Origin of the sequence: Pedobacter sp. N23S346 (assembly GCF_048515415.1) — a bacterium.
In the GTDB taxonomy this organism is placed as follows: domain Bacteria; phylum Bacteroidota; class Bacteroidia; order Sphingobacteriales; family Sphingobacteriaceae; genus Pedobacter.
In genome coordinates this window covers 634386-692056 of record NZ_JBLYEE010000002.1, presented here as the reverse complement: position 1 = coordinate 692056, position 57671 = coordinate 634386, and the positions used below count along the sequence as shown (strand labels likewise).

Sequence of the window (57671 nt, the reverse complement as noted above, 5' to 3'; positions counted from 1 at the left end):
AATGAAAAAAGTCCGCAATCCTAAATCAGAATTCGTAATCGAATATCGTTAAATGTTTTAAAGGGAAGGCCAAGGTTTTCCCTTTATTTTTTGTGCTTTATTTGATTTTTGATAGCGGTTTTTGTGATAAACCAAGCTTTACTGGCAATTCTTCACTAAATCTTTTTCATATAATATCCCGCTGATTTCGGGGATTTCGCAGATCTGAGTTTTCAATACTTTTCATTTCAAATCTGCGTATCTTATCTTTTTAAATCTGCGGCAAACAATCCGCTCAAATACTGCAATTAAAAAAAAGATCTGGAAGCTTGCTTCAACTAATCTTCAGAACATGAAATAATATTTGGATGCCGATATTCTATTTCATCCGCCAGTTGGCTAAGTAATTCTTCATCAAAACCGGAATCGTTCTTACAGATATTTAATAAATTATTTCGGTCTGGCTCAAATGAAGCAACCATTTTACCTTCATAAAACACATTGTATTTACAAGTCTCACCATCTCTGAATGGAAATTGACCGACTAAAAACTCATAAGCGGTTTCATCAGCATCATATTTGATATTATACTTTTCCATATTGAATTACAGTTAGATGAAGACATAAAAAAATTGAGCCCATCAATAACCTCATTAAGGCAATCAACAGGCTCAATCTGTAAGTTTATTATGATTTAGCTGCTTTTAAAGAAGAAATCTCTGTCAATGCATGCTGAATACCATCTCTTTGTTTATTTAAAAGATCCAAATGATCAGCATGTGTTGCAGTATCTTGAAGTAGGGCATCATATTTTTCAATAGCTGCTTTTTCGCCAGTCTCGATTGCACCTAAAATAGCTGCATCTTCTTTACTACTCAAAGCTTCTTTAATGTCGATCCATGTTCTATGGATTGCGCCTAAAATGCCACCTTCACTATTATCCGATTCGCCACCGTGTGAAGCTAAATGTGCTTTTAACTCTAATTCGTAAGCCTTGCGCTCTGCAGCATATTTTAAGAAAATTGCTTTTAATTCTAAGCTTTCTGTAGTTTCGGCAGCAGATTCGTAACCTTCTTTTCCATCATTAACAATTGATACTAAACCCTTAAGGTCACTGATAATCTTGTTATTATTTTCCATGTTTTTATAGTTAGATTTTTGTAAACAACCGACTGTCAAGACAAATTGTTTTGAATATTTATGCCCCTCTAAAAGCGATCAAGTCTATCAATCTAAATTTGAAATGAAGTTATTAATGATTAAACGAGTTGGTTTTAACATCAGTTTGGTCTTTGATGTATTTAGCAATCGCCGACCTGCCAGTTGTACCTGCGGCCTTTGCATATTCCTTGTACTTTTCCGAACTGATGCCTGCTTCCTGTGCGGCATAGGAAATTTCATTTGGATCGTTCAAATCTACTTTAGCATTGTCACGACCATCTTGTTTTTTCTTAATATCCATAACTGAGGAACAAAATGCCTGATCATAAGGTTTAGAAAATATTCTTGAGGATGATATGATAGTTCCTCATTGCTATAGCTTTATAAAATTATCTGAACAATTGACAATTTTTTGGTGTTGAAATAGGAGATATGCAGCTCATTTGCTACATACCTTCCGAATGAATACGCTTGGCCAGGTATTGATTTGGGGAATTAATTAGCCGGAAAAAAATTAAGAAACATGTCTGAACAAAATTCAAAACCATTAGTAAATCCACTAAATAAATATCCAAAACCACCATTTGTTAAGCAGCCGCAGGAAGTGCCGGGTCTAGCATCTAAAATGGATCCCATTCCGGATCACGGGGAGAAAAGTTATAAAGGATCAGGTAGACTTTTAGGCCGCAAAGCGCTGATTACAGGGGGAGATTCAGGTATCGGTCGTGCAGCAGCCATCGCTTATGCAAGAGAAGGAGCAGATGTGGTGATTAATTATTTACCACAAGAACAATCTGATGCTGATGAGGTACTTGCACTTATTAAAGAGGCTGGAAGAAAGGGGTTTGGAATCCCCGGCGATATTACCACTGAAGATTTTTGTAAAAAATTAGTGGCCGAAGCTGCTGAGAAATTAGGTGGAATAGATATTCTGGTGAATAATGCAGGTCATCAACAGGCAGTAGAATCCCTCTTGGATATTAGTGCAGAACATTTTGATACTACCATGAAAACCAACGTTTACGCACCATTCTGGATCACTAAAGCAGCATTACCATTACTTCCTGAAGGGTCTGTGATTATTGCCACAAGTTCAGTACAAGCTTATGATCCATCAGAAAACCTGTTTGATTACGCACAAACTAAAGCTGCTAATGTGGCCTTCGTAAAATCACTCGCCAAACAGCTTGGTCCGAAAGGGATTCGGGTAAACGGGGTAGCACCGGGTCCGGTTTGGACACCTTTACAAACGAGTGGTGGCCAGCCACAGGATGCTATTGTAAAATTTGGCGAAGCAACACCACTTGGCCGCCCAGGACAACCAGCAGAATTGGCTTCGATTTACGTACAGCTTGCAGATAGCGACGCGAGTTTTGCGACTGGTCAAATCTATGGCGCAGCTGGAGGAAACGGACACCCATAAAACGAAATAATCTGAAAAGGGGACTGTATCATATATCAGAAATGTCGTTTTGAACCTTTCGAAGGATTTGTAAAGAATATCCTTAATAGTGGTTCGGCAAGCTCAACATGACAAATTTTGGAATAAGATCCAACCTCTTTCTCGTATAGCTTTTTAAAGATGCTGATCAGCCACCATCAGAAAGATAAAACCTTCATCCAAAAAAAATGTCTTAATGAAAGATATTAAACTATCACTAAAATGTTAAAATAGATATGAGGATTGGAATTATCGCTCACCTGAAGCACCCGATTATAGCCCCTTTCGCGGGCGGTTTAGAGGTGTTTACGTATGAAATTACCAGAAGATTAGTTGCTCGTGGTCATGATGTGATATTGTTTGCAAGTTCAAATTCAGATGAAAATCTTCCGGTTGATCCAATATTATCTGATGAAGGTTATGATCATAAGACTGGAATGCGCATCAAACTGCGTGATTTGCCCTCAGAATATATTGCCGAACATCATGCTTATTTTGGATTGATGACACGAATTGATGATTATAATTTAGATATTATTTTCAATAACAGCCTACATTATATTCCGATTACCATGGCGAATACACTGCGCACACCGATGCTCACGGTATTACATACGCCTCCATTTTATGAACTTCAACTCGCCATTAAAGCAGAGCGAAGAAATCCTGTTATCCAATATGTTACCGTATCTAAACAAAGCGCAACTAACTGGAATAAAATCGTTTCCAGTTGCGAGGTGATAGAAAATGGAATTGATCTCAATCAGTGGAAGTCTAGCGGAAGAGCTAATGAACAGCAGTATGCAGTTTGGTTCGGAAGGATTCACCCGGATAAAGGTCTCCACCTGGCCATTCAGGCAGCAAAAATCGCAGGTATTCCACTTAAAGTAGCAGGCGGAATTGCAGATCAGCGATATTACAATGAAAAGGTAGCTGGCTTGCTCGATGAAAACGTGGAGTTACTGGGTATTCAGGATCAGAAATCATTAAACGCCTTGATTTGTGGCGCAAGTGTTTGTATCGTTAGTCCCTGCTGGCAAGAACCTTTCGGTTTGGTAGTTGCAGAAGCTTTGAGTTGTGGCACACCGGTGGCGGGTTTCAAAATGGGGGCGTTACCTGAAATTGTAGCGGAAGGAACTGGCATATTGGTCGATTATCCTAATGTGGATGATCTGGCAGGCGCTATTAAAGGAGCACTGGCTTTGGATAGAAAATATGTTAGTGATTATGCCAGGGGAAGATTTGATATAGAAAAAATGATGGATAAATATGAAGAAATGCTTGCCGAAGTTGCGCAAAGCAAAACTCAAAAAGATTTTTTAAAAATATGATGCCAGGCATTACAGAAGATTTACCAATTAAGAAAACCAGCGAGGCTTCGATCAATCTTGTTTTAAAAAAGATTGCAGAACGGGCTGCTGTAACCGAGCATCATCCCAACGGACCAGCGGAAGAATTTAAATGGCTTCATGAATGTGGGGCTTTATCAATTGTTTTACCCGGGCATCCACTAGATTTTAATCTGCCTAAAACACCACAACTGTTGCGGTTATTGAAGGCTGTTGGCAAGGCCAATCTATCTGTAGGAAGAATTTTTGAAGGACATGTTAACACGCTCTACCTCATTCATCTATATGCTGAAGCAGAACAACGGGAAAGGTGGTATAGGGAAGTAGAAGAAAAAGGACATTTATTTGGTGTTTGGAACACGCAGGCGGCTGATGGAATTTCACTTCGTGCTGATGCTTCCGGCTTCCGGATTAACGGAAGCAAAACCTTTTGTTCCGGAGCAGAAATTGTAAACCGTGCGCTAATTTCTGGCGATATAGACCGGGATGGTGAAAAAGGCTGGCAATTATTAATTGTCAATATGGAGGATCTGCCACAAGAAAGAATCGACCGGAAGAGCTGGAAGCCACTCGGTATGAAAGCGTCCGGCAGTTATAAAGTAGATTTTAGTGATTACCTTATTAGTGAAAAGGATTTGGTGGCCCGGCCCGGAACATATTTAACACAACCTTACTTTAATGCGGGTGCCATTCGTTTTGCAGCAGTGCATCTTGGTGGCGCCGAAGCCATTGCACAACACACCCTTTCTTACCTCAGGGAATTAAAACGGACAGAAGATCCTTTTCAACAAATGCGGATTTATAATATTATGAGTGAGTTAACTACGGGCCAGCTATGGCTTAACCGCGCAGGTAAGTATTATGATAAATGGGTAGCAGCAGGTTCGCATGATCAGGCACTAATTGCCTTTGCAAATATGACGAGGACAGTAATCGAAGAGATTTGCTTAAAGATTATGGACGAAAGTAACCGTTGCGTGGGGGCCCGTGGATTGATGGAGCCTTTTGAGTTGGAACGTCTCCACCGCGATCTCACTTTTTATTTACGTCAGCCAGCACCAGATGCCACACGGTTAAAGGCCGCTGAGTTTTTTATCCAACACGATTTTACTTTTGATGATGATATTTGATAAAGCTGCCTTTAGATCATTAGCAGTAAGTGTTGACGAAAAATTCATCAATCAAATTAAGCGATGTCTGGTATTGGCTCCGCACCCCGATGATGAATCACTGGGTTGTGGTGGATTAATCAGAATATTGGTGCAAAAGGATTGCGAAGTGCGGGTAATCCTCATTACCGATGGCAGTATGTCACATCCACATTCAGTTACTTATCCGACAGCCCGTCTTGCAGATTTACGGAAAACTGAAATGATCACCGCACTGGAACGTTTAGGCTTAGGCGCCGAGAAGCTTTCTTGTTATGAAAGTGCGGATTCGGCTATGCCTGCCTTAGGGGAGGATGGATTTGATCCACTTTCGAAAAGGTTGAAAGACGACCTCGCTTCGTTTCTTCCACAATTAATATTGGTGCCGTATGAACTCGATCCACATCGTGATCACCGGGCAACTTTTCAATTGCTTTTTGCAGCTTTAAAAAAGGTTCCGGCTTATAAACCAGTAATTTGGGAGTATCCAATTTGGCTATACGAAAACGCCATGGAAAGTGATTTGCCTCAGTTGGAGCCCGGTGAACTTAAATGTTTAGACATTATAGAACATTTAATGCATAAACGCGCTGCCATCGATGCGCATCAGTCACAAACAACTAGGCTAATCCATGATGATCCCAAGGGATTTATCTTAACGGAAAATATGATCAGCAATTTTTTAACCGGTAACGAATATTTTATGGAACGTAAAAAGTCAAATCCAACAGATACCCTTTCTAAAGAATATTTTGAAACACTTTATGGCGGAAATCCGGATCCATGGTCGTTCGAAACAAGCGAATACGAAAAATCTAAGTATGAAGCTACTATTGCGGCTATTCCTGAAGGAAAATATGCGGAAGCGCTGGAAATAGGTTGCTCTATCGGTGTGCTTACCCAGATGTTGAGTCGTAAATGCGATCACCTAACTGCTATGGATATTAGCGAAACAGCACTTCAGAAAGCCAGGGCGCGAATGGAAGGAGATCCAAAAGTGAGTTTTATCCATGGAGGAATTCCAACAGATTATCCAATGCAAAATTTTAATCTGATTGTGATGAGTGAAGTGGGCTATTACCTCTCAAAAGAAGATCTCCTAAAGGCCAGAGTACTTATTTTAGATACACTTAAAACAGATGGCATTTTAGTGCTGGTGCATTGGACGCATTTTGTAGCCGATTATCCCTTAACGGGAGATGAAGTGCATGATAGTTTTGAAAACGTGGGGCTTTCGCATATTAAAGGCGAACGAACAGATGATTATCGCCTGGATGTTTATCAAAAGCAGGGCTGAGGGTCTATGAAATTCAGCATTGCTTTCTATGTGCATCATCACGGTTCTGGTCATTTTACCAGGGTCGCACAAATCTTAAATAAATTAAAAGGTTTCGATATCACCCTGCTAGGCAGTAATCTTCAGCCTTTTGCTCATTTACTACCAGATGATGTTCATGTAATCCATCTTCCTATGGATACCCGGAGTAGTGAAGATTTGCATTTTCAAAATGGCAACCATGTTGATGTTTTACATTATGCACCATTAAATATAAAGGGTATAAGTGATCGTGTAAGCATAATGACGGCATTTTTTCAGCAAAAGCAGCCGCTATTATTAATTGTAGATGTATCGGTAGAAGTGACATTACTGGCCAGACTTGCGGGTGTACCGACAATAGTAATGAGGCAGCATGGCCTCCGCGAAGACTTACCCCATTTAATGGCTTACCAAAGTGCAGAATTATTATTAGCGCCGTTTTCTAGGTCTATTTCGCCAAAATCTGCTCAATGGATTATCGATAAAACGACTTATGTAGGTGGCTTTTCCAGGTTTTCAAAAGAAAATAACCACGCTGAAAAGCATCGTCACGTAGCCATTATGGTTGGGAGTGGGGGAACTTCTATTGATGCTGTTTTTGTTGAACATCTGTCTAACGCCTGTCCGGATTTTTGTTTTTATGTAATCGGCAAGATAAATGGGGAATGCAAAGAACTTCCAAATATTGAATTTTGTGGTCATTTAGATGAGCCAAAAACAATCCTTGATTTATGTAGTGTGGTAATTGGCAATACCGGGCACAACACCGTAATGGAAATGGCCAGTCTTCAAAAACGTTTTATAGGCATCCCCGAATCTCGTCCTTTTGAAGAACAACTGGATAAGGCTAATGCGATATCATCCGTTTCCGGTGTACAGATTGTTTTGCCTCAGTCTCTATATGATACCGATTGGCATTTTATTTTGAATGAATTAGAAACTGACGCGCCAAACTGGGATGGAATCATTTCAGAAAAGGCTCTTGATAATGCTTCGGCTGCAATTAGAGCAGTAGGCGAGAAGTTGTTTCAATAACTAATTTTTTAAAGTAACCATAATTTCTTCTTCACTCGGCTTTTTGTTCAGGATAATCTTCCGCTCATTCCAACTGATTAAATTCATCTGTTCAAACGACTTTAACCAACCTTCCATAGGCCATTTCTTCCACTTTTGGAAGAATCGGTTTGCATTACCCACTATATCCTCAAGGTGATTGAGCGGTGGCGAAAAACTTTCATGGTATTGATGGTAAGCTTTTGCTGCTACACAGTGGAGGGGAACTTGCTGCTTTTCAGCAGAAAAAGCAAAGTCTGTATCTTCTGCACCATAACCTTCATATCCTTTATCAAAACCACCAATTTTTTGATAAGTTGTTTTCGAACAAGCAAAATTAAGCGACCAAAAAAGCGAATAAGGAATGTTTTCCAAACCTGCACGAATAGGATCTGGTGTACTCAGGTCTTCCATTTTGGTGAGAAAACCATCTTGATTTGTAGCACCGTTTTTAAGATACCTAACTTGTCCGCTCAGCAACGCCACTGATTTGAAATGCTTCAGGTAATTAGCAATAAGGGTGGCTGACGGAATACAGTCTACATCCAGAAAAATCAAAAAATCACCCTTTGCTTTCTCCGCAGCCATATTTCTTGCATCAGCCAGCGGCAGATGTGCAGGATGAATAAGATTGTAGCAGCGAATTGGGAAGGGAAGCAATGGCATTTCTCGAATGGGTTCATTCATGAAAACAATCACCAGTTCATCTGGTAAAATGGTGCTTGCGGCGAGGCCTTTGATCAAATTACTCAAAGCCATTTCTCTTCCTGAAACGATGGTTAAAACGGAAATCATATCAATAACAGTTTAAACAGCAATACTTTGCATTTCGGTTGATTTGGCCACCGTTAAGGAAGGAGGCACAGGTTGAGCAAAGGATTTAGAAAAATATTGCCTTACCGATGCAATTACATTTGATATCGGTTCCATTATAATTTCTGCATGATCAATTGACAAAAGATGATCTTCAATTTGCTCCCAGAAACTTTCAAAATACGGACTATCTTGCAAAGTGGTTTTTAAGGTTTGAAAGTCAATAACAAGTGCTGCTGCCATTGATTTAAGTTCTGCGTTTAATGCCGGGCATGCTGTGCTGGTTGCCCAAAGTTTTCGAAGTGAATGCTTTACATTAAGTTTGAAAATCAGCGTTTCTAAAGACTCGACCAGCTGTTGTTCGCCTTTGGTACTCATATCCTGCCATTGCTTTAACTGTATTGAAAAACCAAATTCTACTCTTCCTGTTAACCTGGAAGATGTATAAATTTTAACATTCGGCGAATGCCTGATTTTGGCATCTATACGTTTCAATCGTTTCCTAAACTCCTCATCTTCTAAATATGGAATTGCTGGTAGTCGACCTGAACGGTCATAAATTTCGCAGGTTACGGCTAAACTTGGTCCGTAGCACTGGAAATGACGTGGCCAGGGATTGGCAATGCATGGATCTAATACTGATTCCAGCCGACTCGTAAACAAACGGTAAGTAACATCCCGCAGGTGATGTAATTTAGATTGCAGTGGCGTATCTCTTGGTAAAATTCTTCCACCAACTACATCTACACCATTTTCCATTTCTGCTAAAATATGATAGATCCAGGTTGGATCAGCCTGACTGTCTCCATCTGTCGATACGATAATACCACGATCTCCGGCTACCTGCATCAGTCGCTGGTACGCATTATCCATCAATAATCTTCTTGCGGTGCCAATATGTGCAGATTTACCTTCCAGGGTAACCTGAACAACATGCAAAGCAAATTCCGGATGAGTGATTTGGTAAGCTTCACAAATTTGAAAAGTTTGATCTGTGCAATTATTCGCCAGTACTAAGACTTCAAAAATGTTATAATCAATTTTGTTTCCAGAAGAATCACATTGCAATCTTATTGCATCAAGCGTGTCCTGAATGCATTCTGCCTCATTTTTTACAGGAATAACAACTGACAATCGTAAGAAAGGGTTTGGTGGGGTAGCAAAAAGAAATTTATTTTTATCAAATAAGGGTAGAATCATAGTGCTTAATTACGTGTTTTATACACAACACTATTATTTCTGACAAAGTTTCATAATTCTGATCAATTAACAGAGATGATTTAAATTATTGTTTCATAATTGATTATATATCCTAACTGAAGTATTTTTTTTGAATTTAATCAGCGGAGAAAAAATGGTTAACGAAATTATTATGACATCAATGGCTTTCAATTCGTGCTATAATTTGATTGATTATGGGCGAGTGGAGCGCGATCCGATGGCTTTTTGGATCGAAATCACTTTCGTATAACGATACTTTTTCAATTAATTCATCCAGTGGAAGCAATTGCCAATCTTCACCCGGCGGCCTTAATGCCGCGATGATGTGTCCTTCATGAATGATTTGGTAAAGACCATCAATTTCACTGATGGTCAATTCTATATTCTCGCCATCAAGCGTAACGTTGAGGATAAATGGTTGCATGTTTTGATAACAGGCTTTAATTCGTAAAGGTTTTGTTGCGGCTGAAATATTTTCAGGATATAACATTTTTTGCAGCTTGGATACGATATGAAATTTATAATCAGCTACTTAAGCGTAAAAAATTTTTAAAAAAAAATATTTGCAGGTATCTCTATCATTTAAACTTTGCTAAAATATCTTTTACTTTAGCATCTATGGAAATGATTAACCTGATAACAAACAAAATATCAATTGAGTACAAAAACCGCCTAAAACCATCAGATTCGCTGGTTTTATAGAAATAAATTAATTTAACTGTGTGTCAGTTAATTAGCTGGTAGCACTTGCAGAAGTGAATAATGCGTATAAATTTGCAAAATGACTGTGACTGTGCTGGCTATCTTAGAGACTGATTTTGTTCCTGCTAAACATTTAGCAAAAATCATGAATGATCGTTTGAATCGCGCTGCGAAAGAGTTGGCTGATGTGCATTTGAAAGCGCTAACCGGAAGAGGGTTTTCTAAAGATGACCTGGTAGTTTACCTGAGCTATAATCCAAAATATAAAATACGCTATCGCATTGTAAACGATGTTCCTGCAGATATAGAATATTTCGTAGCAGAATGCTGTGGCTGTTTGGGTTACATCCTTTGGAGAACCAATGTGATAGCCATAGATCAGCAAACGGAAGCTGACTACACTAATCCAGCCTTGTCAGGGAATAAATATGATGAAAATTAATTTTATTTCTGGCCGATAAAGCCGTTTGCCTTTTATCACTATTGAAATCGACACTGCGATTATAATACCAGTTAAGATGTGGTCATTCGTTTTGACATTCTTTAACTATATTTGCCAGCATAATACATTTAAAGGCATCATTATTATATGAGTTTAGTGAACCCCGAATACAATTACGAGCTTGTTTCAGGACTGGAAATACATGTTCAGTTAAACACCAATACCAAAATCTTTTCTGCTGATAGCGCATCTTTCGGGGCTTTACCAAATCAAAATATTTCTACTGTATCGCTAGCCTTGCCTGGTGCATTGCCAAAACTTAATAAAGAGGTTGTTGCAAAGGCTATCCGCATTGGTTTAGCGCTTAATTGTACAATTAATCAGATTAATCATTTTGATAGAAAGAATTATTTTTACGCGGATTTACCAAAAGGATATCAAATCACACAAGATAATCAACCCATCTGCATCAACGGCTTTTTAGACGTGGAGCTTAATGATGGGTCTACAAAAAGAATAGGAATCAATCGCATTCACCTGGAAGAAGATGCGGGTAAGAGTATTCACGATCAGGATGACCATTATTCTTTGGTTGATTTGAATCGTGCCGGAGTACCATTAATTGAGATTGTTACCGAGCCTGATATCCGCAGTGCGGAAGAAGCTTCAGCCTTATTAAGTGAGATCAGGAAACTGGTTCGCCATTTAAATGTGAGCGACGGAAATATGGAAGAAGGTAGCTTACGTTGCGATGCCAATATTTCTATCCGCGAAAATGGAACCATTGAATTTGGAACACGTTGCGAAGTGAAAAATCTTAATTCCATGCGAAATGTACGCAGAGCAATGGAATTTGAATTTAGCCGTCAGATTGAAGTAGTTAGCAACGGCGGGAAAATTATCCAAAGCACGCTAAATTTTGATGCTGATAAAGGTACTACTTCACCAATGCGCACGAAAGAAGAGGCGAACGACTACCGTTATTTTTCTGATCCGGATTTGCAACCTATTTATATTTCTGATGATTGGCTAGCAGAGATTACATCGGCCATGCCAGCCTTACCGAATGAGATTTCCAAGCAAATGGTTTCCGAGTTTGAAATCAGCAAAGCAGATGCAGCCTTATTTGCAGAAGATTTAAACTTACTTCAATATTTTAATGAGGCGCTGCCAGTTGTCAATACCAAAAAGATATTGATTAATTGGTTAATTGGCCCAATCAGAGCAGTTTTAAGCGAAAGAGGAATTGCGATTGCTGATTATAAAGTTAAACCTGAGCAGTTGGCAATTGCAATTAATCTGGTAGATGATAAGAAATTAACACAACAGATTGCGATCCAACAATTATTGCCTGCGGTAGAAGGGAATGAAAACCCGAATGTTGAAGAGCTGGCCAAATCATTAAATCTGCTCAATACTGAAAATAGCGATGAGTTGGGAGGCTTTATAGATGAGGTATTGAATAAATACCCACAGCAGGTGGAAGCCTTTAAAAAAGGTAAAAAGGGCGTTTTAGGTTTATTTGTTGGTGAGGTTATGAAATTAGCCAAGGGTAAAGCGGATGCTAAAAAATTGAATGAATTGATATTAGAAAAACTTAAATAATGAGATTAAAAAATCTAAGCCTGATCGTGCTAATCGCGATCGCTTTCACCGCATGTAAACCGAAAGACAGTTTTAACATTGATGGAACCTTCAAAAATCCTGGAGCAGAAAAAAAGGTATTTCTTTTTGGTATGCAAAACAGCCAGATGGTTGCCATAGATTCAACTAATTTATCTGAAAAAGGAGAGTTTAAATTTATTAGAAAAACACCTTCAGTAGATTTCTTCAGGGTATCTGTAGGGAACCATGAATTTATGCTCATTGCTAAAAACGGAGATGATATCAAGCTGGAGGCAGATTTAGCAGATAAAACGATGGCCTATAAAATTTCTGGCGCCAATGAGGTTGAAAAACTGTCGGAACTAAATACGCTAAGAAATAATTTCGCCAAGCAGGTAGAGAAACTCCAGGCAGATTTTGAAGCTAAGGTGGCTACGCAGCCGCAAAACAGAGCCACTATTTTAGAGGAGATGAAGCCTCAGTATGAATCTTATATTAACCAGTTAAATGCTTCGATCCTGAAATTTGCAAAAGAAAACAAAGGTACTTTAGCAAGTTTTTATGCGATGAATACTTTAAGTCCACAGGAATTTGAAGCTGAACTGGTTGCCTTTGCCGACGAAATAAAAGATGAGATCAAAGGAAATACAACTGTTGATACTTTTATTAAACAGATGGCCTCCTTGAAAACCGTTCAGGTAGGGCAGATGGCACCAGAATTTACCATCAATACTGCAGATGGAAAGCCTGTGAGCTTATCCAACTACAAAGGTAAATATGTATTGGTTGATTTTTGGGCTTCATGGTGTCAGCCTTGTCGTCAGGAAAATCCAAACGTGGTAAAAGTTTATAATAAATACAAAGCTAAAAATTTCGATATCCTCGGAATTTCTTTAGATACGGATAAGGCAGCATGGTTAGGTGCCGTGAAAGCAGATGGGTTAATGTGGACTCACGTTTCGGAATTAAAAGATTTTAATGGGGAAACGGTGAAAAAATATCAGGTTCAGGCGATTCCAACTTCTTACTTAATTGATCCTACCGGAAAAATAGCTGCAAAAAACCTTCGTGGTGAAGAACTAAATGCGTTTTTAGCAAAAACGTTACGATAAAACAAATTCAATGTTAAACTAATTTTAGTCGTTAACAATTTCTTAACTTAGTGTTAACGGATAGTTGCATCAGAGACACTACTTTCGTAACAAATATTTAACTATGAATAACGCAGGTCAGAAAATATTAATTGTTGATGATGAGCCAGATATTCTGGAACTGATCGAATACAACCTGAAGAAAGAGGGCTATCAGGTTTTCACCGCTTCAAATGGTCAGGAAGGAATCACGGTAGCAAAGAAGGTTCATCCTGATTTGATTATTTTAGATATCATGATGCCGAAGATGGATGGAATTGAGGCTTGTAGGTTGATGAGGGCTATTCCGGAGTTTAAAAATACTTTTATGGTGTTTTTAACTGCGAGGAGCGAAGAGTATTCAGAAATTGCTGGTTTTAATGTTGGTGCGGATGATTATATAGCTAAACCAATTAAACCTCGTGCCTTAGTGAGTCGCATCAATGCTATCTTGCGAAGAAACTCGGGTACAGAAGAAGTTTCAGAGAATAAGCTCGAAATTGGAGATTTAGTGATCGATAGAGAGGCATATTTAGTTTTTCAGAGTGGTAACAAAGTGGTATTAGCAAAGAAGGAATTTGAATTGCTGTATCTTTTAGCTTCGAAACCTGGCAAGGTGTATACCCGTGAGTCGATTCTTAAAAATATCTGGGAAGATTCTGTTGTGGTAACCAATAGAACAATTGATGTTCATATTCGTAAGTTAAGAGAAAAATTGGGTGAAACTTATGTATCAACAGTTAAAGGTGTTGGTTACAAGTTCGAACTTTCATAAAACGTCCTATACATATTTAAGCCGCAGATTCGCTGATTAATCAGAGAGCCTGCGGCTTTTTGATTTTACGTTATTGGGGTTGTAATAAACCCATTTAGTTAGTATTATGCAAGGAGGAGATTGCTTCGTCGTTCCTCCTCGCAATGACAAGTCTGCTCGGGGATCGTCTTCCTGAACTTGATTCAGGATCTTATCAGAGTAAGGTGATAAACTAAATTCAGCATGACGATTTGTTTAGTGCACCTCTAGCGAAATCGTCATTGCGAGGCACGAAGCAATCTTACTGCGATCGCTATATCACTTTAGTCGTAGCGAGACGCTACGACCAGATTTAGTTATAGGGGATAAGAAGTTACCGTTTAAACTGACGAAGTTTTTCCTTCGCACAGGCCAACAAAACTTCGTAAGTTATAACATGTGCATTAAGATTGCTTCGTCCTCCAAGCACGTGATGTATAGTTAACGCCCTTATTTAGGTTTATCCTTATTATCTACGGTTAATTTCTAAACCAATAAAAATAAATCCGTATTTTTGCGGCACATTAATATTACCGCAGTTGAAGTACCCAAATTTTAAAGACCTTATTATTTTCGAAGACAACGATTTTATCGTGATCAATAAACCACCTTTTTTAGCCTCACTTGATGAAAGAGGAGGATCGGGTGAAACTAATGTATTGCGTTTAGCCAAACAGTATAGCGATGATGCGCAAGTATGCCATCGTTTGGATAAGGAAACTTCCGGAGCTTTAATCATCGCGAAAAATCCTGAGGCTTACCGCCACGCATCGATGCAGTTCGAACGAAGAAAGGTTAACAAAACCTACCATGCAGTAGTAGATGGACATGTGATATTTGATCAGCTATTGGTGGATTTGCCAATCCTCAATGATGGAAATAAAAATGTAACCATCGATCGTGCGGAAGGTAAAAGGGCCGAAACGATTTTTGATTCGCTAAAATATTATAAGCATTATACGCTTGTAGAATGTAAACCGATTACAGGAAGAATGCACCAGATCAGGATTCACCTGGCTACCCAAAGGGCAGCCATTGTTGGAGATGATATGTATAAAGGTAAACCAGTATTTCTATCCTCAATTAAGCGTGGATATAAGCTAACTAAAGGTGAAGAAGAACAGCCAATTATGAAACGTTTTGCTTTGCATGCGAGGCATTTAGTTTTTAAAGGTTTAGATGATCAGGATATTATTATTGATGCGCCTTACCCTAAGGATTTCGCAACGCTAATTAAGCTGTTAGATAAGTTTGATGCGTAACACCTACTTCCCAGAAATGGAAATGAAACACTAATAATATGTATGTCAGATTTGTAAGTTACCTGGATAATATTAACCGATATAGAAAGTCTAAAATCTCAAATCGTAATTTTCTGGTTATACTCGCTGTAATTGTTGGTGTTCTTGCCGGACTTGCAGCAGCGGCTATAAAAAGTTTAACGCATCATATTGAAGAATTTCTTCAATCAGACTCGCACTGGAAGTACAAATATTATCTATACTTCATTTTTCCGATGATCGGAATTTTTCTGACGGTTTTATACATCAAATATTTCATCAGGAAAAGCAAGTTTGAAACAGGTCTCACGCCCTTGCTTTATGCCATTTCTAAAAAGTCAAGCAGGGTAGAAGCACATAACATATACTCACAGGTAATTACTGCTGCCATTACAGTAGGCTTTGGAGGTTCAACGGGTTTGGAAGCGCCAATCGTTACCAGTGGTTCGGCAATAGGATCTAATTTGGGTCGTTTTCTCGGCTTATCTTATCGCGAAATTACCATGCTTGTTGCCTGCGGAGCAGCTGCTGGAATTGCAGGCGCCTTTAATAGCCCGATTGCAGGAATTGTTTTTGCGGTCGAAATTCTCTTACCAGAGTTTACCATTCCAGCCTTTATTCCGCTATTGTTATCTGCCGCTACTGCAGCAGTAGTCGCTAGAATTTTCTATACACAGCAATTATTTTTTCTGGTTACAGAAGGCTGGCATATTGATGCATTGTTTTATTACGTGCTACTTGCTGGTCTGATCGGCTTATTCTCCATCTATTTTACCAAAGCAAATTATGCAGTAAAAGGATTGTTTTACAAAATTAAACATCCGTATACAAAAGTTGTGGTTGGCGGTTTAATGCTGGGTATGTTGGTTTTTCTCTTTCCCACGCTTTACGGTGAAGGTTATATTACGATGAAGAACTTGTTAAGGGGAGATTACCTGGCCGTCATTAACAATAGTATTTTTCAGGATTACAATACCATTCCTGCTTTGGTTGTATTGTTTACAGTGGTTACCATTTTTATGAAATCGCTGGCAACACTCATTACTTTAGGGGCTGGAGGTAACGGTGGTACGTTTGCGCCAAGCTTAATTATGGGCGGGCTGATTGGTTTTATTTTCGCTTATGTTGTGAATCTGTCTGGCCTGGCGCATTTAAATGTATCCAATTTTATTGTAGCCGGTATGGCTGCTGCTTTGGGTTCGATTATGCATGCTCCGTTAACCGGTATTTTCCTCATTGCGGAAATTACCGGCGGTTACATTTTGATGGTGCCACTGATGATTACTACGGCAATTTCTTATGCTATTAATCGCAGCTCACAAAAACACTCTATCTATACCAAGGTTTTGGCTGATAAAGGCGAATTATTATCTCATGAAGATAAAGATACGACAGTTTTGAACCAGATGAAATTGAAATATTTGATCGAAAAAACGTACCCTCAGTTATATATGAACGATCTGATTGCTGAAAAAATGAACGAGATCGTTCAATCGCATAAAAATATTTGTGCTGTTACCGATGAGTTGGGAGATTTTAAAGGGATTATTTACATAGAAGAGCTTTTTAGCGAAATGGTCAATAATCCTGATAAAGCTAATTTATCAGCCACAAACCTGGTACAACATGCACCAGCTACCATAATGGAAAATGATGATCTGAAAATAGTCTTACAGAAAATGGAACAGGAAAATGCCTGGCTTTTGCCTGTTGTTGACGAAAGCAATGTTTACAAAGGGTTCGTTTCTAAAACTGCGATTTTTAATAAATATAGGGCGCTACTGATGCGGCAGAATGATTATATGAGTTAAAACCCAATCCCTTTAAAAATATCTTTAGCAATGACGGGAATATAACTTACGAAGTTTTGCCGGCCTGTGTGAAGGGAAACTTCGTCAGTTTAATTGTAAATTATTTTTGCAACTCTGGTTGGTCGTTATTGAAAGTTATGCAACAGCATTCTTTGCCTAAACCATTTCACAAATGAGATTGCTTCAATCGATGAAAAATCGATTGAAGCAATGACGGGCGGGAGAAACAACTTACGAGGTTTAGCTGGGCTTGTGCAAAAGATAAATTTAGCCATAAACAACAAAAGCAGGATCAAATCCTGCTTTTGTTTATAATTTACTCCTTGAACTTTTTTACGCTTTAGCAATTACGATCGCTAGTAATTCCTCCTTTAGGGGGCTAGGGGGTATCAACCCTTTTCAGCCCGAACTTCTCAATTTTGCTATATAAATGACTTCTTTGAATATCAATTTCATCTGCTGTTTTTGATACGTTCCAATTATTTTTTTCCAGCTTAAATTTGATAAACTCCTTTTCTGCATGATCTTTATAATCCTGGAAATTATTGAAGCTATCAAAAGATGATGACATGCCAGAGCCGCCGATTGCACCTGCAATTTGAGTGCTGGTTGCTGCGCCGATATTTGTACCACCACCTGGGTTAGCAAAAGCACGGACATCATTTTCTGTAATTACTTTATCACTTAGAATAATTAAACGCTCAATCATATTATGTAATTCCCGTACGTTACCAGTCCACGGCAAAGCTTGTAAAGCTGCCATTCCACCATCATTTATCTTTTTAACAGGCATTCCATAATCACTGCAAATGCTTTCTAAAAAGTTTTGCGCAATCACTGGAATATCGTCTATACGTTCTGTTAAATGTGGAACATGAATATTGATTACATTTAAACGGTGGTATAAATCCATACGGAAGTTGCCGTCTTCAATTTCTTTCAGTAAGTCTTTGTTCGTTGCCGCCAATACGCGTACGTTAACCTCAATTTCTTTTTCACCGCCAACACGGGAAATTTTATGTTCTTGTAGTGCACGGAGCACTTTTGCCTGAGCAGAAAGACTCATGTCGCCAATTTCATCAAGAAATAATGTTCCACCGTTGGCCAATTCAAACTTACCAATACGTTGTTTTACGGCTGAAGTAAATGAACCCTTTTCGTGGCCAAATAATTCACTCTCAATCAGTTCTGAAGGAATTGCTGCACAGTTTACTTCGATAAGTGGACTATCTGCACGATTTGATTTTTCATGTAACCACCTTGCAACTAATTCTTTGCCACTACCGTTTGCACCCGTTATTAACACTCGTGCTTCAGTAGGAGCCACGCGCTCGATGGTTTCTTTAATTTTAGAAATACTGTCAGATTTACCTAAAATTTCTCGGGTTTTACTGGCTTTACGTTTTAAAACTTTTGTTTCAGTAACCAGGTTTCCACGGTCTAAACCGTTACGAACTGTAATTAATAAGCGATTTAAATCAGGTGGTTTTGAAATAAAATCAAAAGCTCCTTTTTTGCTGGCCTCAATGGCTGTTTCAACCGTTCCATGACCAGAAATCATGATGAAAGGTAGATCAGGTTTCAATAATTGCGCCTGTTCCAGCACTTCCATGCCGTCCATCTTATTCATTTTGATATCGCAGAGTACCAGATCGAAATTAGTCCTTTTGATCATTTCAAGGCCGTCGATACCGTTATCAATATCTTCAACGTCGTAATTTTCGTATTCCAGGATTTCGCGTAAAGTGCTTCTTATTGCCCGCTCATCATCAATAATTAATAGTTTGGCCATTTAGTATTTATTCAAGTTGAATGCGAAGATATTATTTTTAAATTAATGTATACTTTTTCCTACAACAATTATCGCTATTAACGGTAAATTTTGAAAAATGTTATAATCTATTTCTAACAGCCATCTGTCCCTTCAATAGAATTGCGAGACGTTCATTAGTTGGTTATTTTTCAGTTGAATACACTTTTTTTATATTCATCTAACTGCGAAGAACATTGATCGAAAATAAGAATTATTCAATTAATCTCATTAAAAAATATAAAAATGCAGGTCTATAAGCCGGGTTCTGTTTTCTGATTGCTCAGAACTTCTATCATTAATCCAGTATAAATGTTGCCATTTATCTCTAACGACCTACCCACTAACATCGGACGGGCAGCCCTACATGCGTTAGCCTATTTGGTCTTTCAACTCCCGGGGTTTACAAACCACTACAGTCACCTGCAATGCTCGTGCGCTCTTACCGCACGTTTTCACCCTTATCCCAACGTAAAGTTGAGACGGTATATTTTCTGTTGCACTAATCCGTGATTCAGGTTTTCAATCCTCAATCCCTTTCCGTTAGAAAGCGGGATGCCCTGCGTTGCCCGGACTTTCCTCTCTTCCGATAAATCGAAACAGCGATAGAACAACCTGCATTTTGCGCAAAGATGCTCGTTTTTAATCAAAAAGGTACTAAGAATTTTGATTATTTACAATTCTGTAGTTGGATAGAAACCTTACTGTACGGAACAAATCCTTGGTTGTTTCCAAATGAATTGGTAATATAAACCATTACCTGTGCAACATCAATATCAGCTAACTCCGGGAAGGCAGGCATTTTTTCCTGATACTCCTTGCCATTGATCATTATTCTCTCAGATATTCCATTCTTAATGATGCAAGCCAAACGGGTTTTGTTGGTTTTTAAAAAAACCGAATCCGTTAAAGGAGGGGCAAGTTTCCCTAAGCCTTCACCATTTTCTCCATGGCAATTCTGACATTTGGTTTTGTAAATATCCTTGCCATTCGATAGGTAATTTTGTAAATTAATAGTCTCCTGATTTTGGCAGGAAATAATTATCGCTATGATAGCAAATAGAAAGATAAAATGGATAATGTATTTGCGCATTAGTGTTTTGTTTAATTTGCCACGGAAACATTGAAAACACAGAAAAATGAAATTTTAATTCCATGTAAATCTGTGTTTCCGTGGCTAAATATTCTATTTTTTGTATTCAGCTAATAAAACAGGAATGTCCTTTTTCAATTGTTCCACCTGATCTTCTTTGGTGCCATCATAAGCGCCCCGGATCCGTCTGTCTTTATCAACTAATACCAGATAACCCTGATGAATATAACCGTCTTTCGCAGTACTATCTTCACCAACAGCTACCAAATAATTTTTCTCTGCTAAAGTATAAACACTGTCTTTGCTTCCATAAAGAAATTGCCATTTTTCGCCATCAACACCTAACTTTTGTGCGTATTTTTTTAATACCGAAGGTTTATCATATTTAAAATCTATTGTATGTGATACAAACATCACCTCAGGATTGGTTTTAAACTCGTTATAAACTGTCATCAAGTTGCGGTGCATCGTTGGACAAATGGTAGAACAAGAGGTGAAAAAGAAATCTGCTACATAAACTTTTCCATCTGTGGCCTTATTGGTAGTAATAATACTATCCTGATTTAAAAAAGCCCAATTGGGAATGGTTTGATAGACCGTATCTATCTTTTCTACACCAGTTGCATCTCTAACCGTTTCTGCATGGCGCTCACCATAAAATGGAAGTTTTTTGTCTTGTTTGCAAGATGAAAGTATAGTAATGGATAACAGACAAATGGCTATCGAAAAAATAATTTTATTCATGATATTTTATTAAAGTGTAAATATACGACCTCTGCTTAGCAGATGATAATTAAAAGTCGTTTTGTTGCTTCATTCTATTAATTTGTGCTTAAAGCAAAGATTTCCGCAGAAAAACCGCTTAGTCTCTGCAGAAATCTTGCAATTTTTAATGCTTATGATGCTCCATATTCATTTTTTCAGAAGGTGCAACATCATATGATTTTAAAACAGAGTCTGATGCTTTGGTTACTTTAATGTAACTGTCTTCAACTTGTCTAACTTTCACCATTTCTGATTTATAGTAATCTAAATCTTCCTGTTCATTTTTGCCCTTAAAGTCATCATTAAAAAGGTGCATCCAATCCATCATACCTTCATCTGCTTTATTTAAGCTGCTAATCAAAGCTGTTATTTTTGCAGCCTCTTCCGGCGACTTTATTTTATTAGATTTTAAAACGGAATCTAACTTCATTTTATTTGACATTACTTTTCCACCATCGATCATCAGTTTATCATGGAGATTAAGTACTTCTTTTTTCACTGCTTTCGAATTTGGTTCTGTTTTGCAAGCGTTAAAAAGGAAAACGATTAAGCATAATCCTAGTGTTATGGTCTTTTTCATATTAATTGTATTTAAAAATTATAAGTAATTCCGACATAAACTTTACCGGCACTCATGGGGTGATCGGTCTCAGCTTCCCATATATTTTTTTTGGATTCCGGCATTCAATGCTACATTCTTATAAAAAATGTCTGCTCCAACACCGCCCATTAAATTGTTCATCACGTACTCGCCTGTATTAGTGCATTCTAACGTTCGCTGTTCGGAAAATAAGAAAGTAAACAATACAATTCTAATCATCTGGATTCCTGGCATAGCCTGATATTGGCAAACGTTGATTCTTGCCGGAATTAAAGGGCTTCATCCAGAACGAAATCTCGGTTGGCGAACGTGAAATTTGACTTAATTAAACCGTTTTTGGTGGGTGGAAAATAGAAATGGAAAGGTCTTTAACTGGCTTTTCTAAGTAAAGACTTTCGGATTTGACAATAAAATAAGGAAGAGGATGGTTGATCGCTAAAATCCGAAATTCAGGATCAACTTCAACAATTCTTTTAAGTGTTTCCTGAATTTGTTTGTTTTTGCCATCTAAATCCTTCAGTTTCTTCGCTAAAAAACATTGTCCGTCGCAATGCAATTCAGGATGTGCTTTATTGATACAAAATACAGAGGTAATATATTCCTTATTCATTTGATAGCCTGAATACACAATCAATTGCATGTAGCAATTTGATATGGTACAGATCACCAGAAAAAATATAAGGGCTTTTTTAAACATTGTATTTCGCCTGCAAATGTACAAACGAAATTGAGGTTGGCAAGGAAAAAGGTTATATGGTATTTGTAAGTTTTATTTTATTAAACTTACTTAAGCATCTATATCTCAATCAGGCCCTGAAATAAATTCAGGGTGACGATCTGGTTATTACTGTTTTTCGATTGAGATTATTAATGCATTTAACTGAGAACGGTCGTCCTGCTGAACTTGATTCAGCATCTATATCGTAGTCAGGCCCTGAATCAAATTCAGGGTGACGATTTGGTTATTACAGTTTTTCGATCGAGATTATTAATGCATTTAACTAAGAACGGTCGTCCTGCTGAACTTGATTCAGCATCTTTCATATCGAATGCGTGTAATAATTTTATTAAAAACCAACTAATGGATAATTGCTATTGCTCAAATAATTATCCCGCAGATTAAGGAGATTTCCGCAGAAGCAAGTAGCAAAAATCTGCGGAAATCATTTTGATCTGCGGGCCAAACCTCTCGCATTACTCTAATCCGTTTGGTATTGATTATATTATAATATAGGCCCTGAACTAAATTCAGGGTGACGATCTGATTATAACAATTTTCGATCTGATTTATTAACACATTTAACTAAGAACGGTCGTCTTGCTGAACTTGATTCAGCATCTTTCATATCCAACTATTATGTTACTTCTATTAAAACCAACTAAAAGCTAATTACAGTTGCTTAAATAATTATCCCGCAGATTTAGGAGATTTCCGCAGAAGCAAATTACAAAATCTGCTAAATCAATTTTGATAGTGCTATTTTATGCTTTTAGCAAGGAAATCTCGGCTAGAAACTTGAAGTCTTTTAAATTGAGTGTATATAATTCAATATTATGGGTAATAGCAGTTGCGGCAATCAGTGCGTCAGGGAGATTGAGGTTATGCGATAACGTATATTGCTCAATCAAATTTACAGCATACCCAGAAATTGCTGAAGAAATAGGCAAAACAAATAGCTTCTCAATATCTTGTTTGATCAATTTAAGTTCAAATTTATTTCTTGCCCCATATAAGAGTTCGGCACATGTAACATCAGAAATTGCAATATTGACCTGACCAATCTTTTTTATAGCATCAATAACTAATGGATTGTTCTTATAAACTTCAATAAATATATTGGTATCACATAAAACCATTATCTCTTCCAGGCTTTGTTTCTCAATTCTTCTGCTTTAATATCATAATCTCTCCAGATACCTGCAGAAAGTGAAAACTCACTGGATTTCTTGACATCATTTAAGTTCGTAATCTTAACTTCAGCATCAATATTTGATGATTTAAGAAAGGACAAAAGCGCATCAATTTTACTTTGTTCCACGTCGCCTTTCAAAATGATCTCTGTCATAATAATTGATATTATAGTGTAAATATAAGAATTTCAAGGATAAATTTAATTTTTGATTGGTTAAGGCATATTTTGCATGTCCTGCTGAACTTGATTCAGCATCTCCATTCAAACAAAAAACCACAGATAAATTTTATTTATCTGTGGTTTTAAATATTAATCTGCGAATCTGCGGCTAGTCTAAGCCTGCAAATCAGCCATTACAGCTTTGATTTTTTCACCCAATTCTTCGTTTACTTTAGCGAAATCAGCACGATCAGCTAATGGTGCATTCACACTGCAATAGAACTTGATTTTAGGCTCTGTACCACTCGGACGAGCAGATACAATACTACCATCTTCAGTTATAAATTGTAAAACATCAGAAGTAGGGTAATCCAATTTAGTTACTTTTCCAGTTACTAGATCAGTTTCCTGGCTTAATTCGTAATCCTTTAATACAGAAACTTTAGAACCACCTAACGTAGCAGGTGGATTCTCTCTGAATTTCACCATCATGGCTTTGATTTCTTCTGCACCAGTTTTGCCTTTTTTGGTCAGCGATACTAAATCTTCTTTATATAAACCATATTCTACATACATATCCAACAAGGCATTGTATAAGCTGGCACCTTTATCTTTGTAGTAAGCAGTCATTTCAGAAATGAAAGCAGCGGAAACAACGGCATCTTTATCACGAACTAAATCGCCGATCAAGTAGCCATAACTTTCCTCACCACCACCAATAAAGTATTTTTTTCCTTCCAGTTCAGTCATTACCTGACCAATGTATTTAAACCCGGTTAGTGTATTATAATAAGTAACATCTTTTTTCTTTGCAATTTCTTCAATCAGGTTTGAAGTTACAATTGTTTTTACAATGAATTGGTTGCCATCTAATTTACCAGCTTCCTGCCATGCTGTTAAAAGGTAATTAATTAATAAACTGCCCGTTTGGTTCCCGTTTAATAAAACCCATTCACCATCGTTGTCTTTCACCGCAATACCTACGCGATCTGCATCAGGATCTGTAGCCAACACTAAATCAGCATCTATTTCTTTAGCCTTATTCATGGCTAAAGTTAAAGCGTCTTTTTCCTCAGGATTTGGATAAACTACCGTTGGAAAATTTCCGTCTGGTTTACTCTGTTCTTCCACAATGGTTACGTTGGTAAAACCAAATTGCTCGAGTGCTTTAGGTACCAAAGTAATTCCAGTACCATGGATAGGAGAATAAACAATTTTTAAATCATGTTGTCTTTTAATGGCTTCAGGAGAAATAGATAGTGCAGTGATACCATCTAAATATAATTTATCTACCGCTTCTCCAATTAATTCAATGTTTGCGTCAACACGATCAAACTTCACTTCATCAATGCTGCTGATTTTATTTACTTCATCAATTACCAATTTATCATCAGGAGAAGTGAACTGACCACCATCTGCCCCGTATGCTTTATAGCCATTATATTCTTTTGGATTATGAGAAGCCGTTAACATCACACCGCTTTTACAACCGAAATGACGCACCGCGAAAGAAAGTTCTGGCGTTGGTCTTAATTCTTTGAAAAAATAAACATAAATGCCATTGGCAGAAAAAACATCAGCGGTAATTTTTGCAAAATAATCTGAGTTATTACGACTATCATGTGCAATGGCAACACTGATTTTCTCACCTGGATACTTATTGTTTAAATAATTTGCTAAACCTTGAGTAGCAGTTCCAATAGTGTATTTATTGATCCGGTTAGAGCCAGCACCCATGATGCCACGTAAACCACCAGTTCCGAACTCTAAACTTTTATAAAAAGAATCAATTAATTCTGTTGTTGCATTCTGATCAACTAAGGTTTGTATTTCAGCCTTCGTTTTCTCGTCGTAATTACCGCCTAACCATTGGTTAATGGTGGCTTGTGTAGATTGGTCAATTGCTTGCATTGAGCTTTTTTTTAATTAAATATCTGGTGTGGAACAAAATTTCGTTGCTGAAGTTTGGTCAAAATTCATTTATTTCGATTTATCCAAATTTTATTTTGTTGAGGATGTTGCTTTTAAGCTTGTTTTGCTTATTTTCACGCCCCGATACAATAATAAAGAAATTCCGGTATTAAAATAAGGCCATCTTAACTTTTTCACAATCTGAATGGAATTATGTAAAGTTTTGGCAGTTTTTATCACAGATAAAATAATAATTAAGTAGATGAAAATATTAAAATTTGGGGGTACATCTGTTGGTAGTCCCGAGCGTATGACGAAGTTATTGGATATCATAAATCCAAATGAAGAACAGATTGTAGTGTTATCAGCCGTTTCTGGAACTACAAATAGTTTAGTAGAAATTTCTAATTATTTTTTAGCCGGAGATAAGAAGAACGGAAGCACTGCCGTAGAAAATTTATATCAAAAATATAAGGATTTTGTAATTGAACTTTTGCCTGCTGCTGATTTTCAGGAAATGGGAAATGAAGTGATTGATTACCATTTCAGCTTTTTAGCCGTTTTAACCAATGATATTTTTACCTCAATTGAGGAAAAAGTAGTTCTGGCGCAGGGCGAACTATTGTCTACTACTTTATATCACATTTATTTAAAGTCAATCGGAATTGAGTCTGTGTTGTTACCAGCTTTGGATTTCATGAAAACTGATGAAGACAATGAGCCTGATATTCCATTTACCACGAAACATTTAACCCCGCTTCTGGAACAACATAAGGGAAATAATTTATTCATTACACAAGGATTTATTTGCCGCAACAGCTTTGGTGAAGTAGATAATTTACGCCGCGGTGGTAGCGACTATACTGCTTCTTTACTTGGCGCTGCAATTTTAGCTGAAGAAGTTCAAATCTGGACAGACATTGACGGGATGCACAATAATGATCCCCGGGTGGTAAAAGGAACTAAACCAATTGCGCAATTGTCTTTTGATGAAGCAGCTGAGTTGGCTTATTTCGGTGCGAAAATTTTACATCCACAATCTGTTTTTCCTGCACAGAAGTATAAAATTCCTGTTCGTTTGTTAAACACTATGGAGCCATCAGCTGCCGGAACATTGATTACACACAACAGCGAAAAAGGGAAAATTAAATCTATCGCTGCGAAAGACGGCATTACTGCCATTCGTATTCAATCAAGCCGGATGTTATTGGCTTATGGTTTCCTTCGTCGTGTTTTCGAAGTATTTGAGCGCTATAAAACGCCAATCGATATGATCACCACTTCTGAAGTCGCGGTTTCTTTAACCATCGATGAAATTGGAAATCTTCCGAAAATCATTGAAGAGTTAGAAAGTTTCGGAACGGTAGAAGTAGATACCAACCACAGTATTGTTTGTGTGGTGGGCGATTTTGGTTCAGAAAAACATGGCTTTGCCAGCAGGGTTTTAGAAGGTTTGAAACACATTCCAATCCGTATGATTTCTTATGGAGGAAGCAATTACAATGTATCATTGCTTATTCTGAGTGAATACAAAACAGAAGCGTTGAGAAGTTTACATAACAGGTTATTCGAATAAATAGCTTAAATTAGTATTATGAATGAGGTGTTTTTTTTAGTGGAAGAAAGTTTAGAGGGAGGCTATGTTGCCAAAGCTTTAGGCGAATCAATTTTTACAGCAGCTGAAAATATGGATGATTTAAAAATTAATATTAAAGAAGCTGTACTTTGTCATTTTGATGAAGATAAAATGCCTAAAATAATCCGCATTCATTCTGTTAAGGAAGAGCTTTTAACCGTTTAACTATTGATGAAAACACCTCGTGATTTATCGGCTACAGATTTAATAAAAATTTTAAAAAAATTTGGGTACGAGATTACGAGACAAAAAGGTAGTCATATTCGTTTATCGGTTAATGTTGGAGAAGTAACTCATCATGTTACTATCCCAAATCATAATCCTTTAAAGTTAGGTACATTATTATCAATTGTTAATGATGTTAGTGAGTTTTTGAAAATCCCTAAAGCCGATATTTTAAAATAGATTATGCGAATACGAGATAAAAACCGCCAATGATGACCAGCAATCCAATTAGGAAGTGAAAAGCCAGAAAGCTTGAGGGTAATAATCCGTTTTTGTATTTTTTATAGGAATTGAATAATCCCAAGGAAATAATCAGTACAATAAATATGGCGGCTACAATCTTCATTTTTTAATAAATAAGAGAAACAGTACAATCAGAAGCAATACGATAGAGAATCGGATTTTTCCATTGTATTGTTTTTGGGTAATTCTTCCATTCTTTAAATCGAGGTAATTACCAAAGTATACCAACCCAAAGAATAAAATTAATATTATAATAAGGAATTTGAACATGTTCGTCGATAAAGATATATCAAAGTTTAACAATATAGAAACCCCTTTTTACTATTACGATACCGATTTACTGCAAAAAACACTTCGCACTTGTGCAGAAGCAGCAGCGCCGTATCAATTTCACATTCACTATGCCTTAAAAGCAAACTTCAATGCTGTTTTGCTTGAAGAAATTAAGGGTATCGGTTTCGGCGCAGATTGTGTGAGTGCCGGAGAAGTAAGGAGAGCAGTAGAAGTAGGTTTCGATCACCAGAAAATTGTTTTTGCAGGAGTAGGGAAATCTGATAAAGAAATTAATGAAGCATTGGATCTGGATATTTTCTGTTTCAATGTAGAATCTATTCAGGAACTGGACGTGCTAAATGAATTGGCTGCTGCAAAAGGAAAAGTAGCACAGGTTGCTATCCGCATCAATCCAAATGTTGATGCACATACGCACCACAATATCACCACTGGTTTAGATGAAAATAAATTCGGCATCAATTCCTGGGATTTACCAGAATGTGCAGAGACTTTGAAAGCATCTGCAAACCTTAAATTTATCGGGATTCACTTTCATATTGGTTCTCAGATTACCAACCTTGATGTATATAAAAACCTGTGTGTCCGCGTGAATGAGTTTGCCACCTGGTTTGAAGATAAAGGCTTTACACTAAAAGTTTTAAACGTAGGTGGAGGTTTAGGTATCGACTACTATAATCCTGATCATCAGATCCCTGACTTCGAATCGTACTTCAAAATCTTCGATGAATTTTTAGAAGTTAAAGCCGGACAGGAAGTTCACTTTGAATTGGGAAGAGCACTGGTTGGTCAATCGGCGTCACTGATCACCAGAGTTTTATATATTAAAAACGGCAAGAAGAAAAACTTCGTGGTTTTGGATGCAGGAATGACAGATTTGATGCGCCCGGCTTTATATCAGGCATATCATAAAATAGAGAATTTAAGTCGGAAGTCGGAAGTCGGAAGTCCGGAATCAGGTGTTATTAAGTATGATATTGTGGGACCGATTTGCGAAAGCACAGATTGTTTCGGTAAAGAAGTAGAACAGCCTGAATCTTTCAGAGGTGATGTATTTGCGATTCGTAGTGCAGGTGCCTATGGCGAAGTGATGGCCTCGAAGTATAACTTAAGAGATGCAATAAGATCTGTTTATAGCAACGAGATCTAATATTAATCATCAATGTAGGTCGCAAATAATCTAATCTGCGACCTGCATTGATGATTTTTTAACGATTTTCTAAAGCGTTTTTAAAACTTAATGCCTAATGTAAACCTGATGTTAAAGGGTTCTCCTTCAACAAAGAAATAATTATTTCCCGCATACGGAAAATCAGTGGTGATATCACCAGAAGAAATGTAGCGTTTATTTGCTAAGTTATCTGCAATTACCCTTACCCAATATCGTGGATTGGTAAAACTTATGCCTGCATCAAATTTCGTGTAATTTGGCAAGTATACATCCCGTTGACTGATCGCAGAGAGTTTCGAAATACTTGTTTGCCCGGCACTTAACGAAATTTTATTATAGCCCTTTAACGGAATGCTATACTGAATCCAAGTATTGAATATTTGTTGTGGTACATCAGGCATTTTTTGTCCAACAATAGAAGGATTATCTGGTGTAGGATCAAGGTTGTTATCTTTTGTAATTTTCGCATCCACGTAAGTGTAATTTGCCACTAAAGAAAGGCGGTCGGTAATATTCCCAATCACATCTACTTCTACACCATTGCTTACCACTTCGCCCAATTGCAGATAATAGGCAGCAGCGCCAGCCGCAGCGGTATAACTTCTAAAATCTCTTGCAGATACATTCTGTTTAGCCGAATGGAAACCACTTAGTGTAGTTAACAGCTTTCCATTAAACCAGTTCTTTTTGAAACCAAGATCGAAACTATTTCCAAATTGAGGGTCTATAGCCCGTGTCCCGGTAACTGTTCGCTGGCCTGCTGTGGTACCATCTGTGGTTGCGGTTACTACTTGCCCGGTTTGTGGAACGAATGATTGATCATATAAAAAGTAGATCGATGAAGTAGAATCTGGTGTAAAGGTTAATGCTAAGCGAGGCGAAAATGCATGTTGCTTGTAATAATCAGGCGCCCGAGGTCCTCTTGTAGTAGTTAAAATATTCCTGTTGCGATATTCAGTATAACGCGCACCAATGGTCAATAGAAATTTATTGAAGGCGATGTTATCATAAATGTATGCCGCAGTATAATGAATTTTATTTTCCTGTCTGATGGATCTTTTTGTTAAGGCAACAGTATTCGGATCTACATTGTAATTTGGGTTGTTCCGGTCGAAGGCAAATGAATTACTTCCATAATAAGTCGATAATGAGTCTTTTCCTGTGGTATAATCGCCCCCAATTAAAAGCGTATGCTTAAACAGCCCGGTGTTGAATTTACCATTCAAGAACAAATTGGTGTTGTAAGTTTCCCCTAACACATTTGAGTTGCTGGATATGCGCCTGGTATTACCCAGATTATCAAAACTGATTGAAGTTCTGTTATTTGCAGAAACCATATACCATTGTGTGGAAGGTGCTTTGACATAATTAGACTGCGAGGTTAACTGCCAGTTCGAATTAAATTTGTGAACGGCAACAAACCTTCCGGTATGCGTTTGTGCCACGCTTAACGGAAGACCCAAACCTGCGCTGTAATTTACGCCGATTGGATCTTGTAATACATCATTATCCTGGCGGAGCTTATTGATCGATGAACCATTTTTCACTTCGCCACGAATGTAATTGTATTCGGCAATCAGGTAAGTTTTCGGACTAAAATTATACTGAAGTACCGGAGCAATCACATATTTCTCCGTTTTCATATGGTTCAGGTAAGAATTCTGACGCTGGTAGGCCGCATTGAAGCGATAAGAGAACCCTTTATCCAATGCTTTACTGCCAATATCTACTGTTGACCGAAAAAGATTATATTTGCCTCCCGTGAGTTGCACATTCAAGAGCTTTTCTTTTGGCGCTTTGGTAGAAATGTTTAATGTTCCACCAGGTTCACCAACGGCACTTATAAATCCCGCAGGGCCTTTTATAAATTCAAGATTTTCAATTAAAGCTTCATCATCGAGGGTAGCACCGAGCACCAGTCGGCTGGGCATTCCATTGATGGTGGTAGATGCATTAAAACCCCTGATCTTGATGGATGCAGAATTATCAAAAGGAGAACTATTATATCCAAAATAGATTCCGCTGGCATTTCTCGCCATATCTTTTAATTGAAAACTTCCTTGCTGCTGTATAAGTGCTGCAGAAATGCTGATGATGTTTTGCGGCATTTGAAGTAGTGGAATTTGCATTCTAAGCGCTCCAGATAAGGTGTCTTTTCTTAATTTAGCCGCCTTTTTTCCAGCGATGCTGATTTCTCTCAGTTGCTGCGTCCGGTTAGAATCTAATGTAGATTTTGTTTTGCTTTGCTGTTGTGCAAATAGGTGTGGAATGTAAATAAAGATGATTAAAGAGAGGTAAAGTTTTTTTTTCATTTCTGTGCTTTTGTTAAATTGATGGTAATTGAGTTTATAATTCTGATTTAATTTTTGTACTTAGGAACAGGATAGAAGCAGATATAAACAAAAGGCCTAAAATGCTAATTATGATGTGCTTACTTTTGCCTGGCATTGGCAACATTTCAAATTTCGGTAGATGATGCAAGTCGGATAGGCTTAAATTTTTGTTGTGAATGATATATTCCGTCATGAAATCAACCCAGGTTTTTTGAAATCTATTCACCTGATTTTGATAGGATAGGTAGTCTGCTAATCCAGTTTCAGCTATTGAATTCAGCAAGTACTGCGTTTTAGTTGCGGGGTTTATCCAGCTTAAATTGGCAGAGATTGCATTTTGCTTTTGAGGATATCGATTGTAACTTTCTATCGCACTGGTCATCTTTCTCCCTAAGAGATCGTAATAAGCAACGAAACGAACAGTGCTATTTTCACTGGTATCTGCAGCAGTTTTTAAGTTGTTGTATTTCGGATTATTGAGGTAAAAAGTATCAATTAGCTTCTGTTTAGGCATCGCCCAAATGGCTTCGCTATTCTCTCTTAAAGCAACGGCTTCATCAGTTTTTAGCGGAATAGGACAAGATTGGCGGACCATTGCATTTGTAATCGCCGGCAAGACAAGGAGAAAAAAGCACCACGCTGCCAGGAGATAGAGTGCGTTCGCAGCAGAACTCTGGCCGAGCCTGATCAAAAGTAAACATGTCGAAAACCAAAATAACAGGTAAGCAGTTACCGTGCTCAGCCACAAAACCGAAGTGCTCCAATCAAAGGAGCTTAATATAGCATCACTAATGATCCCGATAATGCTCAGCATCCAGGCCAATATAATAACCAGTATAAAACGAAAGCTTAGTTTGTAAAAGATGATGTGTTTAAAATGCATGCCTTGTACGGCCAATAGCCGATCGGTTTGTTGTTCTTTCTCTTTCGACCAGGTGTTATAAGAAAGTGCGATAGCAAGCAAGGGAAGAAGATAAACGATCACGTAGGCAAGATCGAAATTGCCGGAAGCAAGCATTTCGGGGTTGGTAATTTCTGCATTAGGTGCCTGTACGGTATTTCGCCTCCTGGAAATCACATCATAATAAGGTAACAAATCCCGCTGACCCACAGATAACGACATCAATTTTGCTGGCCGATGCACAGCATTTAGCGGATTTCGATATTCAATCACCGAAGGAATTCCTGCCTGCGTAAAACTGAGCTTTCCTTCAGCAGTGGTGGTATCGGCTGTAAAACTGGCTGCGATTTCCTTAAATTTCTTTTGATAGTTTTGTTCCAGACTATCAATAGCTGTGATTTGTCTTTTAGTAAAATGGTGACCATAATAAATACTATACAAACCTGTTAAAAAGAAAAAAGCAATCAGGCACAACACTAAACGCTGCCTGCGAAGCATCCGCAATTCGAATAAAAATACCGTTTTAAGCAGGTTCATAATTTTGGGTTAAAGAACGTGAAGCAACAAACTGGAGAAATACGGCAAGAAGAATAATCCACCCCATTAAAGAAAATAAGGCGGTTTTATTTAATTTTAAGACTTTGTTAACATTAGGAAGCGGATCATTAAATTCTTTAAGCTGCGCAAAGTATTGCGGACCAACGGTATATTCTCCCTTTACATCTTTACTATGCATGGCCAGTTGCATATTCAGCTTCTTAATTAAATGATTGCGATAGACCTGTGCCTGTTTAAAAAAATACTGATGATGGTAATAGTCTGTGCCAGATAAAGCCATAGAAAACCGCTTGATAGAAAGAAACGGGTTAAATATTCCTGCTATATTTAGAAAATGCTGCTGTTCATCAAATTGATGTTCTACCTGTGCTAAATAATAATTAAAAGCCATGGTGCGATAATCTTCGTGGTATTGCAGCGTTAAGCCTTCAATATTAAAGGGCAACTCTTGAATAGAATCTACATGATATTTTTTAAGAATATTTTTAACAAAACGATCGCCACGTGCTGTGTAGGGATCATGGCCGTTCATTCCCTTTCGGTAGCCTTGTTCAACCAGATCAGTAAAACTTGCACGAGACATTGGCGGATAACTGCGATCTGCCATCCCCGTTAATAATTTTGGTAAAATAATACTCATCAAAATCCAGCAACTCAAAGCAGTCAAAAGCGCTTTTCCCGAATTACTGCTACATGCAGAAACCAGCGTGCCTAACAAAACGGTAAAGAAAAAATACATTAGAAATGCAAGGATTAACCAGAGTAATCTCGGAAGCAGATTGGTAAAATCAGTAGAAAGGAAGAGCATTAAAATCATCAATAGAAAAAACGGGAACACCAATACCACAATAAACAGGTAATTAGCAATTGCCTTCGCCCAAATTAATCTTGAAGTACTCAAGCCTTGAGCCAACAGCATTTTTAAAGTGCCGTTCTCTTTTTCGGTGGTGATGCTGGTTGCTGTAATAAATAAAATAAGTAGTGGAATCAGCAATTGCAAAATCAAGGCAAGGGTAAGCCGGCCGAAACGCATGGAGCCATCATTTCCTTCTGCATTAGCTGCATTAGGTTCGTGTTGCACGTGGGCTTCAACACGATAGATATTTCCTGCATAATCATCTAAGCCAGTATCAAAAACATTTAACAGGTTGATGGATTTAAAAAGGTAAGTTCCAAAGTGAGCAGCATCGTGCGGATTACGTTGTTGATGTTCCCATTGGTGTCTGAAGAGCATATTTGCCGCTGTTCTCTGTTTATGTGCCGATTGATAATCCAGAAATGTACAACCTGTGGCAACAATGAAAAGCGTCCAGATCATCATAGCTGATATGAACATAATTTTGTTTCGATAAACCACCAGCAACTCTTTTTTAATCAGCATCTGCCAAATCGAAAAATCCATTTTTTTCATTAAAGATTATTTTTAATAACGCATCAAAGTTGCATTATATTTTACATATTTGCAACTACATTGCATTTACTATTTCGAATTCAGGCATGATTAAAGATTTTATCCGCAGAAGAAAGTATCCTTTTTATAAGCAGCCAGATGCTATGGATTGTGGTCCGGTTTGTCTTAAAATGATTGCCGGATATTATGGTAAAAACTTTTCTATGCAACACCTTAGGAAGTTGTGTAAAATCGGGAAGCAGGGGACTACTATGCTTGATCTGATTGATGCAGCAGAAAATATCGGTTTTAAAACGATGGCTGCCGAATTGGAATATAACAAACTAAATAAACTACCGCTACCATTTATAGTGCATTGGCAAAAAGAACATTATGTAGTAGTTTATGAAGTAAATGATGAATCAGTTTATCTGGCTGATCCGGCGCTTAATGGTAAAATCGAATTAAACGCTACCGAATTTTTAGCAGGCTGGGGTATCAATGATAATAACCAGATTGGACGTGTATTATTGCTGGAACGCACCGCTGCATTTGATGAAATGGAAAGCAAGCCAGATTATAAAACCTCCCTGTGGAACCTGGTTCCTTACCTAAAATTACACCGTAAAGGTTGGTTTCCTATAGCAGTGAGCTTAGCATTGGCCAGTGGTTTTTCGCTAGTTATTCCGCTGCTTACACAGATGATTGTAGATAAGGGTATTCAGGGAAAGAACACCAACCTGTTACTCTTAATCTGCTTAGGTCAGCTCATGCTGTTTTCTGGCCGGATGCTGATGGATTTTGTACGCGGACGGCTACTGTTTAGAATTGGCGCGAGAACGAGCATCACGATGCTTAAAGATTTTCTGGCGAAACTGATGAAACTGCCTTTCTCATTTTTTGATAACAGGCAGGCAGGAGACAATATGCAGCGGGTGAATGATAATCAACGGATAGAGGAATTCCTGACCAATTCGCTCATCAATTTTATTTTATCGGCCATTACTTTGTTGGTGCTTGGTGGCGTTTTACTTCACTACAACTGGCAGATTTTCTTGTTATTTATTGTGGGCGCTGGCATTAGTATAATCTGGTCAAACTCCTTCCAGCAGAAAAGAAAAATCATCGATCAAAAAAAATTCAAGGTGCTTTCAGCCAATCAGCAACTCCTCCTGGAGATTTTTTATGCCATGCAGGAAATCAAATTAACCGGCAGCGAGGAAGAAAAAAAGCAGCTTTGGGAAAGCCTGCAAGATCAATCTTTTGATCTTAAACTCGAAGCTTTACAACTCGATCAGCGGATGCAGGGCGTTGGTGCTTTTATCAACGAAGTGAAAAACGTACTGATTACTTATGCAGCAGCCATGTTGGTGATCCACGACCAGGTAACCTTAGGTGGAATGCTGGCAATTACCTATATCTGCGGTCAGTTGAATGCACCGGTTAATCAGCTGGTCGAATTTTCGAGGGTTTCTCAGAATGCGAAATTCAGTTTGCTGCGCATAGACGAAGTACAGCAGGAAGCAGAAGAAGATTCTGGAGTGGAACAAGAATTAATAGCAAACGGGCCAGTAGACATTTTACTGAATCAGGTATCCTTCCGCTACGGGAGCAAACATAGCGCCCTCGTTTTAAAAGATGTTAGCCTGAACATCCCTGCAGGAAAAGTAACCGCCATTGTAGGTACCAGTGGCAGCGGGAAAACAACACTCATCAAGCTCCTGCTCAAATTTTATGCTGCTACTGATGGAAATATTAAAATTGGTAATCAGAAAATTGAAGCCATTAATGCCAGATCATGGCGGAAACACTGTGGAGTGGTTATGCAGGATGGGTATGTTTTCATGGATACCATTTCCAATAATATCTTCGCCGGCGCAGAAACTAAAGATCTGAACCGCCTTTACGAAGCCGCTAAAATGGCGAATATGCATGCTTTCTTTATGAAGATGCCATTTGGGTACGAAACTGTAGTTGGGAGGGATGGTTATGGCCTAAGTGAAGGCCAAAAACAGCGTTTACTGATCGCCAGAATGATTTACCGCAATCCTGATTATGTTTTCCTGGATGAAGCCACTAACTCCCTTGATGCGCAGAATGAACTTTCCATTGTAAATAATTTAAATACTTTTTTTAAAGGTAAAACGGTGCTGATAGTAGCCCATAGGCTTAGTACGGTAAAAAATGCAGATCAGATTGTGGTACTTCAACAAGGTGAGATTAAAGAGGTGGGTACACACCAGGAACTGCTTCAAATCAAGGGGCACTATTATCACTTAATTAAAAACCAACTGGAGCTGGGGCAATAATATTTCATTAACCTATAAACTACTTTATGTCCATCAAAATATTCCCTTATTCATTAGTTCGATACGCAGGTCTTAGTTACCAGGCATTCGATCAACTTACCTTTCAGCCAGGTAAAAATTTAATTGAAAAGCATCAATACCATTTACAGAAAAGAGATGAACTAAGAAATATTTTATGTGATGCTCTGTTTCCGATAATCAGTGAACAAACCGACGATCAAATAAGGCAACAACTCATCAATATTAAACGTAAAATTTTTAATAATAAAAAAATAAGTGTAGAACAGTTGACGCTACTGGGAGAATTAATGGCTATGGGATTTTCTGAATGCTTGCAAGCTTACTTTTTAAACGAGGCCCTACTAGAAACTTTTTTTGAGGTGAATGAGCCATTATTCAAACTTGAAATTGGATCACACCGGCAAATCATCCAACAGATGGTATTAAAGCCCGAACTGCAAAATGGTTTGATGTTGTCGAGCCCGGTTTTGTATACACAATTGAATGACTTTATTAAGAAAGATTCAGACAGCTTTAAGCAAAAAGAGCTACGGATGGAATTCAGTCTGTTGCGCTACCTTAGCCGCATGGCTTTCAAAACTTCGCCATTTAGCAGTTTTACCTATACTGGAATCATGACCACCGCCGTTGATCTCATAGATCATCATCCATTTAAGATCCATGCAGTACAAAGCAGGTTAAAGTTGAATAATATTCTTTTTGAATACCTGCGTTCTATATGGAAGCAGCATCCTATACTAAACGAATACCTGCTGCTTAAAATTAATATTACAACCGAAATCAAGGATGATAAAATCCAATTTCTAACCAATTTCAATAATATTGAATCCTTTCAGCAGCTAACAGCCAATGGTATACCGTTATTGGTAATCAATTATCTGCACAGCACAAATCAGCCAGTTACTTTAGAGATACTGATCACCTATTTATTGGATCATGTGGAGCAGGTAACCCACGAAACACTCAAAGCTTATTTAATTAAATTGATAAATACTGGTTTATTGGATTTTGGGTTTGGCTTTTCGGGAATGGATGAAAACTGGGATGTTAAGCTGTTGGTGTTTTTTAAATCAATACCAGAAAATAGTTCATTCATTTCTCCTTTAATTGATCTTTTTCAAACAATTCAACTTCACCGAGATAGTTATGCTTCGGCTAAACCTACTCAACGGTATGAAATTTTGCAACAGGCAGAAAATCATGTGAATAGCGTTTTTCTCCAATTACAGAAAGATGCAGGATTGCCCTATTACAGTAGTGCAGAGGAAAAGAAAATCATTGATGTGGACGAAAAACAAGATCACCAGTCTTTCCTCACCAATGGCTTTCTTCCCTATTACTTTTCTGCACGCAATATTTTCTTTGAAGATTGTTTTATAACAAATACGGAGGTACTGCCCGAAGCGGGAGTTTCTGATTTCGTATCTAAAGTAAACCAGCTTACTGAACACCTGCTTCCTTTAGATGTGATGCGTAACGAGCGCATCAAAATGCGGGATTTTTACCTTTCGCACTATCGAAAGCATAAAAAGGTTAAGGTGACTGAGTTTTACAGGGATTATTATTTCTATGTTAAAAAGCCAGAGAAAGTGCAGGCTAAAGACAATGAGCAGGCAGTAACCAACACAGCGCTGTGGAAAGCAGCAGTTTTATTAAAATTGCAACAGCAGGATACCTCAGGTGGAACGCTTGATTTGACGGCTGCTTTCTTTTCAGATCAGCCTGCTGAATCAGATCTGGGATTACTTTCTTCAGTAGGAGCTTTTGTACAGTTTTATCGACGCGAAGATCAGATTTTCGGGGTAATCAATTCGCTTTTACCGGGCATGGGCAAGGTAAGCGGACGGTTTCTATCGCTGTTCGATTCAAAAATACAAGCGGAATTTGTAATGCATAACGAGGCTATAGAACCTGATGTAATTAAAGCAGAGCTGAATGATGCTTCAACTTTTAATGCGAATATTCATCCTGCCTTGCTTAAACACGAACTTGCGCTTCCATCAGGGAATAATATTTATCCTTTTGATCGTCAAATTAAGGTTGGCGATTTATCAGTTTGCCTGAACGTTGATCACAACTCCCTTGAACTTAGACTTGGCGATCAGAAAATTTACAGTTATGACCTAAGTCTGGAATCCTTTTATAACCGCTCGAATTTATACCAATTATTGGCTCATTTTAATCCTGATGCCCGAATTTCGTTCCAGCCATTTATTCAATTGATAGACCAGTATTCTCAAAGCAAATTTAAAGATGGGGAACCTGATGTTTACTGCCTGCCTAGAATTACCTACGAGGAAACCGTGATTATCAGAAGAAAAACCTGGCGGATAAAAACAGCCATTATACCTGTACAACAGCAGTTAGAGAGAGATTTTGAGTATTTCATTCGGCTAAACAGCTGGTTTGAATTGCAGAAAATACCAAAACAGATTTTTTTGTTTTTGAGAAAACGTGCCTATCAGAATAAGGTTGCTGATGGTGTAATAGCACAAAAGGAAGGCCTGCACGATGATTATAAACCGCAGTACATTGCTTTAGATAAGCCCTTGTTTGTGATCATGTTCAAACGCTTATTGGCAAGAGCCGGAAATTATATTACGGTTGAAGAAGTACTTCCGGTACCAGCAGATGGTGGGGTAAAGGAATATTTAATACAGTGGTATAATGGGTAGCGAAATAGAACAACCTGTTTATACATGGCTGGGTATGCATATTTTTTATGACGGTGATGTTGATGAGCTTTTAAAAAGGTCGATTGCACCTTTTGTAAGTCGATGGAAGAGTTTTTTATCTCCCATTTCACCTTGGTTTTTTATCCGGTATTGGGAAGGTGGAAGTCATATCCGTTTAAGGTTTCAAGCTGAACCAATTTACCATGAGCAAATTATTGAAGCATTAAATCGTGATTTTTTTCAATTTCAGTACGCGGAATTTAAAGTGGAGAAGGTTTTAACTGTGGATTATCTCCCAGAAATTAATCGATATGGGAACGAAGAGAGTATTCTTTGGGCCGAACAGCATTTCGCTATTTCATCAGCCTGTATTTTAAACTGGCTTTTGATCAGAAACACAACCAGTCAGATTCTCATACAAGCCATCAGGCTCCATTTAACACTGTTGTTTTGTACCCAATGGAAACTAGAAAAATTGATCACCATATGCGATTTTTTCATAAAAGGATGGCTGCCAAAATTATATCGCCCTGAATTTTCGATTGAAACAGAAAAGCAATACTGGCTCAATCAGTTTGAACAAGCCTTGTCTCCAAAAAAAGAATTACTGTGTTTAGCGGCTGAAGCTTTTTGGAAGGAATTGAATGAAGACACTATCGCTGATGAATTAGCAAAATACAAAACAAGCAACCTGGAAATGATGAATCAGTATAAAAATGCAGGATTTAACGAGTTTAAACTCCAGGAAATCATATCAAGCCTGATGCATATGACCAATAATCGCCTTGGCATTGCAAACCAGGAAGAAGCTTACCTGATGTATGTCGTGAAAACCTGTATCAATGCTATTCGTCAAACGAACCATTCAAATTAAATTCATGTTTACAACTGCCCAGATTGAAATTTTTACCAAACATCTGAACGAAATCAGAGACGATTTGCTATCAAATAAGAAAGAAACTGCAGATGAAGCCTGGTGGCCAACGCCATATTATGTCAGCCCAATAGACTATGCATTTGAAGAGCGCTATGATATTTTCAATGGCAATTGTGGCATCGCTTTATTCTTTTTAGAACTTTATCGTTTTGATCAGAACGAAGCGCACCTCCATTTAATAGATAAGGTAATGAACAGAATCTTAAGATCTACAGCTATTCTGAAGCCGAAGTTTTTTGCTATGTATACAGGAATTGGCGGGGTAATTTATACCAATCTGAAGATTTTTGAAGTTACAGGAAATCAAAAATATTTAAATGCTGCATTGCACTTAACATTAGACCATCAACAACAGCTTAGTGATGGGCTTTCGAAAGCAGACTTGCTAAGTGGCTACACCGGAAATTTACTCGTTTTCACCTTGCTTTATCACCATAGTCAGAACGAGCAGGTTAAAAGATTGATAAACTTGCTTTTAGATCGCCTTGTTAACGAAGCGCGTGTATCAGAAACTGGGTTAAAATGGGATTACAATCAATCAAAAAAATCATATGATAGCATGGCTGGTTTCTCCCATGGTGCATCTGGTATTGCATATGTTTTGATGCAGTTAAGTGTTTATTTTGATGCGCCGGGTTTACTGTATCTGGCGGAAGAAGCATTGGCTTATGAAATGCAATACTTTCACGCTCCAGCTAAAAACTGGCTTGATCTGCGCATCGGGAATTATAACCTGTCAAAACCAGGGGCACATCTTTGGCAACTTGATACTTTTGTCTCTGATATGGCAGGCGTAAATGCCTGGGCACACGGGGCTGCGGGGGTAGGTTTATCAAGAAGTTTGGCTTTTGAATTCACCCAAAATGAAATTTATTCAAAACAGTGTGAAGATGCATTGGAAAGGTGTTTATCAGACCTTGAAAAATCAGCCCGACCAGATTTTACCTTAGTTAGTGGTTACTTGGGCATGATCCCTTTATTAATGCGGTATAAGAATAGGCAAGGGGTTAATGATCAGATTAGTAAGATGGTTGGCGGAGCCATAAAACAATACCAGAAAACAAATAACTACAGTGAATATCTATCCTGCGGAGAACATGATTACGGACTTTTTTCCGGGAAAGCAGGAGCAGGGTATATGCTTTTACAACTGTTGTTAGGTGATCAATTCGATTCGGTAGCAGCGCCAAGACTGCCTATTCCTGAAAAAGTAATAAATCTGGATAAAAGATTTTCAATAGGTGAGATTAAAAAACAGATTTTTTCATCTTATTACCGGCGAACAATTCAAAAGGTTGAAAGGGTTGATATCAATTTAACCGCTGTATATGAGGTTCAAAATATAGATGAATTTAGTCAAGTGTTATCAAACCAAATTGACCAAATAGAACGAAATAATGATGAGATCAGGCAATTATTCGAGTTGGAATCAGAAATTTTGAAATTATGGAAATTCCATAAAGGTTATTTCAGCTACCAGCAACGAAACATTTACCTTAATAGTAAAGCGGAAGAAGCCAATTTATTATGTGATGGTGATTTGGTTGAGCTTACATTAAGGTTGAATGATCATGTGAGGTATCATGGCGATGATGCAAATTCTGGCGGTTTCTTATTGGTCTGTAATGGGCAGGGCGTTGAAGAAAAGCAAATTGGGATATTTCCTGCTATCATCATTAAGCTATTGAGTACCAGCGAATCAAAAATCTTCGTACTGGTGGAGAAAATCGCTAAAGATTATTTTGATTCAAATGCCCGCAAAGCACAAATCACTCAAAAGATATTACAGCAAATTCGATTGTTGCTAAAAAGTGGCTTTGTAAGTTGTATGAAATAAACAAGGCGCCATCTGGCGCCTTGAACTTGAACTAATTAACTAGCAGATTACCGTGGTACATCTTACCGGTGGGGTATGATGGTCATCTGTTTGTTCTGTGTGTGTAGGTTCAGATACATTACCTAAACCACCCGATAAACGCATCGCAACTTCACTGTCGATACTCGTTACAAAACTTTCCAATTGAAGGTCTTCTAAATTCAATGTGATTTTTTCTGGTTGATTTTTCATAAAATAAATAATTAAATATGACGCCTACTGGTGGTTACGGGGTTTCGGCTTATCCCCGGTTGCAACACCACTAAGATACTTAATTGCAACAATGTTGCAAAATATAAATCATTTATTTCGCAACATTGTTGCAAATAATTTATTTATGAAAAATCGATACCAAATTAATGTTAGTTTAGGTAGTAATATTTGGGAAGAAAAGATGAGCAATAGAAAGGAAATGTGGAGTTTATTTTCGCTTTCCGGAAGCGATAAAGATAAATGCACCAGCAATCAGGATGATACCACCAACATAGGGTGGCCAGGCAACAGATTTTTGTCTGTCTGCAGAGATTTGAATTGGACCAGCATCCACTATTTTTTCTTTTTTAGTATAGGAGAAGCCAGTCCAGATCAGCATTGCGATGCCAGCGATAATTAATACGAGTCCTACAGTTCTGTTCATGATTTTGTATTTAGTTTAAAATCTAAACAACTAGGTAAAGTTTATGTTTTTATTCGTCAAAGAAATCGACCAGTCCACCGATAAAATATTCTTCTATTCCATCTGTAAAGTCTTTATAGTCTTCTTCCGGAATATTCGTTTGTCTGAATTCCAGTGAAGTTCCTTCTTTATCCGGATGAAGTTTCATTGTTACAATAGAAGGCTCACCATCTTCGCCAAAATACCATTGTTGAACAATTTTTTTGTTGGTTTCGAACTCCAGGTTTTTACCTACAATATCACCATCCCAAAACGAAAATTCGGTATCGGGTTTTTCTTCAAATTCAACTTCAGCACCCGTCCATAGTTTAATACTAATGTCTTTTGTAAGTGCTAAATAAACTTCTTCAGGTGTTGCAGGTATGTAGGCGTATTTTTTATAGTCCATTCTGGGGCAAGATTTATAGGATTTTAGGATATTCAGGAAAATAAAATCCTGTATTTTTAATTTTAAGTTATTGTTTAAAGGGATAATTATTTAGCATTAAAATTAGATAGCAGCAATAAAATAAATAATATTATTCATCTAGCAAATCACTACGCTTCTCGAGGCTTGATCTATACTGGTTTATGATAGGATTATCTTTTTAAATTGTAAACTTATAGCGCCAAAATTAATCAATAATCCGATATTGAAATTATAAGCAACAACATAATTTTTTGCTTGAACTAAATGCGCTTTTTCCATATTAAAATATGCTTTGTACGCTTAGATCCTGCTAATCACAAAAATCATGTTCTTTATTTAAACGCATTTAACCCGGTCACATCCATACCAGTAATTAGTAGGTGTATATCATGTGTACCCTCATAGGTTACTACCGATTCTAAGTTCATCATATGGCGCATAATGGAATATTCTCCTGTAATGCCCATTCCGCCGAGCATTTGGCGTGCATTACGAGCGATATCCAAAGCAATTTCTACACTATTTCTTTTAGCCATCGAAATTTGTTCGGCGGTAGCACGGTTTTCGCTTTTTAGCATCCCCAAACGCCACACCAATAGTTGACCTTTAGTAATTTCGGTAACCATTTCGGCCAGTTTTTTCTGTTGCAATTGAAATCCACCAATTGGTTTACCAAACTGAATACGTTCTTTTGAATAGCGTAAAGCAGTATCATAACAATCCATTGCAGCACCTAAAGCACCCCAGGCAATACCATAACGTGCCTGATTTAAACAACCTAATGGTCCTTTCAAGCCACTGATTTCCGGAAAAACATTTTCTTTTGGAATCTGCACGTTATCGAAAACCAACTCGCCGGTTGCCGATGCCCGTAAGCTCCATTTATTGTGCGTTTCTGGTGTAGAAAAGCCATCCATACCACGCTCTACAACCATTCCTCTTATTTTTCCAGCTTCATCTTTCGCCCAAACTACTGCGATATCTGCGAATGGAGCATTGCTAATCCACATTTTAGCACCATTCAGGATATAGTGAGATCCAACATCTTTTATATTGGTAACCATTCCACCAGGATTTGAACCATGATCCGGCTCCGTTAATCCGAAGCAACCCATCATTTCGCCACTGGCTAATTTTGGTAAATATTTTTTTCGTTGATCTTCGCTACCATAGGCGTAAATAGGATACATTACTAATGATCCCTGAACAGATGCGGTAGAACGAATGCCGGAGTCGCCACGCTCAATTTCTTGCATCAGAATGCCGTACGCTGTATAATCTAAACCAGCACCACCATATTCAACCGGAATTGTTGGTCCGAAGGCACCAATTTCCGCTAAACCTTTAATTAAATGTTTTGGAAATTCCGCCTTCTGAGCATAATCTTCAATAATCGGACTCACTTCTTTTTTAACCCATTCTCTCGCAGTTGCACGGATTAATTTATGCTCGTCCGTTAATAATTCATCTAATAAATAATAATCAGGAGCCTCGTAAAGGTCTTTTTTGGTTGATCTGCTCATCGTCGTTTTCCAATCTGGTTAAGAAATAGCGTTCATTTCAAAGGTAACAATTTACCGCAATGGGTATTATATTCATGAATAAAAATTTAATTTTACAGCATACAAAATATAGATGAGCCATTTTAAACAAACCGTTGCTTTAAAAGATGTGAAATGCTTTGCCTTGCATGGCTATTATCCTGAAGAACAATTGATCGGGAATCATTTTGTGATTGATTTAACTACCGAATTTACACCGCAAGGTTTTGAGGATGAACTTAGTCAAACAGTTAATTACGAAGATCTTAATTCGATCATCACGGAAGAAATGAAAAATACGCAAAAGCTTTTGGAAACCGTTTTGAAGAACATTATTTCAAAAGTTATGGAGATATATCCATTTGTAGAAAAGATAGAGGTGAGCATCAAAAAACTCAATCCGCCTATGCCCGGGCAAATCGGACATTCATTTGTTAAACTTACTTACACCTCAACATCAGCCAATTAAAATGGACTTTACCAAAATAAATTCAGAGATTTTACAGGAAATTAAACTGGCAATCGGCCCGGAAAAAGTGTTTACAGATGCTGAAAGCCTGGATAATTACAGTCACGATGAAACGGAAGACCTGCGCTATCAGCCTGAAGTGGTGGTAAAACCGACTACTGTTGATGAAATTTCTGCCTTATTAAAAATCTGTAATCTTCATCATATTCCGGTTACCCCTCGGGGCGGTGGCACGGGATTGAGTGGCGCTGCTTTACCGATATATGGCGGCGTTTCCTTATCAATGGAAAAGTTCAAATCAATTATAAATATTGATACTGAAAATTTACAGGCCACGGTTGAACCTGGTGTGATAACAGAAGAATTTATCAACGCTGTTGGAGAAAAGGGCCTGCTTTATCCGGTAGATCCAAGTAGTAAAGGTTCATGTTTTATTGGCGGCAATGTTGCTCACGGTTCCGGCGGACCAAGAGTGGTGAAGTATGGTACTATTCGCGAATATATTTTAAACCTGGAGATTGTCTTACCTAATGGTGATATCATCTGGACGGGTGCTAATACATTAAAATATGCTGCTGGTTATAACTTAACTCAGCTGATGATTGGATCGGAAGGTACATTAGGCGTAGTTACTAAGATCGTAACTAAACTCTTGCCTAAGCCTACTCAATCAGTCTTGATGATGGGTTCTTTTGCTACCAACGAAGAAGCCTGTGCAGCTGTTTCTGCGATTTTCAGGGCGGGTGTTACACCATCGGCCTTAGAATTTATGGAGCGAAAAGGAGTGGAGTGGGTAATTAAATTCGATGATATTAAATTTGACTTGAAAGATGGTGTTGCTGCCTTATTAATGATTGAATTTGATGGTGACGATTTGGATGATATTTTCAAGAACTGTGAAAAAACAAATATCGTTTTAGAACAACACAACTGCTCTGATGTTCTTTTTGCAGACACCGCTCAACAAAAAGAAGAACTCTGGCGAATGCGCAGAACAATGGCAGAATCAGTAAAAGCGAATTCAGTTTATAAAGAAGAAGATACAGTGGTTCCAAGGGCTGCGTTGCCCAAATTAATTAATGGAATAAAAGAAATTGGAGCCAAATATGGTTTCGAAAGTGTTTGTTATGGTCATGCTGGTGATGGAAACCTGCATGTTAACATCATTAAAGCCGGAATGAGCGATGAAGACTGGAAAAATAATTTGCAGTTTGGTATTACAGAAATTTTTGAATTAACTATCTCACTGGGTGGTACTTTATCTGGTGAACACGGTATCGGTCTGGTTCAGAAACAATATATGCCTATCAAATATTCAGAAGTTCACCTGAGTTTGATGCGTGGAATAAAACAGGTTTTTGATCCGAACGGGATTTTAAATCCAGGGAAGATTATGCCTAGCCCCCCAACCCTCTAAAGGGGAGCGACAGGTATGTTAGCCAAGCAAAAGAAAAATAGAATAAGTCTATTAGGGTGGCAAAGAATGAGTGAAAATAGTTGACAAGCAAAAGAAAAACTAAGCACTTTTTTTATACACTTCGCTAACTTTTTATACTCTTTGCGGGCCGGTAGAAAGTCAAAAGCCCCCTTCAGGGGGTTGGGGGCTTAACCCCCAAGTTGTTCAAATCCAATCATTTTTTGCTTTTCAGCTGCTGGAATTGTAGTCGGGCGTTTTGTTGCGTAATCCACAGCAATGCAAACCGTTTTACCTTTGCTACAAATAATTTCTTCGTTACCTTTGATTTTGACGATCTGATAGTCCAAATCAAAACTGGTTTCACCAATTCTTGATGTTTTCACATGAATCGCAATTTTATCGTTCGCAAAAATTGGTTGAATGTAATCTACCTCAGCGTGTGCGATCACAATTCCAGTTTTTTTCCAATCCCATTTTATAATCTCTTCCCAATATTTGGTTCTGGCAATTTCCAGATAGGTAAAGTAGACTGAATTGTTTACATGACCCATCATATCAAAATCTATAAAACGCAAATGAATGTTTGTTTTATAGTTGAATTTGTCGGAGAAACTTTTTATTTCTGCCAATTTGTCTTTTGTTTTAGATTTATTTTGCCATAATGTCTTGAAAATCATAAATATTTAGTTTGGTATATAAGTTGATTATTAGGAATTATCAATATAAAAAATAAAAATTAGAGATATGACACTTGTAAATTTCAACAACAGAACCCGCAACACAGCTCCTTACTTTAACAATGTTTTTGATTCATTGTTTAGTGATGCCGTAACTAAAAACAAAGCCGTAGATAAATCACCAAATGTGAATATTTACGAAAATGAAGCTGCGTATGTAATTGAATTGGCTGCTCCTGGTTTAAGAAAAGAAGATTTTCAAATTAAATTAAAAAAAGATACGCTTTCTGTTTGGGCAGAAGTTAAAAAAGACGAAACGCAGGTAGCGAAAGATTTTACCCGTAAAGAATTTGACTACAGCTCATTCGCTCGGTCATTTAATTTACCAGATACGGCTGATGGAGAGAATATTACTGCTGAATATAAAGACGGTATTTTAACAATCAACATTAGCAAAAAAGACGATGCTAAATTACAACACAAAGAAATTGTAGTATCATAATAAAATATTTCGAAAGAAAGTTTTTCATATAGTTTAAGTTTAGGTTTTATAAGGTTAGTATTGGATAATGCTAACCTTATTTTTTATCCGTTCATTGTTATGGTTTCATTAATTGTTTATGATTAATTATTCAGCAGTTAAACTAATCAACGAATGATACTAATGATTTTTGTACTTTTGCGAAATGGAAAGAGAAATTCTGGATACTAAACGTAAAGCATTAAAAATAAACCTCGACCCGCGAATTTATGGCACTTTTGCCGAGATTGGAGCAGGGCAGGAAGTTTCCAGAAACTTTTTTAATGCTGGTGCAGCATCAGGAACAGTCGCCAAAACCATGTCGGCTTATGATATGACCTTTAGTGATGCCATTTATGGCGCAGAAACTAACGGTAGATATGTAAGTCAGAACAGGCTTTTGCAAATGCTCGACCATGAATTTGGCTTATTAAACGAGCGATTATCTGGTGAAAAGTATGAAAGTCGTACTTTCTTTGCTTTCGCAGATACCGTTACCACGCTAAATTACAAACGTACCAATGAACCTCATGGTTGGGTGGGTATTCGTTTCCAGAATGAGCCAGGTGGTTTGCCAAATGAAATTTTCTTCCATGTTCGCTTGTTGGATACCGATGTTAATATGCAGCAACGGGTTTTGGGAATTATAGGTGTAAACTTGCTTTATGCTGCATTCTATCACTATCAGGACCCTAAGTTAATGGTGGAATCGTTAGCAGATAACCTAACCATTGGTTCTGTGGAAATTGATTTAATTTCCGTTAAAGGTCCGGCGTTTCCGGAAGTTGACAACATCTTGCTTAATCTTTATATGATTATGAAAGATTTCTCTGCAGCTGCTATATTCGATTCAGATGCGCATCCCCGTCAGGCTAAAGACTTGTTATATAAAAAAGATATTATGATTTTACGGACTAAATATGGTCAGAAATCATTACCCAACTTTAGTTTGTTTAATAAGGCAACTGATCAATTCAAGCGTACGAATGATGTGCAGGACGGGAATATCGCAGTGATGATTGAGGTTTTACTAACTAATGTATTAACTGGCGATCAGGAAACACCTGATGATATAGATCTGGAAGCTGTGGCTAAAAGAACGCAGGAAATGTGTGATACCGGTAACATCGTAATTGTATCGAATTTTACCCGCCATAACCGTTTAGCTAAATATCTGGCCCGTTGCAAACCAAAAAGTGTAGGCTTGGCCACAAACATTAATAATCTGAAATTCGTGTTTAATTCTACGAACTTTAAAGGCGAAAATTATTCAGGCCAGTTATTAAGTTATGTAAATGACATGTTCAATACCAATGTTCGTTTATTTGCTTATCCATTTCTGGATAAAAAGACTAACGAGGTAATTACCACGGCAAATATGCCTGTAACACCAGAAGCAAAACCCTTATTTGATTTTCTTTTAATCAACCATTATATTACGGATATTGAAGATTATGAAGAAGATGAAGTGAAGACGGTGTAGAATTATTTATCGCCATAGTGACCTAATGCAGAGATGATAGTAACAGTTACAATATCATTTTCAATTTGATAAATCAATCTGTCTTTTCTATTGATTTGTCTTGACCAAAAACCAGATAAGTTAAATTTCAGTTTTTCAGGTTTCCCAATACCCATTTCAGGGTGTTCTGATAATTCAATGAATATTTGATTTATTCTTTTAATAGATGCTTTATCACCCGATTTATACTGAATTTCTAAATCTTTTTTGCTTGTTTTTCGACTTCTATAATATACTTTCCCATATATTTTTAGGGTCTTTAATCCTGATAACATTGCCTTTTTCAGCACTTTCCGTACGTGCCTTAATTTTTGCTACAAATTCGGGGTTATAAGGACTTTCATCGTCCTTTTGAAAAGAAATATTTAAAGCTTTTAAAACAGCCTCGACAGCTGCTTCCTGCTTTTTGGTTTTAGGATGTGCGATTATAGTCATAACTCAAAAATACAAATTATTTAACCAAATTTCAATCATAGATTTTGCTTAATGACCATTTTTTGTCAGATAAAAGTACTGAAATAAACTAAATCGTTCTCAATACTGAACCGTTTTCATTAACCTCTAAAACATGGTTTGCACCACATTTTAGTGCAAAGTTATTCCGCTGGTGACCTACAGGAAAATCAAACGCAACAGGATAGTTGTATTCTCTCACTTTCTCCAAAACAATTTCATAAACAGTTTTACCAAATTCCTCTCCAGGATCGTCAGTTTTAACTTTAAAACCACCAATAATTAATCCTTTTAGGCTTTTTAGCTTGCCACAACGCTTTAGATTCCAAAGCATTCGATCAATACTATATAGGTATTCGCCAGTATCTTCGATAAAAAGAATTTTATCTTTAGTATCCAGGTCTGAATTACTTCCTGCAAGTGTTTCGATGATGCTTAAATTTCCACCAACCAGAATCCCGTCTACTTTTCCCAACTTATTGTTCACATTATAAGCTGAAATATAGCCCATTTGTTCTCCAATCAATGCATTTTTTATGGATAGAATGGTCTCTATTTGAATAGGTTCTGCTTTTGTCCAATCATCTGGAAAGCTGTTGCACATTTTTGAATGAATAGAAGAAATACCAAGATTCTTTGCTAAATGACAATGTAAAACGGTGATGTCACTAAAGCCAATAATCCATTTCGGATGGCGGGTAAATTGTGAAAAATCCAGTTGATCAATAATCCTGACCAAACCATAGCCACCTCTGGCGCACATAATGGCTTTCAGATTTGGATCATCAAGCATTTGTTGAAGGTCCTTTAGCCGTTCTTCGTCTGTTCCGCCATAGGTAAAATCTCGTTTTCCGATAGTTGAGCCTATTTTGATATGGAAACCCCAACTTTGCATCTGTAAAACGGATGGCTGTATTTGTTCTAAAGTAATGTATCCCGCCGGACTTGTAATTCCAATGGTATCCCCTTGTTTTAAATATGGTGGTATTTTGAAAGATAAAGGTTTCTCATCAGGAGTATTAGCAAAACCTTTAAAACTTGGTACAACTGCTGCTGCAATAAATGAAGAAAGAAAATGTTTTCTATTCATTAAGATATGAGGATTTAATATTGCCCTAGCGAATATATCACTTTAAAATTCCGCATAAAAGAAAAGGGATTTATATCCATAAATCCCTTTTTTAAACCAAACAAATTAATCTGTAACAGATTAGTATAATGTGAATTATATAGATAACCTTAATAGATATAAAAAGTTTGAGATTTTTTATAAATTTTTATCAGCCGTTAATTTTGACTGGCTGGAAACTTGTCATCCTACCACCACAAGTGGGTAAAACTACCGTGATAGCCAGGTACAAAACAATCTTACAATTATTTCTATTTACATTATGACGCAGAAGCTGAGATGAAATGTTTATGTGTGTTTAGCGGGTTAGAGCTTAGAATAAATCATAAAGCGAATTAGCCCTAAAAAAGTTAAGGCTATCCATCGCGGATAGCCTTTGCTAACAACAAAACAAATATAAGATAACCAAATCTTACCTGATTGAGCAAAATCAGGATAAGTGCATATGAGAACACTTAGTAGCCAGGTAGTGGATTCGAACCACTGTATAAGCTTTTTTTAATAAACTTAACCTTCCAATCGGTCAACCTACTAACAGTTTTAAACAGGTTTTAATGCTAAATAATCTTTCAGGTCTTCTATATGTTGCTGATTAATCTTATCTTCAACAATATCCTTTCGATCTTCTAAATGCTGGGCATTTATTGGATAAATGAGATTTTGAAATTCATCTATGCTGGGGTATTGGAAATAGATCGACATGATTATTGCATTTAATTGTTGAACATATGGTTTAGTTAATGATTAATGTTGAGCAAATATATAAATTACTATATAATATCTATAGATTTAGTAGTTTTTAATTTGAGTCATTTTTTTATCTTGTTGATTATCAGTAAAATAAATTTATTAATAGGTGCTTTTTTATTTTGATTCTCTTATATATGGAAAGAATATCAACGAATTAATCAAGCTTACCCACCAGAATTAGCGCAACGCAATGTTGACCGATTAGAGAATTTAGATTGCTCATTTGGACTGCTTTAAATTCTATGTCTTAAAAAGCTAATTATTTTGAGGATATTTGTGCTTTCAAACATTAAAAAAATAAGTAGTGTCTTTAGATAAATTGAAACTTAGCAAACCACTTGTTTCGGCAATGACTGATGCAGGATTTTTAACTCCAAAAGAGATCCAGGCCAAAACAATGTCCAGAATTCTAGGTGGTCAGGATATGATAGCAGTGGGGCCGGAGGGTTCTGGTAAAACAACAACTTATGTTTTAGCTACGCTGATGAAGTTAAAATATGCTTTTGAGGAAGCACCACGAGCATTAATATTGGTTCCTGATGCGGAACATGTTGATCATGTTCTGGAGCAATTTAAGCTATTAAACAGAAACAAAACATTCAGAATTTTAGGAATCGACAGTCGTGGTGCAGTTGATACGCAAATGAATGAGATTACAGATGGATGTGATATCATTGTAGCAGTACCAGACAGGGCGAGGGCTTTGTATTTGAAACTTGCACTTAATACTAATAAAATTCAGTTGTTTATCGTTGATAACGCTGAGTTAATTGTTAAAAAAGGCTTACAATTGCCAGTAGTTGAACTAGCAAATAGTGCTTATAAGTCTCAACACATCATTTTTACCGAAGTAATGCACGAGAAGTTGAACCTCATGATCTCGCCTTTTATGAAAGAATCAACTACCACTATTGAGGTTGATGAGATCGGTGAACAACAAGCTGAGGTTTATCAGCAGATGTTGTATCAGGTTCCAAATTTCAGGACGAAGCTGAACCTGTTAACTTTATTAATGAACGATACAGAATTTTTTGATAAAGCTGTTGTTTTTGTTAATACACGCCTAACGGCTCAAACCGTTTACAAAAATTTCAATCATACTAACGATGAAGAATACTGTATCTACCGTTCCTTATTTTTCGATGATAAGGGTTACGATGATATTGAAGATTTCAAATCAAACTCGAAGTCACGCGTTTTAATTGTCGCGAATGAGAATCTTGGTGAATTAGACATTCATGGAATTCCATTTATTATTCATTTGGAATTACCCGAACAAAAAGAAACATTAATTCAGAGGATTGTTAAGCAAGATGATGAAGAAGTGGTAGCCATTACTTTCTCAACGGATATTGAATTAATAGAAGTGAAGAAGATTGAGCAGGCTATTGGTCAAAGGATGGAGCTGATGGAATTACCGGAAGACTTAAAAATTGTTGATCCAACGGCAAAACCAAAGAAAAAGAAAGGTGGGGAAGAAGAAGATCAATCTGAAAGAGGTGCAGCATTCCACGAGAAAAAAGCCAGTAACTTAAAAAATTACAATTATAGTGCTGGTACGAAAGCAAAAATGACTTATAAAAATAAAAAGGGATTGTCTTAACTGATAAATCGTCAATAAGAAACGGTTTTCTCTGTTTCGTGGCAACCTTACTATTGCTAATGCATAGCATATAGGAGATTGCCACGAAACATGACCGATGAAAGATCGGAGTATGTTCTCGCAAAGACGCTTGAGTGATTAGGATAAACTACGCTTTAAACTGACGAAGTTTTTCTATCGCACAGGCCAACTAAACTTCTTCAATTGATTTATCATCATTACTCGGCATTTAAATAGCCGAAAACTAGTACACCATACTAACACGGTCATCATTGCGAAGCCAATTCTCATTGGCTGTGGCAACCTCATTGGCGCTAAAGCAGTGGCGCAAATTAAGTATAAGGTTGCTACGAACATTGTTACTGAAAAATCGGAAAATATTATCAAAGACGGTTAAGGAAGTAGAGAAAACTACGTTTTTAAACTGACGAAGTTTTTCCATCGCACAGGCTAACTAAACTTCGTAAGTTGATTTATCATCATTACTCGGCATTTAAATAGCCGAAAACTAGTACACCATACTAACACGGTCATCATTGCGAAGCCAATTCTCATTGGCTGTGGCAACCTCATTGGCGCTAAAGCAGTGGCGCAAATTAAGTATAAGGTTGCTACGAACATTGTTACTGAAAAATCGGAAAATATTATCAAAGACGGTTAAGGAAGTAGAGAAAACTACGTTTTTAAACTTACGAAGTTTTTCCATCGCACAGGCCAACTAAACTTCGTAAGTTGATTTATCATCATTGCTCAGCGTTTAAAAAGCCGAAAACTAGTACGCCATACTAACACGGTCGTCATTGCGAAGCCAATTCTTCATTGGCTGTGGCAACCTCATTGCCGCTAAAGCTATGGCAAATTAAATATAAGGTTGCTACGAAAATTGTTACTGAAAAATCGGAAAATATTCTCAAAGACGGTTAAGGAAGTAGAGAAAACTACGCTTTTAAACTGACGAAGTTTTTCCATCGCACAGGCTAACTAAACTTCGTAAGTTGAGTTACCGTCATTTTAAAATACATAGCAGTACTAACCAAAATGGGTTCTCAGAAACTAATCTGAGAACCCATTTTTATGCATATAATTTCTGATTGTGATGCCTTCGATAAATGAAAAGTTTTTTAATTGCCGTACAGAAAATAAATTCCGATGGCTATAGCTACAAAACAAAAAAGCTTCTCAGAAATTAATCTGAGAAGCTTTTTTAATTAGTCTTTAATTATTGACTAGTATAATGTAAATTCTACACGACGGTTTTCTTGACGACCAGCTGCAGTTTTGTTTGTTGAAATTGGTTGATCAGGTCCGTAACCAGTAGCTTCGATTCTTGATGCATTAGCACCTTGAGAAACTAAATAAGCTTTTACTGATTCTGCTCTTTCTTTAGATAAACGTAAGTTTAATTCTCTACCACCAGTGTTATCTGTGTGACCAGCTAATTTTAAGCTAAAGTTTTTGTCAACCAATAAACCAGCAACTCTGTTTAAGCTTGCATATGATTTAGAACGGATAGTAGATTTACCTAAATCGAATTCTAAGTTAGAAATTGCATCTTTAACTACTTTACGATCTTCTTCAGTAATTACTTTAGTTTCTCTGATAATTTCACGTTGAACTTTGATTGGACAACCAGAACCATCAACAACAGTTGCTGCTCCTGTACCAGGACATTTATCAAATTTGTTTGCAACACCATCGTTATCATCATCAGCTAAATCTTTAGCATATTGATCTCTATCGCGTTGTGCATTTTGCTCAGCAGTAGATAAAGCTCTTCTTAACTCAGCACTTTCTTCAGCACTTTGTTTACGAAGATCCGCAACAGCGCTATAGTTTTGTAATTGTGAATTTTCTTTGTTACCTAAAGAAAACTCTAAACCTGCGTGAGCATAAGAGAATCTACTTTCGTTATAAGCATTTTTAACAGTAGGTGATGATTTAATAAAGTTGATATCATAACCTAAATCAATATTGATTCCTTTTGATACACCAAATTTAAATCCAACTCCAGTAGGAATATACCAACCTTCTCTGTCTGCAAAAACTTGTGTAGTTCCAACTTGAGAATCAGACGCCATATAACCCGCACCTGCTTTAACGTAAGGAATTAATACTGCATTTTCAGTGTTTAAGCTAAAGTTAGCAATGTTTAATACTGCTGTTAATGATCCTGACCAGTTGATTTTGTTTACTTGCTCAGCGGTAGTACCCAAATAATTAGCGGTCTTAACTTCACCACGTAAAAAATCTGCTTGTAAACCTAAAGCTGGTAAAATTTGTTTTTTAACAAATGCACCGTAACCAATACTTTTGAACTCTCTTGCATCAACGCTTCCGCCTCCCAAGAAAGTATTTTGACTTAAGATACCTCCATGAGCACCAACACTCCAGGTTCTTAGTGATTGTTTGCCAAATCTACCAGAAGTAGTTGGCGTTGATTCTTGTGCAAATAATTGTGATGATAATCCCAATAATGCAATCAACATTGCTGATTTTGTAATCCTCGTATTCATGTTATCTATATTTTTTATAGTGGTTAAACAGCATTTATATCATTACTGTTTTGCCACTACTAAGAAAAAACCTTGCCAAAATGGAAATAAATAGACAATTGACAATGAATCAGAAGATTAGATGTGTAAATAACGTATATAAAAAAGTTACATTTGCGTTAAAATTATGTTAAATGTTGTATAGTTTTGTGTACATAACTGATTTTGTAATCGAAATTTAACCTTTAGTGGATGTATTTTTTTGACCACGTAACAGCATATCAGTTACATTTTCTGAAGCATCAGCCATGTTGAGTTGCTATCCTGATTTAATCTGAAGCTTTTAAAAAGAGCATTTTACATCCCAAATGGCTTTAAAGCCTCAATTTTGCGAAGAAATCCCAGAATACAATGCCTGCTGAAATAACAATGTTAAAAGAATGTTTGGTTCCGAATTGGGGAATTTCAATACACTGATCTATTTTAGACATTACTTCATCACTTACGCCATCTACTTCGTTACCAAAAATTAAAGCATATTTCTTATTTTGATCGGGCGTAAAGGTATTTAACATGGTGCTATTTTCCGCCTGCTCAATAGCTACAATCTCGTAACCATTTGCCCTCAAGTCATCCACCGCTGAAACCGTATCGGGATAGTGCATCCATTCTACTGATTGCGTAGCACCTAGCGCCGTTTTCTCAATTTCACGGTGTGGAGGTTGTGCGGTAATTCCGCAGAGAATAACCTTTTCTAAAGCAAAACCATCCGCGGTGCGAAAGATAGAACCCACGTTATGCATACTTCGAACGTTATCTAAAACCGCTATGACAGGCAATTTTTCCTGTGCTTTAAATTCTTCCACATCCGGACGATTTAATTCGTCTAATTTTAATTTTCTCATTTTTCAGTCTGCCATGCATCACGATAATGTTTTGCATTACTCATATTAATATAGGTGTATTTTAAAGTTTTATAGGACCATTGCCGATTTCACTAATGTATATAGCGGCAGCGTAACCAATTTTATCTACATAGTAATCGGTAAGGTGTTTGGCAAAGTCTTCTTCGAAACCTTTTTCCAAGAGTGCGATGGCACATCCACCGAAACCAGCTCCGGTCATTCGGGCACCAATAACATGCTCATAAGTTGAACAAAAATCAACCACTGTATCTAATTCCTTTCCACTAACTTCGTAAAGTGTTTTCAACGATTGGTGCGAAGCATACATGAGTCGGCCAAATTCTTCCAGATCACCATAATTAAGTGCCTTAGCCGCTAAATGAACGCGGTCGTTTTCTTTAACTACGTGTGTAGCCCGATTAAGGATCGTCTCATCTGAAATAAGATGACTGTGCAGTGCAAATTTATCTGCCGTTAATTCACAAAGGTTATGAAGCGTGATTTCCTCATTCAATAACCTTAAGGCAGTCTGGCATTCCGCTACACGTTCGTTATACTTTGATTCTGCTAATTCCCTGGGTTTATTGGTATTGATGATCGCTAAAACATAGTTTCCTAAGTCCACATCAACCATTTTATATTTCAATGTCTCGCAATCCAGTACTATCGCTTTATCTTTTTCGCCAAAAGCAACGGCGAACTGATCCATAATTCCGGAATTTAAGCCGATGAAATCATTCTCAACCCTTTTGGCCATTTTGACCAGCTCCAATCGGTCGTAACCCAGGCTCAGGTAATCATTCAGGGCAAATGCAGTTGCAATTTCAATTGATGCAGAAGATGATAAGCCTGAACCAATGGGAATGTTTCCGTAGAAAAGGAAATCCAAACCAGGAATTTGCTTGCCATCCTGCAAAAATTCATTAATAATACCTATTGGATAGTTTACCCAAAGGCTTCCATTTTTATCATGCTTCCTGTTACTTTCTATCGTAATTTGTTCTTCAAAATTTAAGCTCTTCATTCGGTAATGGCCATCGGTAT

56 protein-coding genes, 1 other RNA gene and 1 pseudogene (2 of these 58 cut by a window edge) are annotated in these 57671 nt (G+C 37.4%); 25 read left to right on the top strand and 33 right to left on the bottom strand.

Annotation, left to right across the window (positions count from 1 at the left end):
- Positions 1-52, top strand: partial view of a nitroreductase family protein gene (locus ACN1CD_RS06855; RefSeq protein ID WP_419129618.1) — the end only. The gene continues 584 nt to the left of window position 1, outside the view; only the last 52 of its 636 coding nucleotides appear in the window; its start codon lies off the left edge, out of view; its stop codon occupies positions 50-52.
- Between the two features lie 265 nt (positions 53-317).
- Here the strand turns inward: ACN1CD_RS06855 and ACN1CD_RS06850 are convergent, their stop codons facing one another.
- The 3 genes from ACN1CD_RS06850 to ACN1CD_RS06840 all read right to left on the bottom strand — a co-directional run bounded on the left by ACN1CD_RS06850 (position 318) and on the right by ACN1CD_RS06840 (position 1441).
- The gene (locus ACN1CD_RS06850; RefSeq protein ID WP_419129617.1) at positions 318-578 is read right to left on the bottom strand and encodes a hypothetical protein; all 261 of its coding nucleotides are present in this window, start codon (positions 576-578) and stop codon (positions 318-320) included.
- Positions 579-666: 88 nt separating this feature from the next.
- Positions 667-1119, bottom strand: coding sequence for a ferritin-like domain-containing protein (locus ACN1CD_RS06845; protein WP_419129616.1), 453 nt, complete (start codon positions 1117-1119; stop codon positions 667-669).
- Between the two features lie 112 nt (positions 1120-1231).
- Positions 1232-1441, bottom strand: coding sequence for a hypothetical protein (locus ACN1CD_RS06840; RefSeq protein WP_419129615.1), 210 nt, complete (start codon positions 1439-1441; stop codon positions 1232-1234).
- 222 nt (positions 1442-1663) lie between these two features.
- On the opposite strand from ACN1CD_RS06840, the gene ACN1CD_RS06835 reads away from it, so the two are divergent.
- The 5 genes from ACN1CD_RS06835 (at position 1664) to ACN1CD_RS06815 (ending at position 7431) form a co-directional block, all read left to right on the top strand.
- Positions 1664-2563 carry an SDR family oxidoreductase gene (locus ACN1CD_RS06835; RefSeq protein ID WP_419129614.1) on the top strand — a complete coding sequence of 300 codons (900 nt, stop codon included), beginning with the start codon at positions 1664-1666 and terminating at the stop codon, positions 2561-2563.
- A gap of 254 nt (positions 2564-2817) precedes the next feature.
- Positions 2818-3912, top strand: a complete 1095-nt coding sequence (locus ACN1CD_RS06830) for a glycosyltransferase family 4 protein (RefSeq protein WP_419129612.1) — start codon at positions 2818-2820, stop codon at positions 3910-3912.
- Positions 3909-5060 carry an acyl-CoA dehydrogenase family protein gene (locus ACN1CD_RS06825; protein WP_419129611.1) on the top strand — a complete coding sequence of 384 codons (1152 nt, stop codon included), beginning with the start codon at positions 3909-3911 and terminating at the stop codon, positions 5058-5060. The genes ACN1CD_RS06830 and ACN1CD_RS06825 overlap by 4 nt, the downstream gene beginning before the upstream one ends.
- Positions 5047-6375, top strand: a complete 1329-nt coding sequence (locus ACN1CD_RS06820; protein WP_419129610.1) for a PIG-L family deacetylase — start codon at positions 5047-5049, stop codon at positions 6373-6375. The genes ACN1CD_RS06825 and ACN1CD_RS06820 overlap by 14 nt, the downstream gene beginning before the upstream one ends.
- A 6-nt stretch (positions 6376-6381) precedes the next feature.
- Positions 6382-7431: a glycosyltransferase gene (locus tag ACN1CD_RS06815; RefSeq protein WP_419129609.1), complete on the top strand. Its 1050-nt coding sequence runs from the start codon at positions 6382-6384 to the stop codon at positions 7429-7431.
- Here ACN1CD_RS06815 and ACN1CD_RS06810 read toward each other — a convergent pair whose 3' ends face one another.
- From ACN1CD_RS06810 to ACN1CD_RS06800, 3 genes are all read right to left on the bottom strand, one after another.
- Complete coding sequence (locus tag ACN1CD_RS06810) at positions 7432-8244, bottom strand: glycosyltransferase family 2 protein (RefSeq protein WP_419129607.1); 813 nt, start codon at positions 8242-8244, stop codon at positions 7432-7434.
- 12 nt (positions 8245-8256) lie between these two features.
- Positions 8257-9396 (bottom strand): glycosyltransferase, encoded by a 1140-nt coding sequence (locus tag ACN1CD_RS06805; RefSeq protein WP_419129605.1) that lies wholly within the window; start codon positions 9394-9396, stop codon positions 8257-8259.
- Positions 9397-9640: 244 nt separating this feature from the next.
- The gene (locus tag ACN1CD_RS06800) at positions 9641-9907 is read right to left on the bottom strand and encodes a hypothetical protein (RefSeq protein WP_419129603.1); all 267 of its coding nucleotides are present in this window, start codon (positions 9905-9907) and stop codon (positions 9641-9643) included.
- Between the two features lie 357 nt (positions 9908-10264).
- On the opposite strand from ACN1CD_RS06800, the gene ACN1CD_RS06795 reads away from it, so the two are divergent.
- The 6 genes from ACN1CD_RS06795 (at position 10265) to ACN1CD_RS06770 (ending at position 17246) form a co-directional block, all read left to right on the top strand.
- Positions 10265-10627 (top strand): hypothetical protein, encoded by a 363-nt coding sequence (locus ACN1CD_RS06795; RefSeq protein ID WP_419129601.1) that lies wholly within the window; start codon positions 10265-10267, stop codon positions 10625-10627.
- A gap of 147 nt (positions 10628-10774) precedes the next feature.
- Positions 10775-12232: an Asp-tRNA(Asn)/Glu-tRNA(Gln) amidotransferase subunit GatB gene (gene gatB / locus ACN1CD_RS06790; protein ID WP_419129599.1), complete on the top strand. Its 1458-nt coding sequence runs from the start codon at positions 10775-10777 to the stop codon at positions 12230-12232.
- Positions 12232-13344 carry a redoxin domain-containing protein gene (locus tag ACN1CD_RS06785; protein ID WP_419129597.1) on the top strand — a complete coding sequence of 371 codons (1113 nt, stop codon included), beginning with the start codon at positions 12232-12234 and terminating at the stop codon, positions 13342-13344. Before gatB ends, ACN1CD_RS06785 begins: the two co-directional genes overlap by 1 nt.
- 103 nt (positions 13345-13447) lie before the next feature.
- Positions 13448-14137: a response regulator transcription factor gene (locus ACN1CD_RS06780; RefSeq protein ID WP_419129594.1), complete on the top strand. Its 690-nt coding sequence runs from the start codon at positions 13448-13450 to the stop codon at positions 14135-14137.
- A gap of 557 nt (positions 14138-14694) precedes the next feature.
- Positions 14695-15417, top strand: coding sequence for an RNA pseudouridine synthase (locus ACN1CD_RS06775; protein ID WP_320463551.1), 723 nt, complete (start codon positions 14695-14697; stop codon positions 15415-15417).
- Between the two features lie 38 nt (positions 15418-15455).
- Positions 15456-17246 carry a chloride channel protein gene (locus ACN1CD_RS06770; RefSeq protein ID WP_419129593.1) on the top strand — a complete coding sequence of 597 codons (1791 nt, stop codon included), beginning with the start codon at positions 15456-15458 and terminating at the stop codon, positions 17244-17246.
- Between the two features lie 379 nt (positions 17247-17625).
- Here the strand turns inward: ACN1CD_RS06770 and ACN1CD_RS06765 are convergent, their stop codons facing one another.
- The 10 genes from ACN1CD_RS06765 to ACN1CD_RS06720 all read right to left on the bottom strand — a co-directional run bounded on the left by ACN1CD_RS06765 (position 17626) and on the right by ACN1CD_RS06720 (position 25498).
- Positions 17626-19038 carry a sigma-54-dependent transcriptional regulator gene (locus ACN1CD_RS06765; protein WP_419129592.1) on the bottom strand — a complete coding sequence of 471 codons (1413 nt, stop codon included), beginning with the start codon at positions 19036-19038 and terminating at the stop codon, positions 17626-17628.
- Positions 19039-19297: 259 nt separating this feature from the next.
- Positions 19298-19678, bottom strand: an RNA gene (gene rnpB, locus ACN1CD_RS06760) — RNase P RNA component class A.
- A 48-nt stretch (positions 19679-19726) separates the two neighbouring features.
- Positions 19727-20149 (bottom strand): c-type cytochrome, encoded by a 423-nt coding sequence (locus ACN1CD_RS06755; RefSeq protein ID WP_419129591.1) that lies wholly within the window; start codon positions 20147-20149, stop codon positions 19727-19729.
- Between the two features lie 93 nt (positions 20150-20242).
- On the bottom strand, positions 20243-20893 hold the full coding sequence (locus tag ACN1CD_RS06750; RefSeq protein WP_419129590.1) for an SCO family protein: 651 nt from the start codon (positions 20891-20893) through the stop codon (positions 20243-20245).
- A gap of 145 nt (positions 20894-21038) precedes the next feature.
- Positions 21039-21494: a hypothetical protein gene (locus ACN1CD_RS06745; protein ID WP_419129589.1), complete on the bottom strand. Its 456-nt coding sequence runs from the start codon at positions 21492-21494 to the stop codon at positions 21039-21041.
- A gap of 69 nt (positions 21495-21563) precedes the next feature.
- Positions 21564-21749 carry a hypothetical protein gene (locus tag ACN1CD_RS06740; protein ID WP_419129588.1) on the bottom strand — a complete coding sequence of 62 codons (186 nt, stop codon included), beginning with the start codon at positions 21747-21749 and terminating at the stop codon, positions 21564-21566.
- Positions 21750-21840: 91 nt separating this feature from the next.
- Complete coding sequence (locus tag ACN1CD_RS06735; RefSeq protein WP_419129587.1) at positions 21841-22155, bottom strand: hypothetical protein; 315 nt, start codon at positions 22153-22155, stop codon at positions 21841-21843.
- A gap of 842 nt (positions 22156-22997) precedes the next feature.
- Positions 22998-23372, bottom strand: a complete 375-nt coding sequence (locus ACN1CD_RS06730) for a type II toxin-antitoxin system VapC family toxin (RefSeq protein WP_419129586.1) — start codon at positions 23370-23372, stop codon at positions 22998-23000.
- Positions 23372-23581: a hypothetical protein gene (locus ACN1CD_RS06725; protein ID WP_419129585.1), complete on the bottom strand. Its 210-nt coding sequence runs from the start codon at positions 23579-23581 to the stop codon at positions 23372-23374. The genes ACN1CD_RS06730 and ACN1CD_RS06725 overlap by 1 nt, the downstream gene beginning before the upstream one ends.
- Positions 23582-23761: 180 nt before the next feature.
- A complete protein-coding gene (locus tag ACN1CD_RS06720) occupies positions 23762-25498 on the bottom strand; it encodes a phospho-sugar mutase (RefSeq protein ID WP_419129582.1) in 1737 nt (578 codons plus the stop codon).
- A gap of 262 nt (positions 25499-25760) precedes the next feature.
- Between ACN1CD_RS06720 and ACN1CD_RS06715 the strand changes: the two genes are divergently transcribed.
- Genes ACN1CD_RS06715 through ACN1CD_RS06705 form a run of 3 tightly spaced genes read left to right on the top strand, consistent with a single transcriptional unit; the run spans position 25761 to position 27539 of the window.
- Positions 25761-27074: an aspartate kinase gene (locus ACN1CD_RS06715; protein ID WP_419129579.1), complete on the top strand. Its 1314-nt coding sequence runs from the start codon at positions 25761-25763 to the stop codon at positions 27072-27074.
- Positions 27075-27092: 18 nt separating this feature from the next.
- On the top strand, positions 27093-27299 hold the full coding sequence (locus tag ACN1CD_RS06710) for a 2-oxoisovalerate dehydrogenase (RefSeq protein WP_419129577.1): 207 nt from the start codon (positions 27093-27095) through the stop codon (positions 27297-27299).
- 6 nt (positions 27300-27305) lie between these two features.
- Complete coding sequence (locus ACN1CD_RS06705) at positions 27306-27539, top strand: type II toxin-antitoxin system HicA family toxin (RefSeq protein WP_419129575.1); 234 nt, start codon at positions 27306-27308, stop codon at positions 27537-27539.
- Position 27540: 1 nt separating this feature from the next.
- Here the strand turns inward: ACN1CD_RS06705 and ACN1CD_RS06700 are convergent, their stop codons facing one another.
- The gene (locus ACN1CD_RS06700; protein WP_419129573.1) at positions 27541-27705 is read right to left on the bottom strand and encodes a hypothetical protein; all 165 of its coding nucleotides are present in this window, start codon (positions 27703-27705) and stop codon (positions 27541-27543) included.
- A gap of 165 nt (positions 27706-27870) precedes the next feature.
- Between ACN1CD_RS06700 and lysA the strand changes: the two genes are divergently transcribed.
- Positions 27871-29043 carry a diaminopimelate decarboxylase gene (gene lysA, locus ACN1CD_RS06695; protein WP_419129571.1) on the top strand — a complete coding sequence of 391 codons (1173 nt, stop codon included), beginning with the start codon at positions 27871-27873 and terminating at the stop codon, positions 29041-29043.
- Positions 29044-29123: 80 nt separating this feature from the next.
- On the opposite strand, the gene ACN1CD_RS06690 is transcribed toward lysA, so the two are convergent.
- Genes ACN1CD_RS06690 through ACN1CD_RS06680 form a run of 3 tightly spaced genes read right to left on the bottom strand, consistent with a single transcriptional unit; the run spans position 29124 to position 34267 of the window.
- Entirely contained in the window at positions 29124-31376 is a 2253-nt protein-coding gene (locus ACN1CD_RS06690; RefSeq protein WP_419129569.1) for a TonB-dependent siderophore receptor, read from the bottom strand.
- Between the two features lie 34 nt (positions 31377-31410).
- Complete coding sequence (locus tag ACN1CD_RS06685; protein WP_419129568.1) at positions 31411-32835, bottom strand: DUF3526 domain-containing protein; 1425 nt, start codon at positions 32833-32835, stop codon at positions 31411-31413.
- Positions 32822-34267 (bottom strand): ABC transporter permease subunit, encoded by a 1446-nt coding sequence (locus tag ACN1CD_RS06680; protein WP_419129567.1) that lies wholly within the window; start codon positions 34265-34267, stop codon positions 32822-32824. Before ACN1CD_RS06680 ends, ACN1CD_RS06685 begins: the two co-directional genes overlap by 14 nt.
- Before the next feature lie 86 nt (positions 34268-34353).
- Here ACN1CD_RS06680 and ACN1CD_RS06675 point away from each other — a divergent pair, with 86 nt between their 5' ends.
- Genes ACN1CD_RS06675 through ACN1CD_RS06660 form a run of 4 tightly spaced genes read left to right on the top strand, consistent with a single transcriptional unit; the run spans position 34354 to position 42025 of the window.
- Positions 34354-36555, top strand: a complete 2202-nt coding sequence (locus tag ACN1CD_RS06675; RefSeq protein WP_419129566.1) for a peptidase domain-containing ABC transporter — start codon at positions 34354-34356, stop codon at positions 36553-36555.
- Between the two features lie 26 nt (positions 36556-36581).
- The gene (locus ACN1CD_RS06670) at positions 36582-39251 is read left to right on the top strand and encodes a lantibiotic dehydratase (protein WP_419129564.1); all 2670 of its coding nucleotides are present in this window, start codon (positions 36582-36584) and stop codon (positions 39249-39251) included.
- Entirely contained in the window at positions 39244-40125 is an 882-nt protein-coding gene (locus tag ACN1CD_RS06665; protein WP_419129562.1) for a thiopeptide-type bacteriocin biosynthesis protein, read from the top strand. Before ACN1CD_RS06670 ends, ACN1CD_RS06665 begins: the two co-directional genes overlap by 8 nt.
- Before the next feature lie 4 nt (positions 40126-40129).
- Positions 40130-42025 carry a lanthionine synthetase LanC family protein gene (locus tag ACN1CD_RS06660; protein ID WP_419129560.1) on the top strand — a complete coding sequence of 632 codons (1896 nt, stop codon included), beginning with the start codon at positions 40130-40132 and terminating at the stop codon, positions 42023-42025.
- A gap of 39 nt (positions 42026-42064) precedes the next feature.
- Here the strand turns inward: ACN1CD_RS06660 and ACN1CD_RS06655 are convergent, their stop codons facing one another.
- From ACN1CD_RS06655 to ACN1CD_RS06635, 5 genes and pseudogenes are all read right to left on the bottom strand, one after another.
- Entirely contained in the window at positions 42065-42256 is a 192-nt protein-coding gene (locus ACN1CD_RS06655) for a pinensin family lanthipeptide (RefSeq protein WP_154282040.1), read from the bottom strand.
- A gap of 229 nt (positions 42257-42485) precedes the next feature.
- The gene (locus tag ACN1CD_RS06650) at positions 42486-42701 is read right to left on the bottom strand and encodes a hypothetical protein (protein ID WP_419129557.1); all 216 of its coding nucleotides are present in this window, start codon (positions 42699-42701) and stop codon (positions 42486-42488) included.
- 49 nt (positions 42702-42750) lie between these two features.
- Complete coding sequence (locus ACN1CD_RS06645) at positions 42751-43128, bottom strand: SRPBCC domain-containing protein (RefSeq protein WP_419129555.1); 378 nt, start codon at positions 43126-43128, stop codon at positions 42751-42753.
- 180 nt (positions 43129-43308) lie between these two features.
- Positions 43309-43431: pseudogene (locus tag ACN1CD_RS06640) on the bottom strand (GxxExxY protein); the annotation flags it as partial.
- A gap of 50 nt (positions 43432-43481) precedes the next feature.
- Positions 43482-44672: an acyl-CoA dehydrogenase family protein gene (locus tag ACN1CD_RS06635; RefSeq protein ID WP_419129553.1), complete on the bottom strand. Its 1191-nt coding sequence runs from the start codon at positions 44670-44672 to the stop codon at positions 43482-43484.
- Positions 44673-44784: 112 nt separating this feature from the next.
- Between ACN1CD_RS06635 and folB the strand changes: the two genes are divergently transcribed.
- Both folB and ACN1CD_RS06625 read left to right on the top strand, forming a co-directional pair.
- Positions 44785-45159 (top strand): dihydroneopterin aldolase, encoded by a 375-nt coding sequence (gene folB, locus ACN1CD_RS06630; RefSeq protein ID WP_419129551.1) that lies wholly within the window; start codon positions 44785-44787, stop codon positions 45157-45159.
- Position 45160: 1 nt separating this feature from the next.
- Positions 45161-46576, top strand: coding sequence for an FAD-binding oxidoreductase (locus ACN1CD_RS06625; RefSeq protein WP_419129549.1), 1416 nt, complete (start codon positions 45161-45163; stop codon positions 46574-46576).
- A 188-nt stretch (positions 46577-46764) separates the two neighbouring features.
- Here ACN1CD_RS06625 and ACN1CD_RS06620 read toward each other — a convergent pair whose 3' ends face one another.
- Positions 46765-47253 carry an acyl-CoA thioesterase gene (locus ACN1CD_RS06620; protein WP_419129547.1) on the bottom strand — a complete coding sequence of 163 codons (489 nt, stop codon included), beginning with the start codon at positions 47251-47253 and terminating at the stop codon, positions 46765-46767.
- Between the two features lie 67 nt (positions 47254-47320).
- On the opposite strand from ACN1CD_RS06620, the gene ACN1CD_RS06615 reads away from it, so the two are divergent.
- Together ACN1CD_RS06615 and ACN1CD_RS06610 are read left to right on the top strand one after the other, a co-directional pair.
- Complete coding sequence (locus ACN1CD_RS06615) at positions 47321-47755, top strand: Hsp20/alpha crystallin family protein (protein WP_419129545.1); 435 nt, start codon at positions 47321-47323, stop codon at positions 47753-47755.
- Between the two features lie 184 nt (positions 47756-47939).
- Positions 47940-49256 (top strand): nicotinamide mononucleotide adenylyltransferase, encoded by a 1317-nt coding sequence (locus ACN1CD_RS06610; protein ID WP_419129543.1) that lies wholly within the window; start codon positions 47940-47942, stop codon positions 49254-49256.
- A 2-nt stretch (positions 49257-49258) separates the two neighbouring features.
- Here the strand turns inward: ACN1CD_RS06610 and ACN1CD_RS06605 are convergent, their stop codons facing one another.
- The 4 genes from ACN1CD_RS06605 to ACN1CD_RS06590 form a co-directional block, all read right to left on the bottom strand.
- Complete coding sequence (locus ACN1CD_RS06605; RefSeq protein WP_419129542.1) at positions 49259-49570, bottom strand: Txe/YoeB family addiction module toxin; 312 nt, start codon at positions 49568-49570, stop codon at positions 49259-49261.
- Positions 49521-49730 (bottom strand): DUF2683 family protein, encoded by a 210-nt coding sequence (locus ACN1CD_RS06600; RefSeq protein ID WP_419129541.1) that lies wholly within the window; start codon positions 49728-49730, stop codon positions 49521-49523. The genes ACN1CD_RS06605 and ACN1CD_RS06600 overlap by 50 nt, the downstream gene beginning before the upstream one ends.
- 88 nt (positions 49731-49818) lie before the next feature.
- Positions 49819-50838: a S66 peptidase family protein gene (locus tag ACN1CD_RS06595; protein WP_419129540.1), complete on the bottom strand. Its 1020-nt coding sequence runs from the start codon at positions 50836-50838 to the stop codon at positions 49819-49821.
- Between the two features lie 579 nt (positions 50839-51417).
- Entirely contained in the window at positions 51418-51579 is a 162-nt protein-coding gene (locus tag ACN1CD_RS06590; RefSeq protein WP_419129538.1) for a hypothetical protein, read from the bottom strand.
- A 352-nt stretch (positions 51580-51931) separates the two neighbouring features.
- Here ACN1CD_RS06590 and ACN1CD_RS06585 point away from each other — a divergent pair, with 352 nt between their 5' ends.
- Positions 51932-53230, top strand: coding sequence for a DEAD/DEAH box helicase (locus ACN1CD_RS06585; protein WP_419129537.1), 1299 nt, complete (start codon positions 51932-51934; stop codon positions 53228-53230).
- Between the two features lie 1226 nt (positions 53231-54456).
- Here the strand turns inward: ACN1CD_RS06585 and ACN1CD_RS06580 are convergent.
- From ACN1CD_RS06580 to ACN1CD_RS06570, 3 genes are all read right to left on the bottom strand, one after another.
- Positions 54457-55743, bottom strand: a complete 1287-nt coding sequence (locus ACN1CD_RS06580; protein WP_419129536.1) for an OmpA family protein — start codon at positions 55741-55743, stop codon at positions 54457-54459.
- Between the two features lie 353 nt (positions 55744-56096).
- Positions 56097-56627, bottom strand: a complete 531-nt coding sequence (locus ACN1CD_RS06575; protein ID WP_419129535.1) for an RNA methyltransferase — start codon at positions 56625-56627, stop codon at positions 56097-56099.
- A 61-nt stretch (positions 56628-56688) separates the two neighbouring features.
- Positions 56689-57671: the 3' portion of a galactokinase gene (locus ACN1CD_RS06570; protein ID WP_419129534.1), read on the bottom strand. It continues 169 nt past the right edge of the window; 983 of the gene's 1152 nt are visible here — the last part of the coding sequence; the start codon falls outside the window, past its right edge; the stop codon is at positions 56689-56691.

What these genes read in the sequence shown, in the direction of transcription:
- ACN1CD_RS06715 (WP_419129579.1), top strand. Translation starts at nt 25,761, where the DNA reads ATGAAAATATTAAAATTTGGGGGTACATCTGTTGGTAGTCCCGAGCGT.
- ACN1CD_RS06635 (WP_419129553.1), bottom strand. Translation starts at nt 44,672, where the DNA reads ATGAGCAGATCAACCAAAAAAGACCTTTACGAGGCTCCTGATTATTAT.
- ACN1CD_RS06785 (WP_419129597.1), top strand. Translation starts at nt 12,232, where the DNA reads ATGAGATTAAAAAATCTAAGCCTGATCGTGCTAATCGCGATCGCTTTC.
- gatB (WP_419129599.1), top strand. Translation starts at nt 10,775, where the DNA reads ATGAGTTTAGTGAACCCCGAATACAATTACGAGCTTGTTTCAGGACTG.
- ACN1CD_RS06850 (WP_419129617.1), bottom strand. Translation starts at nt 578, where the DNA reads ATGGAAAAGTATAATATCAAATATGATGCTGATGAAACCGCTTATGAG.
- ACN1CD_RS06795 (WP_419129601.1), top strand. Translation starts at nt 10,265, where the DNA reads ATGACTGTGACTGTGCTGGCTATCTTAGAGACTGATTTTGTTCCTGCT.
- ACN1CD_RS06690 (WP_419129569.1), bottom strand. Translation starts at nt 31,376, where the DNA reads ATGAAAAAAAAACTTTACCTCTCTTTAATCATCTTTATTTACATTCCA.
- ACN1CD_RS06675 (WP_419129566.1), top strand. Translation starts at nt 34,354, where the DNA reads ATGATTAAAGATTTTATCCGCAGAAGAAAGTATCCTTTTTATAAGCAG.
- ACN1CD_RS06815 (WP_419129609.1), top strand. Translation starts at nt 6,382, where the DNA reads ATGAAATTCAGCATTGCTTTCTATGTGCATCATCACGGTTCTGGTCAT.
- folB (WP_419129551.1), top strand. Translation starts at nt 44,785, where the DNA reads ATGAGCCATTTTAAACAAACCGTTGCTTTAAAAGATGTGAAATGCTTT.
- ACN1CD_RS06575 (WP_419129535.1), bottom strand. Translation starts at nt 56,627, where the DNA reads ATGAGAAAATTAAAATTAGACGAATTAAATCGTCCGGATGTGGAAGAA.
- ACN1CD_RS06660 (WP_419129560.1), top strand. Translation starts at nt 40,130, where the DNA reads ATGTTTACAACTGCCCAGATTGAAATTTTTACCAAACATCTGAACGAA.
- ACN1CD_RS06650 (WP_419129557.1), bottom strand. Translation starts at nt 42,701, where the DNA reads ATGAACAGAACTGTAGGACTCGTATTAATTATCGCTGGCATCGCAATG.
- ACN1CD_RS06580 (WP_419129536.1), bottom strand. Translation starts at nt 55,743, where the DNA reads ATGAATACGAGGATTACAAAATCAGCAATGTTGATTGCATTATTGGGA.
- ACN1CD_RS06595 (WP_419129540.1), bottom strand. Translation starts at nt 50,838, where the DNA reads ATGAATAGAAAACATTTTCTTTCTTCATTTATTGCAGCAGCAGTTGTA.
- ACN1CD_RS06615 (WP_419129545.1), top strand. Translation starts at nt 47,321, where the DNA reads ATGACACTTGTAAATTTCAACAACAGAACCCGCAACACAGCTCCTTAC.
- ACN1CD_RS06780 (WP_419129594.1), top strand. Translation starts at nt 13,448, where the DNA reads ATGAATAACGCAGGTCAGAAAATATTAATTGTTGATGATGAGCCAGAT.
- ACN1CD_RS06590 (WP_419129538.1), bottom strand. Translation starts at nt 51,579, where the DNA reads ATGTCGATCTATTTCCAATACCCCAGCATAGATGAATTTCAAAATCTC.
- ACN1CD_RS06810 (WP_419129607.1), bottom strand. Translation starts at nt 8,244, where the DNA reads ATGATTTCCGTTTTAACCATCGTTTCAGGAAGAGAAATGGCTTTGAGT.
- ACN1CD_RS06625 (WP_419129549.1), top strand. Translation starts at nt 45,161, where the DNA reads ATGGACTTTACCAAAATAAATTCAGAGATTTTACAGGAAATTAAACTG.
- ACN1CD_RS06665 (WP_419129562.1), top strand. Translation starts at nt 39,244, where the DNA reads ATGGGTAGCGAAATAGAACAACCTGTTTATACATGGCTGGGTATGCAT.
- ACN1CD_RS06600 (WP_419129541.1), bottom strand. Translation starts at nt 49,730, where the DNA reads ATGACTATAATCGCACATCCTAAAACCAAAAAGCAGGAAGCAGCTGTC.
- ACN1CD_RS06770 (WP_419129593.1), top strand. Translation starts at nt 15,456, where the DNA reads ATGTATGTCAGATTTGTAAGTTACCTGGATAATATTAACCGATATAGA.
- ACN1CD_RS06750 (WP_419129590.1), bottom strand. Translation starts at nt 20,893, where the DNA reads ATGAATAAAATTATTTTTTCGATAGCCATTTGTCTGTTATCCATTACT.
- ACN1CD_RS06735 (WP_419129587.1), bottom strand. Translation starts at nt 22,155, where the DNA reads ATGCAATTGATTGTGTATTCAGGCTATCAAATGAATAAGGAATATATT.
- ACN1CD_RS06620 (WP_419129547.1), bottom strand. Translation starts at nt 47,253, where the DNA reads ATGATTTTCAAGACATTATGGCAAAATAAATCTAAAACAAAAGACAAA.
- ACN1CD_RS06840 (WP_419129615.1), bottom strand. Translation starts at nt 1,441, where the DNA reads ATGGATATTAAGAAAAAACAAGATGGTCGTGACAATGCTAAAGTAGAT.
- ACN1CD_RS06655 (WP_154282040.1), bottom strand. Translation starts at nt 42,256, where the DNA reads ATGAAAAATCAACCAGAAAAAATCACATTGAATTTAGAAGACCTTCAA.
- ACN1CD_RS06720 (WP_419129582.1), bottom strand. Translation starts at nt 25,498, where the DNA reads ATGCAAGCAATTGACCAATCTACACAAGCCACCATTAACCAATGGTTA.
- ACN1CD_RS06670 (WP_419129564.1), top strand. Translation starts at nt 36,582, where the DNA reads ATGTCCATCAAAATATTCCCTTATTCATTAGTTCGATACGCAGGTCTT.
- ACN1CD_RS06700 (WP_419129573.1), bottom strand. Translation starts at nt 27,705, where the DNA reads ATGAAGATTGTAGCCGCCATATTTATTGTACTGATTATTTCCTTGGGA.
- ACN1CD_RS06725 (WP_419129585.1), bottom strand. Translation starts at nt 23,581, where the DNA reads ATGACAGAGATCATTTTGAAAGGCGACGTGGAACAAAGTAAAATTGAT.
- ACN1CD_RS06765 (WP_419129592.1), bottom strand. Translation starts at nt 19,038, where the DNA reads ATGGCCAAACTATTAATTATTGATGATGAGCGGGCAATAAGAAGCACT.
- ACN1CD_RS06645 (WP_419129555.1), bottom strand. Translation starts at nt 43,128, where the DNA reads ATGGACTATAAAAAATACGCCTACATACCTGCAACACCTGAAGAAGTT.
- ACN1CD_RS06800 (WP_419129603.1), bottom strand. Translation starts at nt 9,907, where the DNA reads ATGCAACCATTTATCCTCAACGTTACGCTTGATGGCGAGAATATAGAA.
- ACN1CD_RS06745 (WP_419129589.1), bottom strand. Translation starts at nt 21,494, where the DNA reads ATGAAAAAGACCATAACACTAGGATTATGCTTAATCGTTTTCCTTTTT.
- ACN1CD_RS06730 (WP_419129586.1), bottom strand. Translation starts at nt 23,372, where the DNA reads ATGGTTTTATGTGATACCAATATATTTATTGAAGTTTATAAGAACAAT.
- ACN1CD_RS06845 (WP_419129616.1), bottom strand. Translation starts at nt 1,119, where the DNA reads ATGGAAAATAATAACAAGATTATCAGTGACCTTAAGGGTTTAGTATCA.
- ACN1CD_RS06680 (WP_419129567.1), bottom strand. Translation starts at nt 34,267, where the DNA reads ATGAAAAAAATGGATTTTTCGATTTGGCAGATGCTGATTAAAAAAGAG.
- ACN1CD_RS06755 (WP_419129591.1), bottom strand. Translation starts at nt 20,149, where the DNA reads ATGCGCAAATACATTATCCATTTTATCTTTCTATTTGCTATCATAGCG.
- lysA (WP_419129571.1), top strand. Translation starts at nt 27,871, where the DNA reads ATGTTCGTCGATAAAGATATATCAAAGTTTAACAATATAGAAACCCCT.
- ACN1CD_RS06830 (WP_419129612.1), top strand. Translation starts at nt 2,818, where the DNA reads ATGAGGATTGGAATTATCGCTCACCTGAAGCACCCGATTATAGCCCCT.
- ACN1CD_RS06705 (WP_419129575.1), top strand. Translation starts at nt 27,306, where the DNA reads ATGAAAACACCTCGTGATTTATCGGCTACAGATTTAATAAAAATTTTA.
- ACN1CD_RS06835 (WP_419129614.1), top strand. Translation starts at nt 1,664, where the DNA reads ATGTCTGAACAAAATTCAAAACCATTAGTAAATCCACTAAATAAATAT.
- ACN1CD_RS06820 (WP_419129610.1), top strand. Translation starts at nt 5,047, where the DNA reads ATGATGATATTTGATAAAGCTGCCTTTAGATCATTAGCAGTAAGTGTT.
- ACN1CD_RS06710 (WP_419129577.1), top strand. Translation starts at nt 27,093, where the DNA reads ATGAATGAGGTGTTTTTTTTAGTGGAAGAAAGTTTAGAGGGAGGCTAT.
- ACN1CD_RS06685 (WP_419129568.1), bottom strand. Translation starts at nt 32,835, where the DNA reads ATGAACCTGCTTAAAACGGTATTTTTATTCGAATTGCGGATGCTTCGC.
- ACN1CD_RS06610 (WP_419129543.1), top strand. Translation starts at nt 47,940, where the DNA reads ATGGAAAGAGAAATTCTGGATACTAAACGTAAAGCATTAAAAATAAAC.
- ACN1CD_RS06825 (WP_419129611.1), top strand. Translation starts at nt 3,909, where the DNA reads ATGATGCCAGGCATTACAGAAGATTTACCAATTAAGAAAACCAGCGAG.
- ACN1CD_RS06605 (WP_419129542.1), bottom strand. Translation starts at nt 49,570, where the DNA reads ATGTTATCAGGATTAAAGACCCTAAAAATATATGGGAAAGTATATTAT.
- ACN1CD_RS06740 (WP_419129588.1), bottom strand. Translation starts at nt 21,749, where the DNA reads ATGCCAGGAATCCAGATGATTAGAATTGTATTGTTTACTTTCTTATTT.